The sequence below is a fragment of the Dysgonomonas sp. GY75 genome (assembly GCF_015234155.1).
GTDB classification, from domain to species: Bacteria; Bacteroidota; Bacteroidia; order Bacteroidales; family Dysgonomonadaceae; genus Dysgonomonas; species Dysgonomonas gadei.
In genome coordinates this window covers 1-57,671 of the sequence record NZ_JADCLQ010000051.1, presented here as the reverse complement: position 1 = coordinate 57,671, position 57,671 = coordinate 1, and the positions used below count along the sequence as shown (strand labels likewise).

Annotated in this window: 37 protein-coding genes; 17 read left to right on the top strand and 20 right to left on the bottom strand. The window is 40.4% G+C overall.

Features of this window, described 5'->3' with window-relative positions; genetic code table 11:
* The first annotated feature begins 65 nt into the window (after positions 1 to 65).
* Complete coding sequence (gene trxA, locus IR083_RS19285; RefSeq protein WP_006798266.1) at positions 66 to 383, top strand: thioredoxin; 318 nt, start codon at positions 66 to 68, stop codon at positions 381 to 383.
* A 138-nt stretch (positions 384 to 521) separates the two neighbouring features.
* Positions 522 to 719: a hypothetical protein gene (locus IR083_RS19280; RefSeq protein ID WP_194225524.1), complete on the top strand. Its 198-nt coding sequence runs from the start codon at positions 522 to 524 to the stop codon at positions 717 to 719.
* 11 nt (positions 720 to 730) lie between these two features.
* Here IR083_RS19280 and IR083_RS19275 read toward each other — a convergent pair whose 3' ends face one another.
* The 3 genes from IR083_RS19275 to IR083_RS19265 are packed head-to-tail and all read right to left on the bottom strand — an operon-like array spanning position 731 to position 3,927.
* Positions 731 to 1,384 (bottom strand): nitroreductase family protein, encoded by a 654-nt coding sequence (locus IR083_RS19275; protein ID WP_194225523.1) that lies wholly within the window; start codon positions 1,382 to 1,384, stop codon positions 731 to 733.
* Complete coding sequence (tilS, locus tag IR083_RS19270) at positions 1,381 to 2,697, bottom strand: tRNA lysidine(34) synthetase TilS (protein WP_199343258.1); 1,317 nt, start codon at positions 2,695 to 2,697, stop codon at positions 1,381 to 1,383. The genes IR083_RS19275 and tilS overlap by 4 nt, the downstream gene beginning before the upstream one ends.
* Positions 2,698 to 2,700: 3 nt before the next feature.
* Entirely contained in the window at positions 2,701 to 3,927 is a 1,227-nt protein-coding gene (locus tag IR083_RS19265; protein ID WP_194225522.1) for an HD domain-containing protein, read from the bottom strand.
* 1,100 nt (positions 3,928 to 5,027) lie between these two features.
* Here IR083_RS19265 and IR083_RS19260 point away from each other — a divergent pair.
* Positions 5,028 to 5,852, top strand: coding sequence for a TerC family protein (locus IR083_RS19260; RefSeq protein ID WP_194225521.1), 825 nt, complete (start codon positions 5,028 to 5,030; stop codon positions 5,850 to 5,852).
* 125 nt (positions 5,853 to 5,977) lie between these two features.
* On the top strand, positions 5,978 to 6,733 hold the full coding sequence (locus IR083_RS19255; protein WP_194225520.1) for a hypothetical protein: 756 nt from the start codon (positions 5,978 to 5,980) through the stop codon (positions 6,731 to 6,733).
* Between the two features lie 64 nt (positions 6,734 to 6,797).
* Here IR083_RS19255 and IR083_RS19250 read toward each other — a convergent pair whose 3' ends face one another.
* From IR083_RS19250 to carA, 3 genes are all read right to left on the bottom strand, one after another.
* Positions 6,798 to 8,240, bottom strand: a complete 1,443-nt coding sequence (locus IR083_RS19250; protein ID WP_194225519.1) for an alpha-amylase — start codon at positions 8,238 to 8,240, stop codon at positions 6,798 to 6,800.
* Positions 8,241 to 8,534: 294 nt separating this feature from the next.
* A complete protein-coding gene (carB, locus tag IR083_RS19245; RefSeq protein ID WP_194225518.1) occupies positions 8,535 to 11,753 on the bottom strand; it encodes a carbamoyl-phosphate synthase (glutamine-hydrolyzing) large subunit in 3,219 nt (1,072 codons plus the stop codon).
* 97 nt (positions 11,754 to 11,850) lie between these two features.
* Positions 11,851 to 12,921 (bottom strand): glutamine-hydrolyzing carbamoyl-phosphate synthase small subunit, encoded by a 1,071-nt coding sequence (gene carA, locus IR083_RS19240; protein WP_006798257.1) that lies wholly within the window; start codon positions 12,919 to 12,921, stop codon positions 11,851 to 11,853.
* Positions 12,922 to 13,441: 520 nt separating this feature from the next.
* Here carA and IR083_RS19235 point away from each other — a divergent pair.
* Positions 13,442 to 14,584: an adenylyltransferase/cytidyltransferase family protein gene (locus IR083_RS19235; protein WP_194225517.1), complete on the top strand. Its 1,143-nt coding sequence runs from the start codon at positions 13,442 to 13,444 to the stop codon at positions 14,582 to 14,584.
* A 272-nt stretch (positions 14,585 to 14,856) separates the two neighbouring features.
* On the opposite strand, the gene IR083_RS19230 is transcribed toward IR083_RS19235, so the two are convergent.
* Positions 14,857 to 18,909 carry a hybrid sensor histidine kinase/response regulator transcription factor gene (locus IR083_RS19230; protein WP_194225516.1) on the bottom strand — a complete coding sequence of 1,351 codons (4,053 nt, stop codon included), beginning with the start codon at positions 18,907 to 18,909 and terminating at the stop codon, positions 14,857 to 14,859.
* Positions 18,910 to 19,186: 277 nt separating this feature from the next.
* Between IR083_RS19230 and IR083_RS19225 the strand changes: the two genes are divergently transcribed.
* From IR083_RS19225 to IR083_RS19190, 8 genes are all read left to right on the top strand, one after another.
* Positions 19,187 to 22,306: a SusC/RagA family TonB-linked outer membrane protein gene (locus IR083_RS19225; RefSeq protein WP_194225515.1), complete on the top strand. Its 3,120-nt coding sequence runs from the start codon at positions 19,187 to 19,189 to the stop codon at positions 22,304 to 22,306.
* 103 nt (positions 22,307 to 22,409) lie between these two features.
* Positions 22,410 to 24,155 (top strand): RagB/SusD family nutrient uptake outer membrane protein, encoded by a 1,746-nt coding sequence (locus tag IR083_RS19220; protein ID WP_194225514.1) that lies wholly within the window; start codon positions 22,410 to 22,412, stop codon positions 24,153 to 24,155.
* 149 nt (positions 24,156 to 24,304) lie between these two features.
* The gene (locus IR083_RS19215) at positions 24,305 to 27,013 is read left to right on the top strand and encodes a glycoside hydrolase family 2 protein (protein WP_194225513.1); all 2,709 of its coding nucleotides are present in this window, start codon (positions 24,305 to 24,307) and stop codon (positions 27,011 to 27,013) included.
* A 923-nt stretch (positions 27,014 to 27,936) separates the two neighbouring features.
* Positions 27,937 to 29,316 carry an FAD-dependent oxidoreductase gene (locus IR083_RS19210; RefSeq protein ID WP_006798251.1) on the top strand — a complete coding sequence of 460 codons (1,380 nt, stop codon included), beginning with the start codon at positions 27,937 to 27,939 and terminating at the stop codon, positions 29,314 to 29,316.
* A 70-nt stretch (positions 29,317 to 29,386) separates the two neighbouring features.
* Positions 29,387 to 30,490, top strand: a complete 1,104-nt coding sequence (locus IR083_RS19205; RefSeq protein WP_194225512.1) for a glycoside hydrolase family 105 protein — start codon at positions 29,387 to 29,389, stop codon at positions 30,488 to 30,490.
* Between the two features lie 352 nt (positions 30,491 to 30,842).
* Positions 30,843 to 31,934: a Gfo/Idh/MocA family protein gene (locus IR083_RS19200; protein ID WP_044215369.1), complete on the top strand. Its 1,092-nt coding sequence runs from the start codon at positions 30,843 to 30,845 to the stop codon at positions 31,932 to 31,934.
* 344 nt (positions 31,935 to 32,278) lie between these two features.
* Positions 32,279 to 33,418, top strand: a complete 1,140-nt coding sequence (locus IR083_RS19195; RefSeq protein WP_006798248.1) for an AAA family ATPase — start codon at positions 32,279 to 32,281, stop codon at positions 33,416 to 33,418.
* Positions 33,418 to 34,131 (top strand): DUF4276 family protein, encoded by a 714-nt coding sequence (locus IR083_RS19190; protein WP_194225511.1) that lies wholly within the window; start codon positions 33,418 to 33,420, stop codon positions 34,129 to 34,131. Before IR083_RS19195 ends, IR083_RS19190 begins: the two co-directional genes overlap by 1 nt.
* A gap of 5 nt (positions 34,132 to 34,136) precedes the next feature.
* Here the strand turns inward: IR083_RS19190 and IR083_RS19185 are convergent, their stop codons facing one another.
* The 8 genes from IR083_RS19185 to IR083_RS19150 all read right to left on the bottom strand — a co-directional run bounded on the left by IR083_RS19185 (position 34,137) and on the right by IR083_RS19150 (position 49,559).
* Complete coding sequence (locus IR083_RS19185; protein WP_194225510.1) at positions 34,137 to 36,524, bottom strand: ABC transporter permease; 2,388 nt, start codon at positions 36,522 to 36,524, stop codon at positions 34,137 to 34,139.
* Between the two features lie 142 nt (positions 36,525 to 36,666).
* Positions 36,667 to 39,024 (bottom strand): ABC transporter permease, encoded by a 2,358-nt coding sequence (locus IR083_RS19180; RefSeq protein WP_194225509.1) that lies wholly within the window; start codon positions 39,022 to 39,024, stop codon positions 36,667 to 36,669.
* Between the two features lie 45 nt (positions 39,025 to 39,069).
* Positions 39,070 to 39,750: an ABC transporter ATP-binding protein gene (locus IR083_RS19175; RefSeq protein WP_006798243.1), complete on the bottom strand. Its 681-nt coding sequence runs from the start codon at positions 39,748 to 39,750 to the stop codon at positions 39,070 to 39,072.
* A 61-nt stretch (positions 39,751 to 39,811) separates the two neighbouring features.
* Positions 39,812 to 42,160 (bottom strand): ABC transporter permease, encoded by a 2,349-nt coding sequence (locus IR083_RS19170; protein WP_194225508.1) that lies wholly within the window; start codon positions 42,158 to 42,160, stop codon positions 39,812 to 39,814.
* A gap of 11 nt (positions 42,161 to 42,171) precedes the next feature.
* On the bottom strand, positions 42,172 to 44,565 hold the full coding sequence (locus IR083_RS19165) for an ABC transporter permease (RefSeq protein ID WP_194225507.1): 2,394 nt from the start codon (positions 44,563 to 44,565) through the stop codon (positions 42,172 to 42,174).
* 4 nt (positions 44,566 to 44,569) lie between these two features.
* Complete coding sequence (locus tag IR083_RS19160) at positions 44,570 to 46,897, bottom strand: ABC transporter permease (protein WP_194225506.1); 2,328 nt, start codon at positions 46,895 to 46,897, stop codon at positions 44,570 to 44,572.
* 7 nt (positions 46,898 to 46,904) lie between these two features.
* On the bottom strand, positions 46,905 to 48,155 hold the full coding sequence (locus IR083_RS19155; RefSeq protein ID WP_006798239.1) for an efflux RND transporter periplasmic adaptor subunit: 1,251 nt from the start codon (positions 48,153 to 48,155) through the stop codon (positions 46,905 to 46,907).
* A gap of 78 nt (positions 48,156 to 48,233) precedes the next feature.
* Positions 48,234 to 49,559 (bottom strand): TolC family protein, encoded by a 1,326-nt coding sequence (locus IR083_RS19150; RefSeq protein ID WP_194225505.1) that lies wholly within the window; start codon positions 49,557 to 49,559, stop codon positions 48,234 to 48,236.
* 263 nt (positions 49,560 to 49,822) lie between these two features.
* On the opposite strand from IR083_RS19150, the gene IR083_RS19145 reads away from it, so the two are divergent.
* Together IR083_RS19145 and IR083_RS19140 are read left to right on the top strand one after the other, a co-directional pair.
* A complete protein-coding gene (locus tag IR083_RS19145; RefSeq protein WP_194225504.1) occupies positions 49,823 to 50,854 on the top strand; it encodes a rhodanese-related sulfurtransferase in 1,032 nt (343 codons plus the stop codon).
* A gap of 7 nt (positions 50,855 to 50,861) precedes the next feature.
* A complete protein-coding gene (locus IR083_RS19140; protein ID WP_194225503.1) occupies positions 50,862 to 51,383 on the top strand; it encodes an NUDIX hydrolase in 522 nt (173 codons plus the stop codon).
* On the opposite strand, the gene IR083_RS19135 is transcribed toward IR083_RS19140, so the two are convergent.
* From IR083_RS19135 to IR083_RS19115, 5 genes are all read right to left on the bottom strand, one after another.
* Positions 51,367 to 52,005: an HAD family hydrolase gene (locus IR083_RS19135; protein ID WP_006798235.1), complete on the bottom strand. Its 639-nt coding sequence runs from the start codon at positions 52,003 to 52,005 to the stop codon at positions 51,367 to 51,369. The genes IR083_RS19140 and IR083_RS19135 overlap by 17 nt on opposite strands.
* 143 nt (positions 52,006 to 52,148) lie before the next feature.
* Positions 52,149 to 52,913, bottom strand: coding sequence for a porin family protein (locus tag IR083_RS19130; RefSeq protein ID WP_006798234.1), 765 nt, complete (start codon positions 52,911 to 52,913; stop codon positions 52,149 to 52,151).
* 11 nt (positions 52,914 to 52,924) lie between these two features.
* On the bottom strand, positions 52,925 to 54,049 hold the full coding sequence (locus IR083_RS19125; RefSeq protein ID WP_006798233.1) for a PCMD domain-containing protein: 1,125 nt from the start codon (positions 54,047 to 54,049) through the stop codon (positions 52,925 to 52,927).
* Between the two features lie 168 nt (positions 54,050 to 54,217).
* Positions 54,218 to 54,655 (bottom strand): hypothetical protein, encoded by a 438-nt coding sequence (locus IR083_RS19120; protein WP_194225502.1) that lies wholly within the window; start codon positions 54,653 to 54,655, stop codon positions 54,218 to 54,220.
* Positions 54,656 to 54,933: 278 nt separating this feature from the next.
* Entirely contained in the window at positions 54,934 to 55,281 is a 348-nt protein-coding gene (locus tag IR083_RS19115; RefSeq protein ID WP_006798231.1) for a DUF3836 domain-containing protein, read from the bottom strand.
* 367 nt (positions 55,282 to 55,648) lie between these two features.
* On the opposite strand from IR083_RS19115, the gene IR083_RS19110 reads away from it, so the two are divergent.
* Positions 55,649 to 57,295: a diphosphate--fructose-6-phosphate 1-phosphotransferase gene (locus IR083_RS19110; protein WP_006798230.1), complete on the top strand. Its 1,647-nt coding sequence runs from the start codon at positions 55,649 to 55,651 to the stop codon at positions 57,293 to 57,295.
* A gap of 176 nt (positions 57,296 to 57,471) precedes the next feature.
* On the top strand, positions 57,472 to 57,671 hold a 200-nt coding region (locus IR083_RS24925), incomplete at its 3' end, for a DUF4372 domain-containing protein (RefSeq protein WP_317174770.1).

Genomic DNA, 57,671 nt, shown 5'->3' with positions numbered 1-57,671 from the left:
CTTTGCAAAACAAATAAAATAAATAGATATTATAAATATTATAAATAATTAGATAGATTAAAACTATGGCTTTAGAAATTACAGACGCAGGGTTTGAAGATGTATTGAAATCAGACAAACCTCTAGTGATAGATTTTTGGGCGGAGTGGTGTGGCCCTTGCCGCATGGTCGGTCCTATTGTGGAAGAATTGGCTGCAGAATATGCCGATAAAGTAACTATTGGTAAAGTAGATGTGGATAACAATGACGACATTACGTCTAAGTATGGTATCCGCAACATTCCTACAATCCTGTTCATCAAAAACGGTGAAGTAGTGGACAAACAAGTAGGTGCAGCTCAGAAAGCCGTATTGGTAGAGAAAATAGAGAATATGCTGAAATAAAGTTTCCCAATATTGATAAAAAGGCCTGTCAGATAGACAGGCTTTTTTGTTGAATATCACTCCATAGGATTAATCCATGTTGAACTAATCGTTTCACCTTCTGTTATAATATAATGAATGGTTTAAAGTAGTTCAGGGATGGAAGCATATATGATCCTTTTGTATATTAGTATAGCTATGTTTGTGGCCAGCATTGTGCTGTGGTATATTTCGGGCAGATATATAAAAGAACATAAACCAGGCTTATCCCGACGGATGGTTTATATAGGCGGATTTATGTTCTCTTTTTCTATTTTAGGAGCTTTGATAGCCTTGATAATCTGGTCGTCTAAATAGCCTCATTTTGATTATCTTATATACTGCACCTTACTCTCATCTCTAGGCTTGGCATCCGGCGATTCATTCTTATAGCCAACGGCAATGCCAAAAACAACTTCATGTGTATCAGGCATATTTATCTCTTTCAGAAAATCTTTCGAATCGGGGTCGTTTAAAATACCGGCCATATTTCCGATAGTACATGTCCCGATATTCATAGATTCGGCACTGAGGAGAATATTCTGTGCCAATAGTCCACAATCGACCGCGCTATAAGGATTACTCTTATCTTTGCCTACAATGATGAGGGTAGGCGCTCCATGAAACACGCTGAATCCCGGCTCTTGCGCGCGGGCTGCACTTCCTTGCAGGCTTTTTCCTTTGGCCTTTTCTACAAAGCTATTGTTGATTCGGCTCAATAAATCGGCGCTTTGTATAACTCTTATTTCCCACGATTGTTTGTTCAGTGCACTCGGTGCATTTATGGCGCATTTCACTATTGTATCCAGTTGCTCAGGTGTTATCTGCTCCGGTTTGTATGAACGGATGCTTCTACGGCTCATAATGGCTTCTACTACAGCATTTTTTTGTTCCATATCGCTCGTTTTTTCTTTTGTTGAATTGTTGCAGGAGAATAGCATCAGGGACGCTATTGCTGCGATAAACATTTTCTTCATATTCATTTACTATATGTTATTTTTACTATTTCTGTTGTCTTATCAGTTATTCTAAACCGCTCATCAGCGCGGTGCCCTACTATCCATACTATATCATCACCTGAACAAAGCAGCCATGTGGCTTCCTTGTCGAACAGGCTGAACTTATTGTCGGAAAAGTAATCGCTTACTTTCTTCTTCCCCTTCATACCGAAAGGCATAAACCAATCGCCCTGCTTCCACTTACGGAGGGTCAACGGATAAGTTAACTTATTAGCGTCGATGTATATTATATCGGGATTCTTTTCTATTGAAAAATCCCCGTTTACCGGAACACGCTCTATTTTCAGATGTATAGGGCGTGATAAACTATTCTCATCTTCATGGATATTATACCGTTCTATTTTGAGGTTGTCCTTTTTCTTTAATATGAGATATCCTCTATCTTTCAGTAATTCATGCGTTTCCGAATAGAATATTTTACCCGACTGGCTTATCACGGATTCGAATATCCGCCGTACCGTAGCTGAATTGAACCCATACGGAGAAAGAAGCTCGAAAAGGATAGCTTCCGGCTCCAGATATTGAACCAGCATGGATATATTTATCTTATTATCTGCGAATATATTAGCTTTCACCTGAGCCATATACATATAGTATATGTTAGCCACCTGCGTCAGATGTTCGGCTGTCTTGTTTATCGACTCTTTTGCCGAAGGATTTATTGCTTCCAGCATAGGGATTACATTCAACCTTATCTTGTTCCGGGCATACATATCTTCATTGTTGGTGCTATCATCTACGAACGACATTCGTCTAACTTTCAGATATTCTATTATTTCGTCGCGACTCACACATAATAATGGACGGATAACATATCCGTTCACAGGGGCAATACCGGTAAGTCCGCGAATACCTGTTCCCCTGACAAGATTGAGCAGAATGGTCTCTACAGAATCATCGCGATGGTGTGCTACAGCTATTTTGTCGGCCATATGAATGACTCTGAGTTGTTCAAACCAGTTGTAACGCAGTTCACGGGCAGCCATTTCTATCGACACGGAATTTATGGCGGCATAAGCTTCCGTATCGAAGTCGATACGCTCGTATTTCAGATTATACTTTTTACACAGTTCTTCTACAAAGAATGCGTCCCTGTTAGATTCCTCGCCTCGTAAGTGAAAATTACAATGAGCTACGACACATTCGAGGCCGAAGCTATGCAGGATATCGAGTAAAGCAACGGAATCTGCTCCTCCGCTGACGCCTACGATAATTTTCTCTCCTCCGGCAAGTAATCCGTTGGCAACGATATACTGTTCTACTCTTGAAATATCCATAATTTAAATTTTCAGGTACGAAAAGTAATATTTCTGCACTTTTTTAGACAGCAGTTGTATATTCAGCATGTCCGATGCTTCGGATATATCCCTGATAGTGCCGTCATTGTAGAGGATATCTATACTATCGTCAGCTTCATTATACATATTTGTATAAATAACGTCGGACGAATAGAAGAAAGACGCTTCATATTCATTCACTCCGAGCTGCTCGGTATAAACCGCGATATGTTTCTGTATCTGATACTCTGACAGCGGTTCGTTGGTAATTTCTATCTTAAACAGGTTCCTGTTTATCAGAGCTGCGCTAAGCGTGGACAATACTTTGTCTTCGTTCTCTGCCCATACCTTCAATGCGCACCAGATGTCGTTATCGTCCAGACCTGCAAAACGTTTCAACACTTCTTCACGCTTTTTTTCAAAGAATATTTTGTTTACATCATTTTCTAAGAAATACAGGAATGCCGGAGAGGCAAACAGCTTTATCCCCTTATCGCTCAGTTCCTTTGCACGTGTCAGTGTTTTAATCAGCATTTTCTCGGCTGCAACGGCCGTTTTATGAAGATATACCTGCCAGTACATCAGCCGGCGCGACATCAGGAAGTTTTCTATCGAGTAAATACCCTTAGCTTCGACTACAAGGCGGTCATTGCGAAGATCGAGCATCTTGATAATGCGGGCCGATCCTATATTTCCTTCGGTTACACCCGTAAAGAAACTGTCGCGGCGCAGGTAATCGAGACGGTCTACATCCAGTTGCCCGCTCACCAGTTGATGCAGGAATTTCTTCGGATATTCGTTCTTAAATATTGAAATACAAATATCAAGTTCGCCGTTCAGTTCTTCGTTCAGGTTTTCCATCAGCGCAAGGGAAAATTCCTCGTGATGGATACCGTTTGTCAGCGTATATTCCAGTACATGTGAAAAAGGTCCGTGTCCTACATCGTGCAACAGTATGCAGGCTAATGCTCCATTTGCTTCTTCAGCAGTTATTTCATGACCTTTTATTCTCAGGTTGTTTATGGCCTCGTCCATCAGGTACATAGCGCCGATGGAATGGTGTAAACGGGTGTGTTGCGCTCCCGGATACACAAATGAGGCCAACCCCAGTTGCTTGATACGATTGAGCCGCTGCAAAAAAGGGTGTTGTATAAGTCTGTAAAGAAAATTATTCGGGATAGTAATAAAACCGAATACGGGATCATTGATTATTTTCTTCTTATTACTCATCAGTAACAGTGTATTTTAATATTTTAGAGTTCAAAGATACAGAGAATTTAATTAATCGAGGTTTAACAGCAAGTTTCTCTGGGGTAAACACACGAAAATTGGTAACGTTTCAGTTAACTGTATTTTCTCGCAGAGACGCTGAGAGGGAAAGCCTGACTCATAATCTATCGATATATTTACATTTATTAACTATGTCTAGTTAAAACCTGACACTTCTGACAGTTTTTTCATCGTTTTCCTCTTGCCATTTTTGCATCCCTTAACTATACATAGTTAAAAGGTAACAAAGGTAACACATATTTCAGCTTTTAGCTGATAGCTATTAGCCGTTAGCTTTGGCTATCGCTATCGCATAAGTGACTTTACGGTAAGCAGTCATCAGTAAACCAACTTGTAACTGCCCGCAGGGCGAAGTAACTTGTAACTGTTAAAAGGTAACAAAGATTACAGTTTTTGAGGTTTTTGTAGGGGCGGAATATTTTCCGCCCGAAATAAAAAAGATCCGCGGGCGGAAAATTTTCCGCCCCTACAGTTTTCCCAAAAAGTAACAAATGTAACACTTTTTATACCTATTACTTTTACCCTCTCTGTGGCCTGCCCTTTGGGGAGAAACAACGTTCGACGGAACGAAGTGTAGTCAATGGAGGGGCCGATCAACACGTCAAAGAACCATAAGCTAACAGCTCACTACATAGATAAACTTTTTCAAAAAGATTAAATTTAGGATTTGTCCTAAATTTTTTCTAGGTAGAAGCCAGAGGATATCTTTTCGGTCATGGACAAGGTTTGTCCGGATGAGGTATAATAAGTGGTAATATTTTATATTATTTTTTATTGTGTAGATGCAATTACAAAAGAATATAAAAAAATAGAGATATTAAGTAAATAGTTTTTGTGAACTACCGAAAATGTTATCTTTGTAATGAAGATCGAGGACAATTAGATGCGAACAATTATGAAGAAACTACTACTCAGGGTTCAACGAATGCTGGGTCTTAAGAAAACAGATAGAGATACTGTTATAAAGGAATATTTAGAAAAAAAGAGATAATTTCCAAAAGCGTCAAATTCTTTATTAAATTTGTCGCAAAAATATTTTTATGGAAATTTTTGAAACTTTTCTTTTGCCAAGTGCGTGGATAGCTTTGCTCACGTTGGCTTTTCTTGAAATAGTATTAGGTATAGACAATATTGTGTTTTTGTCTATCATATCGTCTAAATTACCACAAAAGGAGCAGCCCAAAGCCCGTACCATAGGCTTATTGTTGGCCATGCTATTTCGTATCCTTTTATTATTTTGTATATCCTGGCTGATGAAGCTTACCAAGCCGATATTCTCATTCGACACGGCATGGTTCGACGGCTCTATTTCGGGGCAGAGCATTATAATCGGAGTAGGAGGGCTCTTTCTACTATATAAAAGTGTAACTGAAATTCATCACAAACTGGAAGGGGAGAGCGGTGCTGCTCATGGGAAGTCAAAATCCGGTTTCATCGGTGTTATTGTACAGATCGTAGCTCTTGATATTGTCTTTTCGTTTGATAGTGTCCTCACTGCGGTTGGATTGGTCAGTTTCAGCGAATTCGGATATGTCGGGGCCATGACTATCATGGTTACCGCGGTTGTTGCGGCTGTTATGATTATGTTACTGTTTTCCGGTCCGGTAAGTAAATTTGTAAACGAACATCCGACAATTCAGATGCTTGGACTTTCATTCCTGATACTTATAGGTGTAATGTTGTTGGTAGAATCGGCACATTTGTCTCAGATTTCAATATTTGGTACAACAGTTGGGGAAATACCGAAAGGCTACATATACTTTGCCATCGCTTTCTCTTTACTTGTCGAATTCCTGAATATGAAGTTAAGGAAGAAGTCGACTCCTGTAAAACTCAAAGATTCGGAACTGATAAAAGAAGAATAGTCTTTAAGCTATAGATTGTTATCATCATTTGCCAATCAGTTTATATACTAACAGACCAATTTACAATAAAAGAACGCCCGGTTCGTTAAATAGGTAATCATTAAAAAAGACCAGACACTTATTCTATGAAGAGATTTATACTTACATCCCTTATCGGCATATTATCAGCCGGATTTACGTTATATGCTCAATCGAAGCAGCTTATCCAAATCAATTCGGTGAAAACGAAAGAGATAGTCGATCTCAAGTATAATAACAAAAAACAACTTACCTATTTTGTAGAAAAGGGTGTTGTTACCTTTCGTGAATTTACGTTCAAATATGATAAAATTACGAACTTGCTCTCAGAGTGTATAATGAATCAGGACAGAGGGGAATTGATTACCAATTCCAGATATACTTACAATGATGGTTATATTACTGAAGAGGTGGCAAGTTCCGGAAAACAGGTAAAGGAGAAAAAAGTAACAGACCACCTGCAAATTCATATAGATCATAAAGGACGGCTTACCAAAACCGTATTTGAAGATGGTAAACCGTGGGAAGAATTTGTATATGACGAAAATAATAATCTGGTTACATACACACAACATGGAGCAACCAACGAAGGAAGTAAGATCACTATCTTTAAATTCAACAATGACAAATCTGCTTTTCTCAATATAGAGAGTATTCCAGCGTGGTTCTGGGCATGGCATGTAAATAGTATGAGATGGTGCGGAGACTTTATCGGTAAAAATAATCCGAGCGGGTTTACGACCGAAGACCCAAGGTATGGTACAGATACTATTGAAGTTACATATGAATACGATACGGATGGGTATCCCGTAAAGCAGTTCTATAACGGAGAATTAGTCCGGGAGATGATATATAAGAATTAAAAAAAAGAATGTAAAAAAGGCGGTTAAATCAGTTCTAATCGCCTTTTTTATATTCCTTATATCATTAAGATTTTACCCAAACAGATAAAGCCCCTCCTTCGACAAGGAAATTGCCGTTACCTTCATCGTCTATTGTTATTTTCTGCTGTACGTTTCCGGTAAGGTCGTACCAAACTTCACCTTTGCGGTTTATGCCCACATTCATTATCTTATCTCCGTCAATACCGTTCGACATCAGAAATACAAGTCCCGATCCGCTGTGATCTTTATCTCCCATGCGCACAAAGCCTACCGTAGAGGGATGGTTGAAATAATCTTTTTGTTCGCCATAAGCATATTTCCTCCGGGCATCCAGTAATAGATCAATGATAGGTTGATGACGCGATTTTTCGCCGTTAGTACCATAATAATCACCATAAAAAATGCAGGGATATCCTTTCTCCATTAGTAGGATGAGGGCGTAAGCCGAAGGTTTGAACCAGTCTTCTATTTCCGATTCCAGAGAGCTACCCAGTTGCGAGTCGTGGTTATCCACAAAAGTGACTGCATAGTCCGGATGATGCAAAACGAGAGTATTGTCCAGTATCCCTTGCAAATCATAATCTTTGCCGAATATCGAAGCCTTATACATATTATAATGCAGAGGTACATCGAACAAATCGGTCGTTTTATTTACAGCGGAAAGATATTTTTCTAACGTCTCCAGATCCCCGTTCCAGTATTCAGCGACCGAATAGAAGTCGTCGCCCCTCTCTGCTCTTACTGTTTCCAGAAATTGTTTAACAAACTTATCTTCCATGTGTTTCACTGCATCGAGACGCATACCATCCAGATTCAATTCGTTGGAAACCCATAGTCCCCAGCGGTTCAGCTCTTTTATCACTTCCGGATGGTCGAGATCCAAATCGTTGCAAAGTAAAAAATCATAATTTCCGTTTTCGTCATCTACCCCTTCACTCCAATATTTGTTTTCTCCGAGTATACGAAAGATTCCGCTTTTTTTCTGAGCATCGTCAAATCCGACACCGGAAAAGTGATACCAGTGCCATTTAAAGTCGGAATATTTATTCCCCCGTCCTTTGAATAAGTAACCTGTCCATGCCTGAATCTCTATTTCGTCGCTTATATCCTTGTTTCTCGCTTTAGGATCTACCTCTTTTACTTTAAATTTCTCGGTATAGTCACCTTCGGCTTTATGATTCATCACAGTATCGAGATATACTGATATTTTATTTTTATGCAACTCACCGATCATTTCTATTAATTCATCTTTTGTACCATATTTCGTTCTTACGGTACTATTCTGGTCAAATTCTCCGAGGTCGAAAAGATCGTATGTTGCATACCCTTCATCCTGCTGTTCGTCTGCCTTATATGCCGGAGGAATCCATACTGCCGTTATACCTGTTTCATGCAGATGTCTTGCATCTTGTTTTAGTTGTTTCCATAAATTTCCGTCATTTGGGAGATTCCACTCAAAGTATTGCATCATTACACCATTTTTCATAACCGGCAATGTTTATTTTTTTGTTTGTGATTTTATGTTTGATTCCCATTTAGGGAATGTCTAACGAAAATTTAAATCCAGCTTTTGGTTTTTCCTAGACTAAAAGTACAAAGAAAACGCTTTTACATTCCTTTTTGTTTAACAAATTACGCATTACCGTGCATACACATGATATGTAATCGATATATGGCAATGTGAGCCAACTGTTGACGTAAAATCTGTACATACAGGACTTCGTTAACGAAAAAAAATAGCCTCAGTTTTTCTGAGGCTATTCATTATAATAAAAGCAGATTATTCATACTCGTTCCATGACTTGATCTCTATCTCATCGACATTCATTTTGCAGAATGCCTGGATGAAAGCAGATGCGAGGCGGGAGTTTGTAAGCAGAGGCACATTGTAGTCGATAGATGCCCTGCGGATTTTATATCCGTTGTCCAACTCATTTGTGGTAAAGTTTTTAGGGATATTCACCACAAGATCTATCTTTTTGTTCTGGATCATTTCCAGTGCACTTGGTTTCTGGTCTTCATTCGGCCAGAATACCTGAGTAGCAGGAACTCCGTTGTCTACAAGGAACTTTTGAGAACCGCCGGTTGCATACAGTTCGTATCCTTTCTGATGTAGCAGGCGTGCGGCTTGCAACAGTTCCACTTTCGATTTGGCTGGTCCGGTAGAGAACAGTACCGTTTTCTTCGGTACACGGTAACCGACCGACAGCATCGACTTGAGCATAGCATCGTAGAAATTGTCTCCGATGCATCCCACCTCTCCGGTAGAAGCCATATCCACACCCAGTACAGGGTCAGCTTTCTGCAAGCGTGAGAATGAGAACTGCGACGCTTTGATGCCTACATAGTCGAGGTCGAAGTCGTTCTTGTTCGGCTTTTCTACATTTTTGCCCAGCATCACCTGAGTAGCAAGATCGATAAAGTTTATCTTCAGTACTTTAGATACAAACGGGAAAGAGCGGGATGCCCGCAGATTGCATTCGATTACTTTTATGTCGTTATCTTTTGCAAGGAACTGCATATTGAAAGGTCCCGAAATCTGTAACTCTTCGGCCACTTTCCGTGCTACTTTCTTTATCCGTCTTACAGTCTCGATATATAAGCGTTGAGCAGGGAACTGTATGGTCGCATCCCCCGAGTGTACTCCGGCAAATTCGACATGTTCCGAGATGGCATACATCACTATCTCGCCTTTGTTGGCCACAGCATCTATCTCTATTTCTTTTGCATTCTCGATAAACTCGCTGACTACCACAGGGTGTTTTTTTGAGACTTCAGCAGCCAGTCCGAGAAAGTTTTCAAGCTCCTGATCATTAGAGCAGACATTCATCGCAGCACCCGAGAGTACATAAGACGGCCGGATGAGTACCGGGTAGCCTACCTCGGCTACAAAGCCTTTGATATCATCGAGCGAACTCAATTCTTTCCATCGTGGCTGATCTACTCCGATGCGGTCGAGCATGCTGGAGAACTTGTGGCGGTCTTCGGCATTGTCGATGCTTTTGGCAGTTGTGCCGAGTATGTTTACTTTTGCCGCATCTAGTCGCATAGCCAGATTGTTTGGTATTTGTCCGCCTACCGAAAGGATTACCCCGTGCGGGTTTTCCAGTTCTATAATATCCATCACGCGCTCGTAAGTCAACTCGTCAAAGTAGAGGCGGTCGCACATGTCGTAGTCGGTAGATACTGTTTCGGGATTGTAGTTTATCATTACAGAGCGATACCCCTCCTTACGGATGGTTTGCAGGGCATTAACCGAACACCAGTCGAACTCTACGGACGATCCGATGCGATATGCTCCCGATCCGAGAACGATCACCGATCGGTGGTCGCCCAGATACTTCACATCGTTGGCCTTACCGTTGTATGTGATGTAGAGATAGTTGGTCTGAGCCGGATATTCGGCGGCAAGCGTATCTATCTGTTTCACACATGGTACGATTCCGTTTTCCTTGCGGATGCGGCGTACTTCGTATGATATATTTTCTACAAGGCTTGGTTCTTTGCATACGATCTTCGCTATCTGGAAGTCGGAGAATCCCATTTGTTTGGCAGAGCGAAGCAGGTCGAGTGGGAGAGACTGTATATCGTCGAATTTTTCCAGTTCCTTAGAGCATTTGAAGATATATTGCAGTTTCTGTAAGAACCAAAGGTCTATTTTGGTGAGGTCGTGTATCTGCTCTATGGTGTATCCTCTTTTCAGGGCTTCTTCTATGCAGAAGATTCTTTTGTCTGTAGGATTTTTCAGGGCATCATCCAGATTGTCGATTTCCAGAGGTTTGTTGGCCGCGAATCCGTGCATGCCGATGTTAATCATACGAAGTCCTTTTTGTATGGCTTCTTCGAATGTACGGCCGATAGCCATAATTTCACCGACAGATTTCATACTTGAGCCTATCTCTTTCGATACGCCGTGAAATTTACCCAAGTCCCAGCGAGGGATTTTTACCACCACATAGTCTAGCGCAGGTTCGAAGAAAGCGCAGGTAGATTTGGTTACTGAGTTTTTCAGTTCGAACAGTCCGTAACCTAGTCCCAGCTTGGCAGCTACAAAAGCCAGCGGGTAACCTGTTGCCTTGGATGCCAGTGCCGATGAACGGCTCAGACGAGCGTTAACCTCGATCACACGGTAGTCTTCCGATTCGGGATCGAAGGCATATTGTACGTTACATTCGCCCACGATACCTATATGTTTCACAATGCGGATTGAAAGTTCACGCAGTTTATGATATTCGGAATTAGTCAGCGTTTGCGATGGAGCTACTACGATACTTTCACCGGTATGGATGCCGAGCGGGTCGAAGTTTTCCATGTTACACACTGTCATGCAATTGTCATACTTGTCGCGGACAACTTCGTATTCGACTTCTTTCCAGCCTTTCAGTGATTTTTCTACCAGAAGTTGTGATGAATAAGCCAGCGCTTTTTCGGCCAGCACCCGCAGTTCCTGCTCATTATCGCAGAATCCCGAGCCCAGTCCGCCAAGCGCGTATGCGGCGCGTACGATGATAGGGTAACCTAATTCCGCCGCTGCTGTCACTGCGTCTTCTATTGAGCCTACAGCATGGCTTTTGATAGTCTTTACATCTATCTGGTCTAGTTTCTTGACGAAGAGGTCTCGGTCTTCGGTATCCATAATGGCTTGTACGGGTGTTCCCAGTACACGGACATTATATTTTTCCAGAATACCGCTTTCGTAGAGTTGTACACCGCAGTTGAGTGCGGTTTGTCCACCGAAAGCAAGAAGTATACCTTCCGGCTTTTCTTTTTGGATAACCTTTTCTACGAAGTATGGGGTGATAGGTAAGAAGTATATCTTATCGGCACTGCCTTCCGAGGTTTGTACCGTTGCAATATTGGGGTTGATAAGTACAGTTTCTATGCCTTCTTCTTTCAGGGCTTTCAGGGCTTGCGAACCTGAGTAGTCAAACTCTCCCGCTTCACCGATTTTGAGTGCTCCCGAACCAAGGACTAATACTTTTTTTACGTCTATATCCATTTTGTTTTAGTTACGAGTTACAAGTAATTTAGTGTAAAAGAATTCTAGTTTACTAGTATTTTCATTGCTAACTGTTAACTGATGACTGTTAACTGATTTATAATTTTTCTACAAACATATCGAACAAGAATGACGTATCTGTCGGACCACTGGCAGCCTCAGGGTGAAACTGGGCGGAAAAGAACGGTTTAGTCTTGTGTTTGATACCTTCGTTTGTTCCGTCATTCAGATTGATGAACAATGGTTCCCAATCCGATCCCAGAGAGGCATTTGCTACTGCAAAACCGTGATTTTGCGATGTAATGAAGCATTTGGTAGAGTCTACCATTTTCACAGGTTGGTTGTGGCTGCGATGTCCGTATTTCAGTTTGTAGATGGTTGCGCCTCCGGCTTTTGATAGTAGCTGGTTGCCCATACATATACCGCAAATAGGTTTGTTACCTTCCATCGCTTTTCGGATATTCTTAACAGTCTCTTCACAGAAATCGGGGTTTCCCGGTCCATTGGAGATGAAGAGGCCATCCCATTCCAGCTGGTTGAAGTCGTAGTCCCACGGCACGCGTATAAGTGTTACATCGCGTTTCACAAGGCAGCGGATTATATTGTGTTTTACTCCGCAATCTACCAGTACTACTTTCTTCTTGCCGTTGCCGTATGTAATCACTTCTTTACAACTGGCTATGGCTACCTGATTTTCGATGTTCGGATCGTAGAAGTCTATTTCGTCAACTCCGCTGAATACGATTTTACCTTTCATCGATCCTTTTTCGCGTAATATCTTCGTCAGTTCGCGTGTGTCTATACCGTAAATTCCCGGTACATCATTTTCTTTGAGCCATTCACCAAGGCTTTTTTTAGCATTCCAGTGAGAGTATTCGTGTGAATAATCTGAAATGATGAGTCCGTTCACTTGTATTTTTTCCGATTCGTAGAAGTCGGAAATACCATTTGTGAAAGTGTTGTCAGGAACCCCGTAGTTTCCTACAAGCGGGAAGGTGACAACAAGTATCTGTCCCAGATAAGAAGGGTCGGTAAGGCTTTCCGGATAACCTACCATAGCTGTATTGAATACAACTTCTCCGGCACTGGCTTTTTCCGAGCCGAAAGACCGTCCTTCGAAAACTGTTCCGTCGTCAAGAATTAGTTGAACTGGTTTGTCTGAATACATCTTTTTGTTTAGAATATAATTGTGACTAATAACTGATTTATAAGATAAAAAAAAAGGAACGTGATATTTGGTATATCTGTTCCTTTAGCTTGTATAATAATGTTGTATCTTTTTCTTTTTCATTTTTTCAAATATCCGATAAAACTCATGTGAATATCTGAAGCACAAAGATAGCAATAAATTATAATATCCTTCCGATTGATTGATATTATTTTGATTATATATACATTTTTTTCAAAAATGTTTTTTAATGAACTCGTCTAGACTTTTTCTTTTCATATCTTTTTGTCATGCTGACGATAGGAAGCATCTCATTTCTCAAGAGATTTTTCACTCTGTTCAAAATGACAAAGAGGGTATTTGTTTCATAATGTTACCAGATTCAAAAAGTCTAGACGACCTCAATAACATATTTAAACGTTCAATTTGCAACACAAGCAATTCTGAAAATTACACAGAATAGAAAAAAAGATTTATATTTACATAATAAAAAAACACACTTTACTATCGGATTGACTTTATGAAGAAAGTTTTTGTCAGCGGGTGTTATGATATGCTTCACAGTGGGCATGTCGCGTTTTTCGAAGAGGCTGCCACATATGGAGATCTATATGTAGGTATAGGTTCGGATCAGACTGTGAATGAGCTTAAAGCTCGAAAAACCGTCAATAATGAACAGGAACGTCTGTATATGGTGAGTTCCCTCAAATCAGTAAAAGAGGCATGGATAAATCGTGGTTCAGGACTTATTGATTTTTTGGAAGAGATCAAACAACTAAAACCGGATATATTTTTTGTCAATAGTGACGGACATAGTTCCCTGAAGGAGCAGTTGTGTAAAGAATTGGGTATAGAATATGTTGTAAGTAAACGTGTTCCTCATGAAAATTTACCGGTTCGTTCTACCACGGCTCTACGCGAAGAGTGCCGTATTCCGTACCGTATCGATCTGGCAGGCGGCTGGCTGGATCAACCAAATGTAAGCAGCCTTTATCCGGGGCCTGTGCTGACTATATCCATAGAGCCTGATTACGAATTCAATGATCGCAGTGGTATGTCTACCAGTTCGCGGAATAAAGCCATCGAACTTTGGCAAGTGGACATCCCGCCGGGTAACAGGGAAAAATTAGCATTAACTCTTTTCTGCTTTGAGAATCCTCCCGGTACAAAGTATGTAAGCGGATCGCAGGATTCGTTGGGGATTGTTATGCCGGGGCTCAATAAATTATACTATACGGGAGATTTCTGGCCGTCGGAAATAGAAAGTGTATTGGATAACGAAATTCTTAGCTGGCTCGAAAAACATTTGTGGCTGGTGCCATTATATCCTCGTCATGACAATTATGATGTGTTGTCTGAGACTAATATAACAATTGAAAATGCAAAGAAACTAAGTGCTGCAGCTCTCTCGGCATGGGATGCAATAAGAGGAAAGGATATTCAGAAATTAGGAAAGGCTGTAAAAGACAGCTTCGATGCCCAGATACTTATGTATCCGCATATGGTAAACAGTGATATATTCAAGGTATTGGATAAGTATAAAGATAAGGCGTTAGGCTGGAAACTTAGTGGTGCAGGAGGTGGAGGTTATCTAACATTCGTTAGCGAAATGCCGATAGAGAATGCGATTCAGATACGTATACGCCGTGGGGATAATTTTTAACAGGATATAATTTGGGAAAATAAGGCAAGATAATATCAAACTTTATATAAGGCTTATATATTTTGTTCTCTGTAAAAACTAATGTGTGAGAAAAAAAGGTATAAAAGCAATAAAAAAAGGGAGTGTCCGGCTCCCTTTCGCATTATCATATGTTTGTCTTCTTTTTGATCCTTTCCGTTTTCCTTGATCTGCAAATAAAACAATGGAATTTGTTTTTTGTTTTTAGAGTTGGTTAGAAGTTTGCAATAATTAAGTATATTTATAAGACAGTCTCAGGAATCATTATTTTCTATATTATGCTTTTCTCTATATGCCCTTGGGGGCATGCCGTAACGTTGAGAGAATAGTTTATAAAAACTTCCTCTGTTATTGAATCCCGACTGATAAATGACTTCATCGACAGAAATATTTGTCTTGATCAGTAAGCCTTCTGCTATCTTCAATTTATAATCCCTTATCAGACTTCCCGGGCCATTCTTATATACGACGTCTATTTTTCTGTATAGTTGGCGTACACTTACATTGAGCAGAGATGCCAGTTCCTCGGTTGAAAATGCAGGATTTTTGATGTTCTCATCTATGACTTGCAGCGTCCGTTCATAGAACTCTTTATCTTCGCGGTGTAGAATTTGCCCTTCTTCGATTTCGAAAGCACTTAATGCTGAATTATAATATTCTTTTGTTTCTTCTTCCCTTTTTAACAGGCGGCTGACAGCTTTCTTCAGGTATTGGACATCGAACGGCTTTGAGATATACATATCTACCCCTGCATCAAGCCCTTCAAGCTGGTCTTCTGTATAATTTTTGCCCGATAAAATAATAACCGGAATATGGGAAGTCACCCGGGATTCTTTTAGCATGCGTACAAGGTCGAAACCACTCCGTCTGGGCATCATTACATCAGATATAAGAAGATTTATCTTTGTTTTGGATAATATTTCCTCTATTGTATCCGGATCGTTTACCGGGATCACATTATACTGGTCTTTCAGTATTTCGCATACAAACCATAGTATCTCGATTTCATCGTCCACAACAAGAATTGTCGGACGTGATTTTACAATATTGAATTCTGGTAGTATAATTTGTTTTTTCTCCGGTATTTGCATCGGAATACCGGATGCAATTCTGGAAGATTCAAGAGCTTTGTTGGTAAGTTCATGCATAGGGAGTTCGACCGTAAAACATGTGATCTGTCCGGGGGTACTTTTTACCTGCATATCTCCACCAAGTAGTTTTACTGTACTGTGGCAGATAGAAAGTCCTAATCCGTTGCGAGAAAACAGGCGGCTGTTATGCCTGCTTTCAAGGTTATCCAACACCCGGTAACGGTCGAAAACAAAGGGCAAGTCTTCCGGGCTGAAACCTTTTCCCGTATTGGATACGGAAGTGACAAGCTTTTGATCTTTGACGAAAATATCGACATTGATATTACCACTATCCGGAGTATACTTGAAAGCATTTGAAACCAGGTTTGTCAATATTTTTGAATAGCATCCCGGATCGGTTTGCCATATGAGCTTCTTTTCTATATTCACACTGTAATCTGTTTGCTTACTATCAGATAGTAGCCTGAACGAAGATAATATATTTCCCGCAAACTCTTCTATTTCAACTTTCTCTATAACCACCTGAGTGTGACCGGTATCTATCCTGCGGAATTCAATAAGCTCCTGTATCAGGCCGTTCAACCTTTCCGCATTGCGGTGTATTAAGGTTGCATAATCGTATACAGGAGATGACTTGTCAACAGAAGAAAGTATGTGGTCGCAAGGGCCGTAAATAAGAGTCAGAGGGGTACTGAATTCGTGGGTTATATTGGTAAAGAAGCGTAATTTCGATTCATAGATTTCTTCCGTTTTCTTTTGTTCCATTTTTTCGAACACCCGGTGTTCTTTGCGTTTTACTTTGCGCCTGTATGATAATATGAAGAATAAGGCTACGGAACCTGTTATTATCGCATAGATAATGTAGGCCACAGTAGTCATATACCATGGCGGAAGAATCCGTATATATTGTGTGTAGACAGGTTGATTCTCAAAAATATTGTTGGCTGAGAAGCGTACTTTCAACAGGTATTCTCCGGGAGCCATATTCGTAAACGTAACACTGTTCGAAGTCCCGTTATCAATCCATTTGCCACTATGTCCACTCAGCAAATACTGGTAAGTATACTTGTGTCCGTTGACATAATCCGGTGCAACAAATGACACGGTAAAGAAATTCTGATTGTGTGGCAGTTCCAGTATATCTTTTTGATCTCTTGTTTTAATATAGTCTGCTATCTCTACCTCTTTTCCGTATATACTGAGGCTGTTAAAGTAGAAGTTAGGTGTGAAAACAGGTGTTTGTGTCTGGTTGCTGCGGATGGAAACAAATCCGTCGATACCCCCAAAAAACATTATCTGTTTGCGAGGGCATATATAATAGGCATTATCACTGAACTCCTGCACAGACAGATTATTGGGGTTGCTATAATTCGTGAATACTTTTGTCCGGGGATCGAATCTAGCGAGTCCCTTATTCGTACTCAGCCAGAGATAACCCTGCGGATCTTCCACGATTCCATGTATGGTGTTATTCGGAAGCCCCCATTCAGTATTATAATTAATGTATTCCAGTTTGTCCTTTCCCACTTTTGTTATCCGGCAAAGACCAAAACTAGTGCCCAGCCACAATGTTTTATGGCTATCGCGGTATATTACAAGTATATCATTAACCAACTGATTTTCACCATTGGTTAGTTTATAGAACGTTTTTTCTTCCGTTTTTAGGTTAAATCTGACCAGGCCTTCGCCTCTGCTCCCGATCCATAAAATAGAATCATTTTCTATCTCGGTATCATAAATTACATTTTCTGTTTGGAAAAATCTGAAATGATCCATTTTCTCTATCCGGGGAACACCGTTTGTAAATGCCAGTTTTATGCGGTGTAGTCCGTCTCCGGAAGTCGTTACCCACAGGGTATTTGCGTTTTGCTCGGTTGCCGAACAGAGAAAATATAATGGTTTGCTTCCGGGGGGCTGTGATAGGGTGTGTATTCGTTTGTCGGAATAAGAATAATAATTGATACCCGGCCCGCCGCTTATGATCCATAGTAAGTTATGCCTGCTTTCGACAAGGTTGAAAATGGAATTATTGGCAAGAGCAGAGTTCTGTATGTGAAAATGATTCACTTTTTTATCGGGAAGTGGTTCATCCGGATTATAATCGGGAAAACAAAAAAGTCCGTCACCTTTTGTCCCTATCCATAAATTATTATCAGCATCCAGTGTTACAGACCGTACCGGAACTTTTGCCTGAGGATAGAACTCGTATAACATCGAAGAGCGTATCGTGTAATCTTCTTCCGAATATATATATACTCCGTAACCATCGGTACCTATCAGGACAATTTGCTGTACCGGATCATAGGCCATATTAAAAATACCATAGTTGAGTGTAGTACGTTCTATATATGGTTTGTTTCCGGAATGAGGATCGCGCCTTATTACTTTAAGCCCATCATTAATGAAAGCAATAAAGATGTCATCACCTGCTATCAGGGCATCTCTCATGCTCTCTTTGGGTGGGATTTCCGCACCAATATTCATTACAAATTCTTTGATACCTGTGTTGATGTCAAGGGTATATAGATCGAACCGGGCATCTACAAAAACGACGCTCGTACCTTTTTCGAAAGCCCATCTGACAGCGGCATCATGTTCGTAATCCATCAAACGGTAGGTTCCGGTTATGATCCCGTTTTCCTTTATTATTTTATAGCGCATTATCTGTCCCATAGAACCAAATACCCAGATGATATTATCCTTACAGATAGAAAAGCATTGTGTCCTGTAGGGTATTACTCCCGGGGTATGTATCTTGTGAAACCGGCCATCGGATTTGTTATATACAGCAATCGAATCATTTTCGGAAAGGACAAAAAAAGTCCCGTCCGGGCTTTTTGCCTGCCAATATATAGTTCTCATATCGGGATGATTCTCGAATGTGCCTGATTTGGAATTGAACAGGCATAATCCCTGATTTGTCTTTAGCCAAAGCATGCCGGGATCGGTTTCTGTGATGTGCCTTATTACATTTCCCGGTAAGGAATTGTTGTGGCTTGTTGGCAGGTAATTTTTAACCGAAGAGCCGTCGTAACGATTGAGCCCGTCATAAGTAGCAAACCACATAAATCCGTAACTATCCATTGTTACAAATCTCACAGCACTCGATGAAAGTCCATAGCGGGAAGATATATGCTGAATGTTATATGCATATACGTTAATATTCGTACAAATGGCAAGTATTGCGATTATTATCAGGGCCGAAATTTTTTTCATATCAAGTAATAGATATACTAAATAAGGTTTTTACAAATATAGCTTATTAAGACAAGCTTTACCTAATTCTTCCCTCAGTATTATGTCAAGGCATATGCGTATATCTGCCATTTTAGTCCGTTTTTCTGCCATGCATCTTTGCTGACAATTATTACAGAAATGCGGACAAAGGGATACCATAGCTTCCTTAATTTTGTTCAAATTAACGTTTAATCTAATTCGCACTCAAAAACCATTGAAAAGAAGAATTTATTATTATGAAAAACCATTATTATTTATGAAAAAGAACAAACTAAGAAACAAACTTAGACAGTTTATGTCATTAAGTATGGCTATCGCTTTATTTCTGACAGTAAATGTGGTGACTGCACAAAACGGTCAGCAGGCAAAAGTGACTATTTCCGGTACTGTTACTGCTAGTGGTGAACCTGTAATAGGCGCTGTAGTGGCGGTAAAAGGAACAACTACGGGAACAATAACCAGTGACAAGGGAGAATATACGATCAATGCGACTGGCAATGATATACTGGTATTCTCATCTATCGGCTATATTTCGCAGGAAATCCCCGTAGGACGGCAAACGAGAATCGATGTTGTTCTCGAAGACAATGTTATCAATCTGGAAAGCGTAGTAGTTGTAGGCTATGGTACACGTAAGCGCTCCGATCTCACAGGAGCGGTTAATGTTATGGGTGAGCAAACTATCCGGGCTACTCCTGCCGCAAATATCGCGATGGCTCTGCAAGGGGCGGGGGCCGGTGTGAACATACAGCGTAGCGGCGGTTCCACACATCCGGGACATACTCCCGAAATCCGTATCCGGGGAACCCGGTCGATAGCAGCCGGTAACGACCCTCTTTTGGTTGTGGATGGTATTCCTTACGAACTAAGTATGATGAACAATATCGCGCCCGAGGATATTACCTCGGTTACAGTGCTTAAGGACGCATCATCGACAGCGATTTATGGCTCGCGTGGAGCCAATGGGGTTATACTCATCTCTACTAAGCGTGGTGCTGAGGGTACCAAGGCCGTTGTGAACTATAATGGATATATCGGTTTCAGTAAACCGTTGGGTTTCTATGATGTTATGAAATCTGAAGACTATATGAAGTTGCGCAAATGGTCTATGTATAACCGTTATAAAAATGCGGAGAATTATACGGGTATTGACGATCCCAAAGTACTGCAAAAAGTATTTGAAGGAGGCCTCGATGGAGAAATAGAAGGTTATGAGAGGGGAGTAGATACCGACTGGCAAAGGGAACTGTATGACCAGAACCCTTTGATGACCAATCATCAGATCAGCTTATCGGGCGGAACAAAGAATACACAGTATGCCGCATCGCTGGGATACTATAAATCGACGGGTGTATATGACCTGCAATCAATGGAGCGCACAACCCTCAAATTGTCTATAGATCATACAATAAACAAATACCTGAAATTTGGACTGAATACATTGAATACCTATTATATCAGCAGGGGGGAAAGCCTGAATCCGATGGGTGACGCCCTTAGTCTCAGTCCGTTGTTGTCGCCATACATGGATGATGGTACAATCAGGGAAAAAGTGCATCCGAACGACCTTATGAGCAATCCTTTAATGGACCTTCGCAAAGATGCGATTCAGGATGATCGCAAAAGGCTGTCAACATTTACAACAGGTTATCTGGAGGTGGATTTCACACATGGATTCAAATACAGGCTCAATGCCGGAGTACAACTTTCTTCTACCACGCTGCAACGTTACTATCAGAAAGGGACAAGCAAGCGCCGCCAGTCATCTAACTACGGGTATAACGAATCCAATTCTCTGACCGATTATACTATTGAGAACCTGTTAACTTATGACAGGAAGTTCGATAAGCACAATCTCAATCTTACGGCCATGTTTAGTGCCGAAGAAAGAGAAGCTCAGGAATTCGATCTGGACTACGAAAACGTACCGACCAATCAGGTGGGATACTACAATCCGGGTACGGCTGAGAATCATAAGGGAAACGGAGATTATAATAAATGGAGTATGCTCTCTTATATGGGGCGTATCAATTACGACTACGACTCCCGTTATTACCTTACGGCAACGCTTCGTACCGATGGTTCATCACGTTTGGCTAAAGGGAATAAATGGCATTATTTTCCGTCTGCCGCTTTGGCATGGAATATTGGCAATGAAAAGTTTATGAGCGGGACTTCTCACATATTGTCACAGCTGAAACTGAGGCTAAGTTATGGAGAAGTAGGTAACACCAATGTGAGTCCTTACGATACTATGGGTGACATGACCAGCAACAAGTATATCTTCGGGTCACAGGGTGTACTTGGATACTATCCCACTGCTGCCTCGAACAGCGAACTGAAGTGGGAGCGTACCGCCAGTTACAATGCTGGTATAGATTTAGGCTTTCTTAATAACCGATTTTCGGGATCAATTGAGGTTTATAAACAATTCTCCAACAACCTGATGATGAAATTTACCCCTCCGGCGACAAGCGGAGTAAGCACGCAAATCCCTTACAATGTGGGTAAAACGGAAAATGTCGGGTTTGAATTCGCAGCCCGGGTACATGTTTTCGACGGTGATGGTAAAAATAAATTCCAATGGACTTCCGATTTCAACATTTATTTCAACAGAAATAAGGTTGTTCAACTTACCGAAGGTGTAGACAAGCTGATTTCAGACAACCTTTTTGTCGGTCATCCCTTAGGGTCTTTCTACGAATATGTAGGGCTCGGTATCTGGCAGGATACTCCTGAGGACAGGGCGCTTGCAGAAAGTTACGGGTTGAAGACTTCCGGCGACGACTCGGTGATAGGAACTATTAAAGTCGCGGATATCAGTGGCCCTGACGGTGTTCCGGATAATGTAATCAATGATTTTGACCGCAAAATAGTAGGTAGTCATCAGGCAAACTTCGAAGGAGGATGGACAAATAGTCTGGCATATAAGAACTTCGATTTCACTGTGGTTATGAATTTCCGTCAGGGTGGCATGCTTAGGTCTGAACTTTATGGTGGAGGACAAAACTCTCTGATGGGAGGTTATTACAACAACCTGAATGTAGATTACTGGACTCCTGAAAATACAGGCGCCCGCTGGCCGGCTCCGAATAATAAAGTGCAGAGTATACCTTACAAAGGTACGCTTACACTGTTTGACGCCTCTTATCTCAAGATACGGACGCTTACTTTGGGATATTCCTTACCGGATAAACTTCTTAAGACAGTAGGGGTGAGCAAGGCCCGTGTTTATTCCACAGCGACAAATCCATTTACATTCTTTTCCGAATATGTAAACAAATATAAAGGGCTTGATCCGGAAACCAACCGGGTGATGGGTACTGTAATACCTCCATCATGGCAAATGTTATTCGGTATTAATATAACCTTTTAAGGTCGCAGACCTTTTTATTACATGGGTGAGTAAATAAAATAAGATTACTATAACTCAAAAATGTATTATAAAACATATTCATTTACTTAATTGTGAGACAACAATGAAAAAAATAATATATTTATTAGCCTGCCTTCCGCTATTTATTATGATGGCATGCGGCGATTTTCTGGACGAAGAAAATCACTCGAAGATGACACCTGAGTCATTCAGTACACCACAAGGTTTCGAACTTGGATTGAACGGCGTATATGGTGGAATGAGAGCCTTTTATGGACCTATCAGTGCTATTCATATGATAACTGTGCCCGGAACCGACGAATTCTATAGCCGTTCTTCGGGCGACATCTATAATTTTGGTAATTATACAACGAATTATAAGCCTAATTCCGGTTATATTTATGACTATTGGAGAAGTTCATATACCCTGATTAATACTTGTAATGGCCTTGTTCACTTCGGCGAAAGTATGACTGATATTCCTGAAGCCAAAAAGATAACCATGCTGGCTGAGGCCAGATTTTTCAGGGCATTGCTTTATTTCCGTTTGGTGCAGTTTTTCGGCGATGTGACATTGAACCGCACATACAACGACGTTGTGGTGAAAACAGCTAAGCGTGACCCGATGGCCGATGTTTACGACTTTGTTGTCGAAGACCTGCTGTATTGTACAACTCCCGGTAATCTGCCTGTCGGCCCTAAAGATACCCAGCCCGGACGTGTTACCCAGGCATTAGCCCGTCATCTTCTGGCAAAAGTATATCTTACACGTGGATGGAGTAGCGCAGCTAAAGCCACCGATTTTCAGAATGCATATGATATAGCAACAAAGCTGATAGAGGATGGAGACCGGACAGGGGTTAAACTGATGGGAAAATATGAAGATATTCATAAACCCGGAAATGAAAACAATCAGGAAATACTCTTTAATGTGCAAATGACAGACGACCCTATTTATGGTGTTCCGGAAAAGGATTCGGGTATGAATAACCTTGCTCATATTTTTGTTGCAGGCTACTTTAACTTTAATGGTAGCGGCAATATTCAGCAGATAGAGGACGGGCGTGTTTACGCGCGTTATCACGGAACCACTTGGCTATACAACACGGTTTTTGGTGATATAGACAAAGACTCACGTTATCATGGTACCTTCCAAAGCAAATGGACAGCTCCGGTTGATTTCAGTAATAAAAAGCAGGAATTCTATGTTGGTGACAACAAGTATTCTGCAATCAGAAGTGGCGCAAAAGGCGAGCTTGCAGGCTATCTCCCGGGTAAGAATATGACCAAAGAGGAGATAGAGTCGGCAAATTACTATATACTTACTCCGGAGAATTATACCGATCCTAACTTCCCTACAATGAAGAAATATTTGGACCCTAACCGGACAAGCCTTTCATTCGACTCCCGTCGTACAATTATCGTGTACCGTCTGGCGGAAACGTATCTTATTGCCGCCGAAGCGGCTTTCAAACTCGGAAATAATTCGACTACCGACGGAGCAGCCTATTATATCAACGAACTTCGTAAGAGGGCTGCCTCGAAGACCGAATATGTTAATGACCTGATGATTTCCGCAGCGGATGTAACCATCGATTATATTCTGGATGAAAGAACACGTGAGCTTTGCGGCGAACAGTTGCGCTGGCTCGACCTTGTACGCACAAAGAAATTGGTAGAACGGGTGCGGAAGTATGGTTTCTTCACCACAAAATGGACAAATCATACCTTACCTAAAGATAACATACAGGATTTCCATGTATTACGTCCGATCCCTCAGAAACAGATAGAGTCTGTTATTGTAGGGGATCCTTATCCGCAACAACCTAACGGATGGGATAAAATGTAAATCCTTTCAGTAAATCATACAGGCGTATGGGTTTGGTGTACGCCTGTATCAGATTTTGAGATTCATGTAAGGGCATTCTGAAAATACAAAACTGAAAATAGAGGCAATATTAATGCCCTAAGAATTGACATCAATAAATAAAAAAGATAATGAGAGTTTGTTATAAGCATTTAATTTTTACGTTTTTAATTCTGATATTTTGTGAATCGGCGTTTTCTCAGGGACGCGGGTATCTCCTTTCTTTAAAATCTGGTATGGGACATGGAGGAACAGCCCAATGGCTCATGAAAAAGGCAGGAGATGTCGGCGATAGGGCAGAAGATGTTTCCAGCGTCGGATATGGTACAAAGGGATGGGCAGAAGCGATTGTTCCCGGTACAGTACTCAATTCGCTGGTGGCCCAGGGACTCTATCCAGAACCCTATTTTGGCCTGAATAACAAAATAACAAGTGGATTAATCCCCGATTTGAGTACCGCAGGGCGTGATTTTTACACCTATTGGTTTCGTACCGAGTTTGACGGGCTTGAATGCGTGAAGGGCGAACGTATGTGGATGCAGGTGGATGGAATAAACTACCGGGCCGAACTTTGGCTCAATGGTAAAATGGCCGGCAATATAGCCGGAATGTTCCGTCAGGAATTCATCGATATAACAGACTATATCAATTCGGGTAACAAGAATGTGCTTGCAGTAAAAGTATATCCTGTAGATGAACCGGGCGGCCCGCGTGAAGGCGTTTCCAAATCGTGGGGGGCAATAGGCGAATTCCGCAATGGGGGTAATGGGGAAATTGGCAAGAATGTAACAATGCTCATGACGGTAGGTTGGGATTTTACCTACCTCGATGGTATTCGCGACCGTAATACGGGGATATGGAAAGATATCAGTTTCTTTAAAACAGGGGAAGTTACGCTTAACCATCCCTTCGTGAAGAGCGATTTGCGAAAACCCGGTTATGACCATTCCCGCCAGACCGTAAGTATAGAATTGCACAACCCGGGATTCAGAACGCAAAAGGTGAAGATAAAAGGTGAAATACTGGGTGAAGGCATTACTTTCGAAAAGGAGGTTGAAATTTTACGTGGACTGACCAAAACAATAGAATTCAACGCTACCGATTTTCCTCAGTTAGCTATAGACAAACCCCGTCTCTGGTGGCCAGTTAATAAAGGCCCGCAGGAACTTTACACCCTTTCTGTAAAAGCGGAAGTAGGGGGCGAACTTTCTGATTCGATAACGACCCGTTTCGGTATCAGGGAAATTACATCGCACACAGATACTCCCGATAAGTCGCGCACATTCAGGGTGAACGGAAAAGATATCTTTATCAAAGGGACTAACTGGTTGCCGGAAAACATGCTGCGTATGTCTGACGAGCGAACTTATGCGGAGCTACGCTATACAGCACAATCGGGCGTAAACCTGATTCGCTTCTGGGGTGGCGGTATCACAGAATCTGACTACTTTTTCGATCTGTGCGATGAGCTGGGAATAATGGTATGGAAGGAATTCTGGATGACAGGTGATACGAAGCACCCTATCGACAGGGCCCTACATTTGCAGAATGCGGAATCGACCGTTAAACGTGTACGGAATCATCCGTCACTGGCTTATTATGTATGTTCGAATGAATCAACCGAAATGTCCGGTCTCGAAGAATTACTTCAGCGGATAGACGGCACACGCGGTTACCAGATGGAATCGGAATGTTGCGGGATACACGATGGCAGTCCATATAAAACGGTCAATCCGATGAGGCATTATGAAAACACGGCATCCGAACGTGGCAGCCGGGTAGACGGGTTCAATCCCGAATATGGCGCGCCGTGTCTCCCTACTGTTGAATGCCTGCGTGAAATGATGCCGGAAAAAGACCTCTGGCCAATCAATACGGAGGTATGGGATTATAGTGATGGAAATGGATTTCACCAGATGTCGTCACTCTATGTAGACTTGGTGGATGAGTACGGAAAGTCGGAAAGCATAGACGAATTCGCGATGAAAGGGCAATTTGTAGGAGCAATGAGTTACAAAAGTATCTGGGAGGTCTGGAACTATAATAAACTGAATTATGGAGACCGTTACACTTCCGGTGTCCTTTTCTGGTATCACAATTCTCCTGTCCGTCAGGTTTGCGGGCGTATGTGGGACTGGTCGCTCGAACCTACGGCAGCGCTCTATGCGGCGGCAAATGCATGCGAACCGTTACACCCTCAGTTCGACTATCTGAAAAATACCGTATCGGTGATAAACGACTATTATAAAGCCTTTTCCGGTTATAAGGTTACAGCTGAAGTTTTCGATATCAACTCAAAACAAGTATGGAAAAATCAGGCTTCGATAGATCTTCCCGAAGATGGGGCTGTAAATGACGTATTTAAGATTGATTTTCCTGAGAATATTTCACCCGTCCATTTTATCAAACTACGCCTTTTCGATAACACGGGAAAGGAAGTGGGCAGTAACTTCTACTGGCGTTCCACGAGCGTATATGAAGGGATGAAGTCTATGACAGGACCTACGACTGCAGGTTTCCAAAGCATAAAAGACCTTGCTCCAGCTAAAGTGTCGATGAAATACAAAACCCGTGTAAGCGAAGGAAAGCATTATATAGACATCGAGCTGAAAAACACGAACCGTTCAATTGCGTTCTTCACACAATTGCAATGGCTCGACCGGGCAGGCAAGCCTGTACGTCCTTCGTATTATACCGATAACTTCTTTAGTATGATGCCGGGAGAAAGCCGCAGCATAACAATAGAGACAGATAAAAAGAATCTTCCGGCAGATAATTATTCATTGATTCTGAAGGGTTTTAATGTTTCTCCGGTGAAAAATACTATTTTAGTAAAATGAAGAATATAATCTGATTTTAGAAAAACACTTTATCTATATAGTATTAACTTATAGTTCTTTGAAATAAATTTTAATATACTGGTTAACTCGGATAGGGCAAACGCATCAAAATTCATAAAGCTGTTTTCAACCTCCTATAGGGGCGTATTGCATACGCCCAGTTGTGATATTTTGTTATGCGGGCGTATGCAATACGCCCCTACAGGCCTTCGATAGAAGTTGAATAATTTGATGCGTTTGCCCTGTAACTCGGAAGTGACAAGTAGAAAACGGGAACGAAGATGTTACCTTTGTTACCTTTTTAGAAATTTTTGCAGGGGCTATATCTTGTATTTACCTCCTTCTCGAGTGAGAGGTAGGTACAAGAGTGCCCCCCCTGCAAGAATGGAAAAAGTAACTAAGTTGCGTCAAGGCTATAATGAGGGTTTGATGACTTGCTGTAGGGGCGTAATATTTTACGCCCGAATATGGGAATGATGCTATTAAAGCGGGCGGATGATAATTCACCCCTACAACAAGCCACTAATTATAAAACGTTATTTTTTGTTGACATGATACTAGAATAATAATGAAAAAGGTGTTACATGTGTTACTTTTTAACAAGTAATGAGTTTTAAGTAATAAGTTGGAAGTTATATGAGATACGAGTAGACAAGACACGGGATACAAGTTGTTAATCGTTAACTGACGAGATACTTCGCTCCACTCAGTATAACAATCAAATTATTAATTGTTCATTCTTAATTATTAATTGATTTTTCTGTTACTTCTGTTACCTTTTAACTATATATTGTAAATGAAGTTTAATTTAATAAGAGTTTGACTCGAAAAATTGTTAAATGTTGGTAGATTCGAAAATGTGAATATGTTACTTTCTGCGGTGTGATTAAATATGAAAAACAGAATTTAAATAATAAATATATATGGAACGAAGAAAATTTTTACGTAATGCGGGCATGCTGGGACTGGCTTCAATTGCAAGCAGCAGTATATCGGCAGGGGAAACAATATCCTCACAGACTATATCCCGGAAAGAGGGTATAAAAGTAGACGATCAGTGGGATGTTATTGTTGTCGGAGGTGGCCCTTCGGGATGTGCTGCAGCCACCGCTGCCGCACGCGAAGGAGCGAAAACTTTACTGATAGAAGGTACCGGAGCTCTTGGAGGAATGGGGACTTCCGGCCTGTTGAATGCATGGTGTCCTTTTACGGATAAGGAAAAGATTATTTATAAAGGGATAGCGGAAAAGGTATTCTTGGAAGCTAAAAAAGGAGTTCCTCACGTAAAAGGAGATGACTGGGTTCCGATCAACTCTGAATATCTGAAAGTGGTGTATGACGATCTGGTAACTTCGGAAGGGGTATCCGTTCTGTTCTTTACTACTATGGCTGCTGTGGAAATGAAGCAGGACGGAGTGGTTGACGCTATCATTGTGGGAAATAAGGCCGGTCTTACCGCATACAAAGCCAAACTGTTTATAGACTGTACGGGCGATGGCGATCTAGCGGCATGGGCCGGAGCTAAATTTGATACGGGCGACGGTAAGGGTGCTGTTCAGGAGGGTACGCTGTGCTTCGCACTGGCGAATATTGATCCGTATCAATTTTCGCTGATCGGTAGTGTGCATACCAGCAGGAAGGATGGCCCTATACATGAAATGCTAAAGTCGGGAAAATACGATCTGATAAAGGATAGTCACATCAATGACAAATATGCAGGGCCCGGATATCTGGCTTTTAATGCGGGTCATGTAACGGTGGATAGTACTAATCCGGTCTCACTCTCATCGGCAATGATGGTTGGCCGTAAAATAGCCCGGCAGTTTCAGGAAGGACTCGCCGAGTATGAACCGAAAGTATTCGCGGCTTCCTATCTCGCTACCACAGGCTCTTTGATGGGTATTCGCGAAAGCCGCCGCATTAAATGCGATTATACTTTTACAGTCGAAGACTGGCAGGCACGCAGAGAGTTTGAGGATGGTATCGGGCGTAACTCTTATTATATAGATATACATAAAAGCGATGCAAAAGAATATAAACGCTATGGAAAAGGAGAATCGCACGGTATACCTTTCAGAAGCCTTCTTCCGATAGGACTTAAAAATGTATTTGTGGCGGGGCGTTGTATCTCTACCGACCATTATGCACATGGCAGTCTGCGGGTAATGCCCCCATGTCTGGTTACGGGAGAAGCTGCAGGTGTAGCTGCCGGACAGATTTTTAAATCAACGACCCCCGATGTTCATAATGTTGATATTACTAAACTCAGGAGCCGCCTGAAAGAGGTCGGGCAATTATTATAATTGTTAGAGACTGTTTAAGTTTTATTTACACCATTTTTTTGTAGCTATTTTATAACTAAAAATCAATATCATGTTTCGAAAATTATTTACGTTATTACTTCTTTTACCATTCCAGTTTTTGTTTTCCCAGCAAAACCAGTTGACTAACTTTCCCAAAGGATTCACTCCCGAAGAAGTAGGGAAGCGTCTGGCGTATCATATTGTAGACGACAGGCATGACCTTTATGCGGGGAGGTATATTCATTATGCCGAAGTATGCACCTGGACCGGGGCTCTCGATTATGCCCTTCAAACAAAAGATCAGAAACTTATTAAACTTCTGCAGGAGAGATTCGAACCTTTCTTCACAAGGGAGAAAGTCCTGTTGCCTCCTATGAATCATGTCGATTACAATATGTTTGGCGGATTAGCCCTTAAACTTTATCAGATTACAAAAGACAAACGCTATCTGGATATGGGTATGGCCTATGCCGATACCCAATGGGAAGTTCCGGCCAATGCAAAACCGGAGGAAAAGGCCTGGGCGGAGAAAGGCTATTCATGGCAGACACGCTTGTGGATCGACGATATGTATATGATAACTTCTGTACAGGCCGAGGCGTATAAAGTGACCGGAGATTCCAGGTATATTGACCGCGCAGCAAAGGAAATGGTGCTCTATCTGGAAGAAATACAGCGACCTAACGGACTTTTCTATCATGCACCGGATGTTCCTTACTACTGGGGGCGGGGAGATGGCTGGATGGCTGTAGGTATGGCCGATCTGCTTGGTTATCTTCCTGCGGATCATAAAGACCGTCCACGTATAATGAAAGGCTATCTTACAATGATGGAGAGTTTGAAAAAATATCAGGCTCCTAGCGGCATGTGGAACCAATTGATTGACGAGCCTGACTGCTGGGTTGAGACCTCAGGATCTGCCATGTTTACCTATGCCTTTATAGTAGGAGTTAAACAAGGCTGGCTGGATGCTAAAGAATATGCTCCTGCCGCCCGGAAAGCATGGCTGGCAATGATTCCGTATATCGACGAGCGTAATAATGTAACTGAAGTATGTGTCGGTACAGGTAAGAAGAATGATAAGCAGTACTATTACGATCGTCCGCGCCTGGCGGGAGATTTTCACGGTCAGGCTCCTTATCTGTGGTGTACGGTTGCTCTTATGAAGAAATGAGTAGTGGAAATTGTAATATCTTGAATTTAGAAGCTGTTTGAGTTATATTACCTGCCTGTTTTGAGCTGATTTAAGATAGATTTTTAGCGTTTTTATCGCAGGTTTAGCGGGCTAAACCAAGAGAAAAAGGTTAAAAAGATGCTTAAAGCAGCCAAACAGAGGCTGGTAAAGGTCGTTAAAAATTTGTTTTTATTTATTCCGGTATAATTCAAACAGCTTCTTATATTTACAATATTGCGGATGGAAAATATTGATGCATTTTCTTCAGAATAAAAGCCATAAAAAGAAGGATTGGGAATTATTATTTTTTTTAACTTTGGTCAATTGATTTATTTAACAAAATAAGTATTCCATGAAACAATTTAAAATCCTTCTGATAATGGCTTTATCAGCTATATCCGCAATTGCATCGGCACAAAATGATAAACCGCTCCGCCTTGCTGTGGCAGGTCTTTCGCACGGACACTTATGGGAAGTCCTTTCCCGCCTCGACAGGGGTGATTTCGAAGTGGTAGGTATTGCAGAAAAAGATACTTCACTTTGGAACAATAAGACCTTACGGGCAAAAGTAGATAAGAGTAAATTCTTTGAGAATCTGGATGAAATGCTGGATAAAACCAAGCCCGAAGCTGTTATTGTTTATGAAAGCATATATGACCATCTGCGTGTAATCGAAGCCTGCGCACCGCGTGGTATACACGTAATGGTAGAGAAACCGCTCGCTACCACAACAGAGCAGGCAAAACGCATAGCAGAACTGGCTCGCAAGCATAATATAATGGTGCTTACCAACTATGAAACAACATGGTATGCCGCCAATCATAAAGCTTACGATCTGATTAAGAATGAAAATGCGATTGGCCGGATATCGCGTATAAATGTGTATGACGGACATCAGGGACCTGTAGAAATAGGTTGCGGCCCGGAGTTTCTCCGATGGCTTACCGATCCCGTGCTTAATGGAGGCGGTGCTGTTGTAGACTTCGGTTGTTATGGAGCAAATCTGAGTACATGGTTGATGGGAGGCAGGAAGCCTGTCAGCGTATCCGCCACATTACAGCATCTGAAACCGCAGGTTTATCCCAAGGTGGACGATGATGCGACTATAATGCTTGAGTATCCCGATGCCACAGTTGTTATCATGGCTTCGTGGAACTGGCCGATGAGTCGCAAGGATATGCATATCTACGGTGATAAAGGCTATATATATCAGGATAATGCAAATGATATGCGTGTATATTCGGATAAGAAAGAAAATAAGATGGTAGCCGAAAAGTTGACCGCACCGTACAACGATTCTTTCTATTACCTCAAAGCCGCTGTACGTGGCGAAATAGAGGTGAAGCCTACCGATCTGTCCTCTTTGGAAAATAACCTTATAGTTGTAGAGATACTCAATGCGGCCATAGAAAGCAGCAAGACGGGTAGGAGAGTGAAATTGTAGATCATCCAACCAAAATAATAAGATGGAGTTGTCTCAAAAGTCGGAGAGATAACTCCATTTATATTATTACAGTTTGTAATTTAAAATTTCCTGTATTGTTGATTATCCTGTTCGAAATTTGCGGGACTCGGTTATGACCGTGTAATAATGATAAGGTAAATGATTTTTATTCACCGATTACTGAAAAAAACGTATATTTGAGTCTGAAACAACAGATAAGGTCACAGACCTTTTTATTATTTTTTCATCTGCGAGAGGGATAGTTAGCTGTGTTTAAATAATGTTGTATTAAATACTTTGCTTTACTTATACGCTTATTCATAATATATAAATTTATTACTAGGATGATACTAAGTGCTTTAAAATATACCCGCTATGTAGGAGAACCCCGCGAATGGTGCATTGTGGGAAATGGTGGTGATTATGCTTATTTCAATAATATAAATCTATTGGTCGGAAAGAATGCTTCGGGTAAGAGCCGCACATTGAATGTTATTCGTGAAATTGCCGATTTACTATCGGGCAGAATAGATTTGAAATATGCGATCAGTCCGTCCGAATTGTTCGAACTGATATTTACCAATGGCAATAATGATAAATACAAGTATTCTTTGACCTTTAAGGACAGAATAGTAACAGATGAGGTATTGACTCTCAATAATAAAGTATTACTGAACAGGTCAAAAAAGATACTATTGAACCCTCAGGGAGAAAATATTCCGTTCGAAGTAGCCGATTTCGAAATCGCCATAGCGCAGTGCGATGCTGAAGGCAAACCCTATTTTGCGAATCTTGTATCATGGGGCGAATCATTAAAGAATTATCTGTTTGCTAATCAGTTGGAAAAGAATCGCCTGGTAAAAGATTATACCCAAATAGATGGGGACGATCATGACATAGACGACCCGGATGTACTCATATACACATTCTACAAGGGGCGGGAACTTTTTGGCGAAACATTTATATCGGAAGTTAAAGCCGGTATGCAGGAATTGGGTTATTCAATCACAAATATCGATATAAAGGAAACCCGTGGCGGCTTTGGTATCTTTATTGAAGAAGACGGGGAATATACAATCTCGCAGCGTGAGATGTCGCAGGGGATGTTCCGTGCCTTATCTTTGTTCATTATGTTAAGTTATGCCCGGCTGAGCGATATTTCCCTTTGCCTGCTTATCGACGATATGGGCGAAGGCCTCGACTTCGAAAGTTCGAAGAAGATGATGGATCTGGTTATTAAGAAAGTCAACAAATCGAATATGCAATTCTTTATGACGTCCAACGATAGGCAGGTTATGAACCAGATACCACTTCGCTACTGGTCTGTGATAGGGCGGGAGAGTAGTAAATCTATATTTTACGATTACACCAATTCGAAAGATACTTTCGACGATTTTAAATACACTGGACTGAATAACTTTGATTTTCTTGCCACGGACTTTTTCAAGAAAGGCTTTGGTGTTATAGATGAAGATAACGATTGATGAAACGGATTGCTTTTTTTGTTGAAGGACAGACCGAGCAGATTTTCGTTAATCGCTTGATAAAGGAAATTCTGGGAACTCAACAGATAAATATTATACAGAAACAGTTTCGCGGAGGAGTGAATATCCCGAAAGTAGAGATTGTGCGGAACTCTTCATTTTCGCGTAACCCGAAATACGAAGTGCTCATTTTTGACTGTGGTTCGGACAACCGTGTGAAATCTGAGATACTGGACAATATGGAGACTTTACGAAAAAACGGTTATGAAATGATTATTGGCTTACGCGACCTGTATCCGTTGCCGATAGACGATTTGGAAAAGCTGGAAAAAGGGTTGCGCTTTCTTCCAAACAAGCTGAAGAACGATGCTCATTATTTCGATGTCATTATAGCTGTACACGAAATAGAGGCCTGGTTTCTGGCAGAAACCAATCACCTCAGGAAAATCGACAAACGGCTTACAGGACGCTTCATAAAAGATAAGCTGGGATTCGATCCCTATGCTTCCGATCCGCAAGCAAGGGAGCATCCGGCCAAAGACCTCGATAATATTTATCGTCTTGTAGGTAAGTCGTATACTAAGAAATACAATGCAACTGCCCGTGTGGTCAATAAGCTGGACTTTAATTATATACGTTTTGACCTTCGTTATGATATCCGTCCACTGGACCGTCTGCTGAAAGCCATCGAGAATTTTAAAGGGAAGAAGTGATAATCTTAATCCCCCTTTAATGATTTGGCCGGATTGATACGGGCTGCCCTAAGGCTTTGCCAGCTGATAGCAAGGAAAGAAACCAGAAAAACTGATACTCCCGCAAGGACAAATATCCACCAGTATATGGTCGTCTTATATGCAAAGTTCTCGAGCCACTTGTCCATAACATACCATGCCGCAGGCATTGCTATGACAAAGGATAGGAATATCCATCGCAACAATCCGAAATTGAGCATAAACACGATCTCGCTATTGGTTGCGCCATTTACTTTGCGGATGCTGATTTCCTTCATACGGTTCTTTATCATAAAGGCCATGAATATAATCAGTCCGAGGATAGTGATAATGAAAGACAGTATGGAGAAGAATATAACGACCTTCTCAGCATTCAGCTCGTTCATATATAGGGATTTGTAAGAGTCTGACAGGAATTTGTAGTTGATCGGATAATCAGGATTTAGTGTAGCCCATACAGAGTTCAGAGTGACTAAAGCCTGTTCGTTCCTACCGGGGGCAATGCGGATAATGAAGCAATTCATAAACATATTCCGTTGGAGTATAACCATAGGGATGGCGTCTTCATAAACATTGGTGTATGTGAAATCTTCGACTACTCCGCAGATTATTCCTGTAGGAAAATAGTCGAGAGAGTTGTGGACTATGCCGACCTCTTTTCCGATAGCTTCTTCAGGCGAGGAGAAGCCTAATTGACCGAGTGCTTTTCTGTTGACTATGATATTGTCTGTGTGGAATGGTTTAAAGCCTTCTTCATACATCTTCCTTTGCTGAAGATTTTCTTCTTCCGCATATGATAGCCGGAGAGGTGGAAACAGTGTTCCCGCTACAGGTTTTATATTGAAAGTCTGCATAAAGTCTTCACCGACCACCAGTACGGGTATATATACCGGTTCTTTCCCTTGTGCGGTTATAGCAATCATATCGCGGACAGCGATTCCCGGTAGTTGCATAGCGGCTGTAACGGATTCTATTTCGCTATGTTTGAGGAGCTCGTCCCGAAAGGCTGTATAGTTTTTTATGACCTCGTGCGGTTGTTCTTCAAATACAAGTATCCTGTCATTGTTGCCTGCAACCTGAGTGTTGCGGATAAGGGCCATCTGACTATTGATGCCGATACCTACTATGATAATGAACAGGACGATACTGTACTGTACTATGAGCATGTATTTTACATTGGATATAGAAAAGCGGGATTGCCGCAAGTCTGCCTGCTCATTCAGAAAGATGGTTGCCGACATATTGATAAGTATAGGCAATAGAGATACAAAGATGGTGAAAAGGATAAAAAGAAGGGCGAGAATGATTGTTTCGCCTAAGGATAATGTCGAGAATGGGATGGAGAAATAGTTACCGATGAATGCCGATAGTAATTTCCCGGCTAATATGGAGATAACAGCTAAGAGTAGCGAAACCCATATCTCGTCTTTTATTACTACCGAAGAGGAAGCTCCGTTCATTCTCAGCAACTGGTAATACCGCTTATTGTAAGAGAATATTACACTGGAATTGAGCCACAGGTTGAACAGGACGATTATAAGAAGAAGGAGATTGATGCCAGCTATCAGGTAGATGTAATATATATTACCGTTGGTTTCCATTTCGCGTAGTAAATGGCTATGCAAATGGATGTCGGTCATCGGCATCAGACTGATTACGGCATTCCCGTTATCCGGGTTTTGTGATTTGAAATTGGTGGTCAGCCTGCTTTGAATGTCGGCAAGATTGTAACCGTCTTTCAACAACAGGTATGTATAGTAAAATGAATTGTCTAAATCGTCTTTATGGATAATGACATCGCTATGGAAGTGGGTATTTTCGGGCATGTTCTTAAATACTCCACTTATAAAGCGGACAGTAGATTCGATTCGTCTGCTGCTCAATTCTATTTTTTCGCCGATTATATCTGTCCTGCCAAAGAGTTGGAGTGCGAGGCGTTCGCTGATAATGACACTTTCGGGAGACCTGAATGCTTCTTTGCTATTGCCCTCTATTAACGGGATGTCGAGGATGTTCAATAAGTTCTCACCGGCAAAGAATAGATTGCTTAATACTTGTTTGTTGCCATTGTGGTTTAGTATTGCTGTATTTACCAGTTCCAACTTCAGTACGTCTTCTATTTCGGGTATGTCTTGCCATATTTGTTTTGCAGAAATACCATAAATACGTCCGTCAGCTGTATTGTTTTCATATGAAAGAGTCATGCGGGCTATCCGGTGAGCATTGCTGTAAAACTTATCGTAGCTAAGTTCGCGCTTGATGTATGTATAGGAAACCAATATACAAGCAAATATGAGGGTTAATCCCAGCAGATTTATAATACGGAGACTTTTACTTTTCAGCAAGCGGCGGAGTATAAACGGTATATGGTACATAAAGAGTTCTTTGATTTATTGATTTAATATGAATTGTAGAAGGAGCGAAAGGCTAAAAAACATGGAAAGAAAGAGAAAGAGTGTGTCTGCTTCTAAACCTTTTCTACTCCTTTACAATTACAATTATCTATGGAAACTAATACTATTCATTTTGTATTGCATTTACAGGATTCATATTTGCCGCCTTCCATGTCTGATAGCAGACCGTAAGCATTGCGATGATGAAAGATAATGCCCCGGCTCCCAGGAATATCCATATGCTCAGTGATGTTTTTACTACAAAACCATCCAGCCAACGTGAGACAAAGTAATAGGACACCGGGCAGGCTATGAGAAATGAAATAACTATCCATATTATAGTGTCTTTATTTAATAATGCGATAAGGTCGAGAATCGTTGCCCCGTTTATTTTGCGGATACCTATTTCTTTTATCCTTCGCTGGGTAGAATAAAATACCATCGCATATAAGCCCATGACGGTAATAATCAAAGTGATAATCAATGCATAACTTAATACATTACGAGCATTCATTTCGGACGAGTATTGAGCCTCATATGTTGTATCCAGGTAATGATATTCGAAAGGTACATTAGGCAATATTTGCTTCCATTTCTTTTCTATGGTCTTTATTGCCTTTTGAGGGTTTCCGGCGATTTTGAAGAATATCGGATTATGATCATCCCTTGATAGGTTGAGATACATTTGAGCATCAGGTTCCTGATATAACGATTTTACATAAGAATCGCGTATCACACCTTTCACGATATACTCTTTCCCATCGTTTTCACTGAGCTTTCCTCCTACGGATATTATATGAAAAGCTTTGCCTACAGGATCTTCCAGCCCCAGTAACCGGGCTGCCCGTTCATTTATAACACAAAAGCGTGAACTAGCAGCACTTTCTTCATACAAAGGATTTTCACCGGCAATGAATACCATACCGAAGAAGTCGAAATAGTTGGGTGATACTTCCGATAAGTCAAGTAATATCTCCTCTCCGGTTTCTACGTTTTTTCCTCCTATTCCATTCCCTCCTCTAAGAGGCAGATCGTATTGTTTCATTGCTACATCTGTAATAGAGGGTTCTTGTATCATTTCTTCGCGCAGAGCTTTATAATCGCGACCAAAGTCTCTCCAGCCATTTATGTAAACTATATTTTTGTTGTCAAAGCCCAAATTCTGATTAAGTATCTGATCTATTTGTTTAGCAAAGAAAAGTACTATAATGAGAAGGCTGATAGACGTGGAGAATTGGACAATTATAAGTACCTTCTGAAATATAGACATCTTTTTTCCACGAAATTTTCCTTTAAGGGTTTCTATAACTCCGATTTTAGTCATTTGAAAAGCAGGGAACGAGCCGGCTATAAAGATTGTCACTACTGCCAAAGTGAAAATAAAGATGTATAATTCAGGAGAAAGATAATCTATAGTCACATTAGACTGTGTGTAACTATTGAACACGGGAAGAGCCAGCATTGTAAGTAATATACCTAAAAATATAGCAATCAGAACGTATAAAGCAGTTTCTTTATAGAAGTCCAATATAAGCAGTTTTTTACAGGCACCGAGCGATTTTTTGATTCCGATAGTTTTTGCCCTGATGAAAGAAGTAGAAATGAAAAGATTTGTAAAATTGATGCAAGCGATGATAAGAATGGCTATGGCTATACTAATAAACGTTTTTAAAAGGTTTTCATTCCCTTTTATTGCACTATCGAAACCCGCACTTGTTTTGCTGAAATGAATATTTTTCAGGTGCTCCAGTTCAACAGGAATATCGCCAATAAAAGCTGATACACCTCTCTTATTTATCAGACTGACCTTCTTTTCTATAGAATGAATGTCTGCATTTGGAGAAAGGATAAAATAGGTATCATACTTAAAACTGCTGTCCCATCCCCAGTCTTTGAAAAAAGAAAACAGAGGGAAAACAATATCAGCTTGTATATGAGAGTTTCGAGGCATATCGTACATAATAGCGGATACGGTAAATTTCCATCCGTGAAAGATAACAGTCTTACCTATGGGGTTTTCATTTGGAAAGTATCTTTTTGCAGACGATTCTGTTAGAATAACGTTATCAGGGGCCGAGAAAGCCGTTTTAATATCTCCTTCTTTCAGGGGAAAAGAGAAGAATGAAAAGAAATTAGGGTCGGTAATAATATTCCTTACATTAAAATATGTGATCCGGTCAATCTCAATACCATTGTTTTCTATAACTACCCTGCACATCTGTTCTATTTCGGGAATCTCCGCAGCAGCCAGTTCACCCAAAGGTTTAAAAGCGGTAGCTGCTTTGATAGGAATACTACCATACTCGAAACTCTGCACTACCCGATACATCCTCTCTCCGTTTTTATGAAAATTGTCGAAAGATAATTCATTGATAGCCCACAATCCGACTGTAATGGAAACCATGATACCGAGGCTTAATCCGCAAATATTAAGTATACCCACGGTTTTCTGTTTCCTGAAATTCCTGAAAAATTGTTTCATTGTTATATTGCTGATTGATTGTAAGGGTATGAATGAAAAAAACTATTACATCATGCTTTCTACCTCGGTAACGATCTGTCCGTCGAACAGATTCACTATACGGTGAGCAAATGAGGCATCGTGCTGGGAGTGAGTTACCATGACAATGGTAGCACCTTCCCTGTTGAGTTCGGTGAGCAGGTCCATCACATCCTTTCCGTTTTTAGAATCCAGATTACCAGTCGGTTCATCGGCCAGTATCAGTTTGGGATTGGCTATTACAGCACGTGCTATGGCAACACGTTGTTGCTGACCTCCTGATAGTTGATTGGGGAAATGGCTTGCTCTGTGGCTGATGCTCATTCTGCGGAGAGTGTCTTCTACACGTTTTTTGCGTTCCGATGCTTTTACTTTCAGATAGGTGAGGGGGAGTTCCACGTTTTCGAAGACAGTCATTTCTTCAATCAAATTGAAGCTTTGGAATACAAATCCGATATTTCCTTTACGGGTTTGTGTGCGTTCTTTCTCCTTTAAGTTGCCTACTTCATTTTGGTCTAATAGATAATGCCCGGATGTAGGGTTGTCCAACAATCCCAGAATATTTAGCAGGGTGGATTTACCACAACCTGAAGGTCCCATAATAGCGATAAATTCGCCTTTATTTACATGCATAGATATACCGTTCAATGCGATTGTCTCTACTTCTTCTGTACGGAATACTTTCTTTAAATCATTAATCTGTATCATAACTTTTAAATTTAAATTGTTTTTTAAGGTCGCAGACCTATTAAATATTTTTTTATTTATATCATTCGTTTTTTAATGAATCTACTGGATTCATATTTGCCGTTTTCCAACTTTGCCAGCTGACGGTAGCAATTACGATCAGGGATATTATGGCTCCGCTTGTCAAGAATACCCACCAATGTATCGGGGTCCGGTAAGCAAAGTTTTCGAGCCAGCGATTGATTATATAATATGATAAAGGGGTAGCTAGTATAAAACAAACAACCAATATCTTTATATATGTCTTATTAAACAGCAAGAGTATTTCATTTATAGATGATCCCATCACTTTACGGATACTAATTTCCTTACGGCGATATTCACTCTCGAAGATAACCAGCCCGAATACACCGACAATGGAAATAAGAATGGCTATCAGGCTGAATGTTGTAATCAACAAAGAAAGTTTCTTCTCTTTCTGATACGTGTTATTCAATACATCATCGAAAAAACGGATGTTATACGGATAATCAGGATTGATAGTACTCAAGGTCTTTTTTACTGTCTCGATGGCCTGATACGGATTGGCTTCTTTGGTTGTCTTCACATATATATGATTGAACCGGCTCGTCCAATCGTTGCCATTTTCCATTATCAGATAGAATGCCATCGGAGCCACTTCTGTACGGAATGTAGCAAATTTCAGATCAGGTACAAAGCCGATGATTTCCATGCTGTCTATCATCGAATTTAATTCTAAGTCGTACTCCGTTTTGGCTTTTTCGTTGAATATGTAGCAGGGTAGCCTTTTGCTTGCATCTTCTTCGGTGAAGTTACGTCCTTCCGATATTTTTATTCCCATTGCATCGAGGAATGAGTAGCCGACAGGGATGCATTGAAATTGTATGTTTTTTTCTTTATATATCCGTCCCCAACCCATATACTGTTCGCTACTCGACAATACTATTTGGCTCTTGGAAATATTCTTGATTTGTGGGTCTGTTTCTAATTGCGACTTAACCAATGACCACTTATCCCGTAGCGACTTATCAGCACCTACTATTATCAAGGCTTCTTTATCGTATCCCAGAGAAGAGTTTTGCATAAAATGGTTTTGCATATACATCAATCCGGCACTCATTATTAATGCCAGAGAGGCAATAAATTGGAATCCGATAAGTATGTTTCTCATTTTCTGCCCTTTACCTGATAGTCCGAAGTTACCTTTCAGTACTAATGCCGGAGGGAAAGATGTCATATAAAAGGCCGGATAGATACCCGATACGATACCTATAATTAAAGCTAGTAATGCCGATAATATGATTAGAGGTAAATTAGTCATTATTGCTATATCAGCATTTATTAATTCCTGTATGGGTGAGTATTGTACCAGCTTTAGCCACAAAACTGAAAGGATAAAGGCAACTATTGCAGTACAAACCGCTTCGATAAGTAATATGATGCGTAACTCTGTTTCTGTTGCACCCAGTACTTTTTGCGTATTGATACTTCTGATACGGGCAGGAGTCAAAGCCATACTGAAATTAGTGAAGTTTACGCCGGCAATGATAACGATGACGAACGCAATGGCAAATAATATTGCTATTGTCTGACGGCTCGATTTCGGATGTCTGTCATAAAGAACATCTGTGGTATAATGGAGCTCGGGCAATTGGGTAAACTGAAAGACTACATCTTTCCAATCGTTATTCAAATCATTTGCAGCATACTTCCTGAATGTATCAGACAAACCGTTCACAGCCTCCGGGGAATCCACCTGTATGAATAGGTTATAGTTACTGTTTCCCCAACTTTTGATATTTTCATCATCGGGCATTTTATAATAAATGACATTCAGGAGAGACGTATTTTTAGGAAAATCTTTATATACTCCGCCTATAGTATATATTGTGTTATCTTCCAGTTTTAGCTGTTTATTTAATGCATGTTCGTCTCTCCATATTTTGTGGGCAATACTTGCGGGAATTAATATTTTACCGGGTTCTGATAAAGCTTTATCCGAGCCTTCAATCATATCGAAATGAAATACATCTGTGTAAGTCGAGGTGACTCTGAGCATTTCTTCCTGAAATCCTGAATTCGAGTTGTTGCCAGATACCGGTTTAAGGAAAAATCGTTCTGAACCGAAGTTAGTTATCGTTCCGGCTAAAATATGAGGTGATGACTGAAACAGAATATCAGATATCGGACGGCATATGATACCCTGTTTACTCCCATCCTTATGTACCACTTCTACACGATATATACAGTCTGCATTAACTATATCTTTATCGAAGTTGGAGTCGAAATTGACCTGCATCATTATAATCATAAATGATGTGAAAGCGACAGATAAACCTAAAATATTCAAGAATGTTGCTGTCTTGAACCGCCGTAGGACATAGATGAAATTTCTTATTACTGATTTCATAGTCAAAAAGATTATTCGTTTTTTAATGAGTCAACTGGATTAACCGTTGCGGCTCGCCAACTTTGCCAGCTGACTGTCAGTATAATGATAAGTAATACCGGAATACCGGCTAAGATAAATCCCCACCAGTCCAGTGGAGTTTTATATGTAAAATTCTCCAGCCAGCGATTTAGTATATAATAACTGACAGGAACAGATATGATGAAGCATATAATGAAAATCAATAGGTAGTTCTTATTCAAAAGAGTAAGTATTTCGATTTCATCAGACCCCAATATCTTCCGTACACCTATTTCTTTACGCTTGTATTCACACTCGAACATGGCTATACCGAATACGCCGACAATGGATATGATAATAGCTAGTATGCTGAACATGCTTATTGTAGCTTCTGTACTTATTTCCTGTTTGTATAAGCTGTCGAACACCTGATCGTAAAACTCTATTTTAATAGGATATGCAGGATCGAAGTCTGAAATGGTTTTCTCAATATATGATACAGCCTGCCTTATATCCGCACCCGCTTTTATGCGTATATAGGAATAAGACTGTAGGTTACCATCATTGAAAACAAAGGCCATATCTTCCGATTGGTTGCGCAATGACCTGAACTTTACGTCGTCTGTTATACCCAGCACTCGTCCTTCATTGTTTTTTTCATGAGTTCTGATCCATTCCACATCGATAATTTCACCCGGCTTTATATCATATTTTTTTTGCAGGTTACTGTTTATGATATATGATACAACAGAATCATTCTTTACCGATTCATCAGGCATTCTGCCTTCCCTGACCTTTATGTCCATAACGTCGAGAAAATTCCATGATACGGACAATGAATAAAAACCGATACTTTCATCTTTATATTTCGCACCCCATGTACGGTAATTATCGGAAGCTCCGAACTTCTGATGGGAGAAAGCGACGTCTACTATGGCGGGATTGTCTTTCAACGCGGCAGTAAAAGAATTTTTCTCTTTCCAGGCAATACTCTGAGGCAGTTCTACGATGGCTATGTTATCAGTATTATATCCCAGTGTATATTTTTGCATAAACAGATTTTGTTTATAGACAAAAAATGAAGTTATAATGAGTATAATAGACATCAGAAATTGAAACCCGATCAATATAGTCCGTAGCTTCTTGCCCGAAGGTGAGAGTCCGAAATTTCCTTTCAAAGCCAAAGCCGGAGAATAAGATGTCATATAAAATGCAGGGCGTATGCTTGCAATTGTTCCTGCTATAATGGCAATCAGTCCTGTAATCAGAGCCGGGAAGATATTATTCGCCGGATTTATATCGGCACGTATAAAAGGCAAGGCATTGCTCCCGTCCAGAATAAAAGTAACAAGGATGGCCAGTATAAAAGATATCAGGCTCATGATGATACCTTCCGTAATAATACCCAACCGGAGGGATGTATTGGTACTTCCCAATATTTTCCTCGTGTTTATACTACGCATACGCATCGGGGACAACGCCATATTAAAGTTCGTATAATTAATAATGGCTATAACTATAATGATGATGCCGATAGTAATTAGCAACAGGGGTGTAGTTTCACTCCCGCTTTTTACTAACTTGCCCGAAGGATCACTATTTTGAAAATAAATAGCCGGGAGTGGAGTCAGCTTTATACCTATTTCATTGTGCTCATTAAACGTTTTGGTGAAATCGAAGTTCTTATTAAAATTATCAGCTATTTCCTGCGGGGATACATTGTTATCGAGCAGGATATAACAGAAATAATTGGAACTGCCCCAGTCGCTTATCGCATAATTTTCTGCTATCGCTGTGTGAATGCAATTTTTCAGTTGCGTATTATCCGGGAAATCTTCGAATACACCGCCGATAATCAGGAATCCTTTGTCCTGTTTTGACCACAAACTTCCGGTCAGGTTGAGTTGCTTACCTACCGCTTGTTTGTCACCAAACATTTTACGGGCAATACTTTTCGGAATCATTACATTTTCAGGGTTATTCAGGCAATCAGCCTGACCTTCGAGCATCTTGAAGTCGAACATCTTTACTATACCTGTATTGCAGGTAGTAAAAGCTTCTTTAAATCCTCTTTGTATATTCCCTTCATCGACAGTGACGTAGAATTCGTCTATATAAGGATTGATAAGTGTACCGGCGATAATATGCGGCGAAGACGCTATTACGGCAGCCGTAAATGGGCGTGAATGAATAGTCCAGTCTTCGCCGGTTTTGAAGTTGGTACCTTCCACCCTGTATATCCTGCCTGCATTGGAATGGCACTTTTCGAAACTATACTCAAAGTTTACCTGAATGGCAATGATAAGGAATGCAGCAAAGGCGGCGGTCAGTCCGAGTATATTAAGGATACCCGATACCCTGTATTTTTTGAATGTGTAAATAAAATTACTGAATATGGCTTTCATCTTTTCATTCTGTTTTTAATGCTTCTATAGGATTCCGTGACAATACCCTAAGGCTAACCAACGAGGTCACTGAAATAGCTATAACACATTGGATCAGTACAGGAAATACAAATATACTCCAGCCGAGAGATGTGTGGTTTGTATAATTATTGAGCCAGTCGATTGCGTAATAATAAACTACAGGCACGGCAATAACTCCCGCTACACAAATCCAGATAACGATATCGCGGCTGAGCAATGTGAAAATGCTTGCTTTATCGGCTCCGTTTACCCTTCGTATCCCGATTTCTTTTATCCGCCGCATGGTCGTGTACAGGTGCATAGCTATCAATCCTAATGTAGCAATGAGAATAGAAAGGAATGAACTTATAGCTATCACTTTCGTCTGTGTCTTGATGGTATTGAATTTCTGGTCATAAATATCTTTACTCCACTTTGGATTAAGATAGAAGTTGGGATCGAATTTCCGCAGGGTGTTCTGGGTTATCTCTTCCGCTTTGTTTCTGCTTACATTTTCATCGAATTTTATATAAATCTGGCCTCCCCATCTGATACGGCTGAGCACTATCGGCTGCACCGTACTGGCCGGGTTGTCGTAATAGAAATCCTTTACAACTCCTACGATTTCCGCTATTCCTTTATAGTCGACCTGTTTGCCTGTAACCGGATAATCGAGTCCCAGCATTTTTATTGCGGCTTCATTGACTATTATCTGGCGGATGCTATCGGGTGTCTCTTCTCTGTAGAACTCTCCTTCAAGTAGCTGAAATCCCATTAGTTCGCACAATCCGGCTCTTATTCTGTATTCGTTTATCGAAAAACTTTTCTCTTTATTGTCCAACAGTGCAATACCCTGTCCACTGCCTCCAACACCGACTGTGTGATGGGCACCACTTACCATTTTTACTTCAGGCAGAGTGAGTAGTTCTTGTTTTACGGCTTCATAGCTTTCTGTTATAGCTCTTGTTGTAGGGAAACTTACTACTTTGTCGGGATTATATCCCAACGGAATATTTTGCAGGTAATTACTTTGTTTATCGATAACTAATATAAAGGAAATAAGTATGATAGTAATAATAGACTGTATGACTACGACAATCGTATTTAGCCTGCGTTTCGATAATTTGATCCGCTTACCCAGGATGTCCAGCGGACTAAAACGGCTAAGATAAAATGCCGGGTAAAATGCCGACAGTATAACCGTAATAATGAAAAGCGCTATAATACACAGAATAAATAAAGGGTTTACCAATTGTATAAGGTCTATATCCTTTCTTATCAGATCGGCGAAGTATGGTGTACATATCACAGCCAGAATAAACCCGATAACGAACGCACCAAATACAATGACAGAAACTTCCCTGAAAAATAGTCTGATAATATCTTCTATACGGGCTCCGTTCGTTTTGCGTATCCCTATTTCATTCAAGCGTGTTTCGCCCTGTGCCATAAAGAGGTTGATAAAGTTCGTAATGGCTAGAATGAGGATAAACAGAGCCAGCCCCGACAATAGCCAGATAAAAGTCATGCTGCCTTGTTTCCAGAACCGGTCTGCAGATAACGAATGCATGTATATATCGGTTACATTCTGTATAGTACCGTGAGCTTTGCCATTGAAGTAAGACGCCCAAGGTTCCAGTTCCGAACTATATTCTTTTTCAATGGCTGCTGAAACATCTGTTGTCGAGACATCCGGTTTTATCAGATAATACACGACAAATTCCAGACCACCAAACTCTTCCATATATTGAGGTATCCTCCCTAATACATCGAAGGTAAAATGTGTATTCTTAGGCAATTCTTCAACTACGGCTGATACAATAACTTCGTCTTCTCCGATTTTAAGCGTTTTTCCAAAGGCTGCACTTGTACTGCCGAACATGGCTTCTGCTTTTGACCGGGTGAGAACCAGCGATTTCATATTTTCTAATGCAGCCTGAGGAGTTCCTTCTATGAATTTCATCGGGAAAACAGTGAAAAATTCAGGGTCAGCATATACTTGTCTCAGGTTCTGGAAATGTTCGTCTTTGTTGATAACCTCTACATTGCCGGCATCATATATTTGTGTAGCTGCTTCAATTCCCGGTACTTTTGATGGCAATTCCCGGTACGCTTTGCGAAGGGTTATACCGTATGTGTGGGTATTGCCATTCTCTTCCAGCATAGTTACCATATTGAGAATACGCTCTTTATTTGCCAGATGTTTATCATAGCTCAGTTCATTTATGATGAACAAGAGTAGCATGATAGATGCTGCCAGACCAATGGCCAGCCCTGTTATATTCACCCATAAAAAATAGCGGGTACGTTTGTAAGACCTTAATATATTCATAGTGCTTTTACTTTAGTATCAGTTCCTGTATATCACCGTAGCTGTCATAAGCAGATGTAATCACTTTTTCGCCGGATTCCAGACCGCTTGTTACCTCATAATAATTCGGGTTTTGACGGCCTATTGTTATTTTACGTCTTACAGCCTTGCTGCCATCCGGTACAACAACGAATATCCATTGTCCTCCGGTCGTCTGATAGAATGGGCCACGTGGTATCAATATAGCTTCGGCTGGTTGCCCTAACTGGAGATTTATATAATATGTTTGTCCTGCACGGATATTGTCGGGACGTTCTCCTTCGAATACAAAATCGGTTTTGAACTGTTTATCCCGTACTTCCGGATATACTTTCCTTACACGCAGGGCAAAATCTTTGTTCTGACGTTCAAATGTAGCGTCCAATCCCGGTTTTACCCTATCTATATAATGTTCGTCAATCATGGCTTCTACCTTATAATCGGATAAGACGCTGATCTGGCCTATACGCTCACCGGAAGCGACGGTTTGTCCTATTTCTACGTCCAGCACTCCTAATTGTCCATCCACAGGGGCTTTAACATTCAGATTATCCACGCGTTGACGTACCAGCACGAGGTTCTTACGGATATTGTGCAAACTTTCTTCCATTTGGTCTACCTGAATACCGCGATATAAAGAATCCTGCTTCTGACGTTCTACAATCAATACCCGCCCGTCCACAGCAAAGTCGTAATCTTCTTTAGCCTGAAGATATTCTTCTTTTGATGTCAGTTTTTCGGAATATAGTTGCTTGTACTGTTCATACTTTCTCTTTTTGCGCTCTACATCCATATCGAGTTGTAGTTTTTCTTTTTTCAGACTGAGTCTTTCCTGTTCCATCGATACCTGTGTATTACGAAGAAAATTTTGCTTTTCGGCCAGTTGTGCCTCACTATCGAGTATGTAAAGGCTCAGCATGGGGTTTGTCAGACGGATTATAACGTCTCCCTGATGTACATCCGATCCTTCTTCTATCAGCTTCTCTGCCACCATACCTCCTTCTATGGCGCTCAGAAAAATTGTATTGATAGGTTGTACCTGTCCGGGAATGCGGACATAATCGTTAAACATACCTTTAGTAGATTCCTGTATAGTAACCTTGTCTTTTTCTATATTCAGTTTTGATGCATGATTACCAAATATGAACCAACCGATAACAGCAAGTAAAAAGATACCTCCGGCAATGAAAGGTATATGCTTTTTCTGTATTCCTTTTTTCTTTTCTATTTTAATATCCATATGATTTATTATTTCAAAATTTCAAAATTTGGCTTCGCTTATAATTTAATTCAAAATACACATATTCCTTCATTTGCATTATTCAGTGATGAATGGAGTGCCTTTGTAATAATCTACCAGACGATGCTTCAACTCATATTTCAGGCGAGCATTCAACTCATCTACTTTTGCCTGTAACAGGCGGTTAGAGCTGGTATACAATTCTATCGCACTAATGAGTCCTTCTGTAAATTTGCGTTGATTTACATTATGGGCGACGGTCATGGCATCAGTTTGTTTTTTTGCCTGGTAAAACTCGTCGGCCAGCCCGTTCATATCGGCAATGGCCTGTTCTACCTCACTATATAGTGTGCGCAGGGTTTCGTCGCGTTCATTACGCGCTATGACTGTTTGAGCCTTACTTCTTTTTACCTGAGCAGAACGTGAGAAGCCTGAGAATATAGGAATAGAAAGAGAGAATCCGATATAATGCCCGCGTTTGTCCCTCATTTGGTCTTTGAATGAAGAATATTCACTGCCGTCCATATAACGGGAAAAATTCGTAGAAATACCGGCTTCCATAGACAGAGTGGGCGAGAAGCTTCCTTTTGCCGCCTTATAAGCTAATTGTTGGGCTTGAAATGCAGATTCGGCTGCTATCGCTTTCGGATTGACAGACTTTGCATTTTCAAAAATGGAGAGCGCAGTTTCTTCAGTCTTTGTTATTAGTTCATCTGAAACAGTATTGCTTATTTCTATATCGTCTTCGATAGGAAAATTCATTTTTTCTTTTAATACAATAATGCCTATTACCAAAAGATTCTTCTGGCGTGTCAGGTTATAATTATCGGTAGCCTCTTTGGCAACAAGTTCGGCTACATCTGCCGCGCCTTTCATCCCGAGTTCTTCCATCCGTTTGACTTGCTTTACGTTAGCTGTGCTTTCTTCAAGTTGTTGTTCAGCCAGTTTTACCATATCCATAGAATATGCGACATTGATAAATGCCTCCATGGTTTCGTAAGCTATTGCATCTTTAGTCTGCTGCAATTGCTGTTTACCCATCAGTTTGTTCACCTTTTGCATTTTCATTTTATTAATATTCGAAAAGCCATCGAATAATACAAGTGACGAGTAAAGGCTGTAATTGTTACTGAAGGAATTGATATCGGTGTATGTATTCGTTTCAGAATCCAGTCCGCGTCCAAAATTGAACGATGCATTGGTATTTGCACTCAAAGATGGTATAAGTTTCCCCACAGCTTCCAGAAAATTTTGGTGGTAGATGCTGTTTTGAGCATCTTGTTTGTTCTTTTTGGGGCTGTTTTCTATTGCATACCGCATACACTCGTCCAGTGTCCATTTCTTTTCCTGGGCATTAGTTATAAGACCTATAAAGAGGGCAATAGTGAAGATTATATATTTCATAATTTTATTGCATTTTTAATATTTAAGAACGAAAGTCGTGCCAAAGTGGATAATTGTCTGATGTGTAATTGTTTCTGTATTTTTGGATATTTAAAAAGTGTAAAATAATTTTACAGTGTTTGTCAAATTTTATTACAATAGACTAAGGTTTCTTCATCTATGTCGTATAAATACTATTGATATGGAAAATTGGTACTATTAGTTGTATCCTGTATATCTTTGCCTTTTTATTTGTAATTATTCTAAATTAATATTTATATAAAATGCAATTATATAATACATTAAGCGCAGAAGAAAGAGCTAAACTCATTGATGATGCAGGGCTTCAACGATTGACTTTGTCTTTCTATACATATGCACACATACAGAATCCGCAGCAGTTCAGAGACGAATTGTATATCCGTTGGGATGAATTGGATGTCCTTGGGCGCATCTATGTGGCAAAGGAAGGCATCAATGCCCAGTTATCATTACCGGCTGCTAATATGGAAGCTTTTAAGGATTTCCTGGATACATATCCGTTTATGAAAGGAATACGGCTGAATGTAGCTGTAGAGCATGATAACAAATCTTTTCTGAAACTCAAGATAAAAGTAAGGGATAAGATTGTGGCCGACGGGCTGAATGATAATTCTTTCGATCCCACTGATATAGGCATACACCTGAAGGCAAAAGAATTTAACAGCATGATGGATGATCCGGATGCTATTGTAATAGATATGCGGAACCATTATGAAAGCGAAATAGGGCATTTTGCAGGAGCTATGACTCCTGATGTGGATACATTTCGTGACTCACTGCCTATCATACACGAGCAACTGAAAGACTATAAAGACAATAAAAAGCTGTTAATGTATTGTACAGGCGGTATTCGTTGCGAGAAAGCCAGTGCGTACTTCAAACATCAGGGATTCAAGAATGTTTATCAGCTCGAAGGCGGTATTATCGAATATACCCGTCAGGTAAAAGCGGAAGGGCTGGAATCGAAGTTTACAGGTAAGAATTTTGTGTTCGATAACCGTCTGGGGGAACGTATCACAGAAGACATAATCGCTCATTGCCATCAGTGTGGAAAACCCTGCGATACACATACCAACTGTGAGAATGACGGATGCCACCTGCTGTTCATCCAATGTGATGAATGTGCGGAAAAAATGAAAGGCTGCTGCTGTGATGCTTGTAAGGATATTGTATCTTTGCCAGATGAACAGCAAAAGGTGATACGAAAGGGCATCAGAAATGGTACTATGATCTTTAAGAAAGGACGCTCGAAAAGCCTTTTGTTCAAAGACTAATATAATTATGCCGGAAGAAATTTTTCCGCTTGTTGACGAAACAGGCAATATAATCGGACAGGCACCGCGCAGTGTCTGCCACGATGGTTCGAAGCTTTTACACCCTGTTATTCACTTGCATATATTCAATTCGGAAGGGGATTTGTATCTGCAAAAGCGTTCCCCGACAAAAGATGTACAGCCCAACAAATGGGATTCGTCGGTTGCCGGACATATAGATTTGGATGAAATGCCGTATATGGCAGCTTGGCGCGAAGCCCGGGAAGAATTAGGCCTTTCGGATATAGAGCCGATATTTATCACAAAATATATTATAGAAACGGAGAGGGAACGGGAACTGAGTTATTGTTTCTATACGATATATAATGGTGATTTTATTTTAAACAGGGAAGAACTGTCGGACGGGCGCTTCTGGAAGATAGAAGAAATCCAGTCCAATTTGGGTAAAGATATTTTTACGACAAACTTTGAACTGGATTTTATTAAGTTTCTGAACAAAGGACTGAGCGGAATCAGTTCAGATATTTGATAATCTGCTGCATATCAGAAAAATTTGGAACAACATTCTCTGTCCTTTCTATCAATACTTCGTGCGGTATAGTAGTCGACAGTCCGATTACTTTCATTCCCGCATCCTGACCAGCCCGTATGCCATGCAGTGAGTCTTCGAATACGATACATTCTGCCGGGGAAGAATTCAGGTCTTGAGCTGCCAGTTTGTAGCACATCGGGTTAGGTTTTCCTTCGGTGATACGCGCGGCAGTGACTACTACATCGAACGTATCGGATAATTGAAGAATATCGAGTGCCCTTTTCATTTTGAAGTCCTGGGAGCTGGTGACTATACCTGTTTTGTAGTTGTTATCTTTCAGGTATTTGATAAAGTCCATCACGCCGTCAACCAACGGGAAATCCATGTTGAGTTCAAAATCTTCCAGTTCTTGAGCTATCTTGTCTTGTTCTTCCTGAGATAAGTGGCTGAAATACTTTTTCAGTATATCGGGTGAAGTCGTACCTTTCACCTGTAAAGCAAAGTTTTCTATACCCAGATTGTACCTTTCACCCAAATCTTCGATATGGATATCATATTGAGGTTCGGTGTCAGCAATAACTCCGTCGAAATCGAAAAGAACCGTTGAAATTTTAGTCATGTCTATATCGTTGTTTTTTTACGATGCAAAGGTAAGACTTTATATTTTGATAAGCAACCTGAGGATGAATAAGCGGTATGAACCACAAAAAAGGAGATGAATTCAATTTGAATTCATCTCCCGGTAATTAGTATTGTATATTTTTATTTCAATCTGTAAGTGATGCCTATTGTACCATAGATATTGTGCATCTTGAATTCGATCGGGTTTGTTCCCGAATAAAAATAAGGAACCAGCCCCCAAGTAACGCTTCCGTAAAATCCGATACGATTAGTAAGCCGGAATTCGCCTCCGCCCAATAATCCGAAATCGTAGTCACGGGTATCATCGCTAAAGTCGAATGTGGCTCCCTCCCCATCTATTTCCTGCCTTTGGCCTACAGGGGTATCTATACGCATATAGCCATCATAAACTTTTCCGTTAAACTTGGACGACAGTGTTCTTGCTGCATATATACCCAGACGTACCTGCCATCTGTTATTAAAATTGTATGTTCCATAGATAGGTATGGTGAGGTAAGTCATGTCCACATTGGTCATATTCTTTCCTACAAAATAACCGCTGAGACGGCTACCATCTTCGGTGAGGACAACACTGGTCTTCATATATTTCACTTCGTCCCTTACTCTCATACCTTTCCAGTCGAGGGTGGCGCCAGCACCGATGCCCCATTTGTCATCGAGGCTGTATACCACATTGAATCCCAATTGCGGGTTAAATTTGGGATTGTAACTTTCGATTTTTCTCACTTCCGCAGGCAGAGGCAGCGGAGCTGTACCTCCAATATTAAATCCCAGGAGGAATGACAAATCGAGCGGTTTCTTATCCTGTATCTGGGCGGATATACTTGCCGAAAATGCTGATATAAGAAGTAAAGCAAATAGTATATTGTAAGATCTCAATTTCATATTTTTCCTTTTTAAAAACTTTCGGTTAATATTTCCAGTTCATCAACAATCAATGTACTGCCTATTGCTCCCTCATAGAGGTTACCGTCTTGACTGGAAGATAAAACGATTGTCAGTTTATAGTTGTTGTTTTCGAAATCGAAATCGATTTTTTCCCCTTTTTCATTTTCTTTGTATATAAATGGAATAGTGAATTTGTAGAATCCTTTATCCACTTCTTCATCGGTAATATGACTTGTTTCTCTACTCCAATCAGCTCTGGCTATAATTTTGTCAGAGGTCGACACCGTTCTGCCATCCAGATATTCATTCTGTCCGGACGCATTTTTACTTACTTTAAATATTACGGCATATATGCTGCATTCATCTACTTTTCCGGCAACAGGATAGCCGTCTTTATCCGTGAATTCAGGTCCCGGAGTATATTTGTAATACCCTGTGAAAGTTACAGGTTTACCATTTGCCTGTGAATACATCCGCCCCAGTTTCAGGGAGAGTAGGGGGTCTTCTAATTTTGGGCTAAATTCGCCTAAGAACAATGAACCGGCAAATATAGGAATATTCATATTTGTTATAGATACATACAGTCCTTTAATGGTTTGTAATTTAGCTCCATATGTTCCGGAATAAGAGTCTGTCGTCTTTTCAGTCGGATATGGATTTGCATTCAGAACAATAGCAACACCGGAGTTACCTGTGCTCCATGCATTATGATTGGATAATAATATGGGATATTTACGGCTGCTTACACCAGCTTCACCCCAGTCTTCAAAATCGTATTTCAAATCTATATTGGAGCTGACATTGATAGTATATCGTTTCGAATAATTTCCATCTTCGGAAGTAACTGTATATTCTTTACCTTCACTAAAGTCCATTGCCACTCCCGATGCCGGAGAAATGGTCGCTCCCGGAGAAACTTCGATTACAGGAGCCAGATTTGTTAGATCAGCATCACTGGTTACAAATATTTGGACTTGATCGTTTGCGTCGGATATAATACTCGAAATAAAAGTATTTCCTTCTACTTTTACATCTGTGATGTCAGCTTCTCTGTTTAAAGGTTCATCCTGAATACATGAGTTCAATGTCAGGGCAATGATGATATTCAGGGTTAAAAATGATTTAGATCTCATACATTTCGATTAAAAAATAGTATGCAAAGGTAAATATTTCTGTTAACATTTTGCCCAAAATCTGAATATTAAGCTACTATTACCTTTCTTTTATGCAAATAACAAGAGCTTTTCTCATAAATGGAGAGAAAAGCTCTTATTTGTTTATGGGAATATCCTGTGTAAATATTATTCTTTCATAGTCAGCAACTTATCATTGTTTGTGTCTATGGTTATTTGCCTTATCACAGTCCCTTTATTGCCATACGAATGTGCTATACATTGCGACTTTCGAGCCCACATCTTCTGTTCTTGGTTCCATTTTGTCTGGATTATATTGGCTATTTTTCCATCACTGGTATATTCATATCTGTACTTTTGGGCGGGAATCCACTTTGTACCATATTCTGAGAGATAAGTTGTCCTTTCTACCAGTTTCTCGCTAGGGTCGTATAGGTAAATAACTTTTGATACAGCCTTTGTCCGTTGATACTGAGTTGACTCTTTAGTTGTATATCCACTCTCATCTTTACTTATCTTTACATCACTATCTCTCTTATTTTGAGAAAAAACACCTACTGATAGAAATAAGAATATTATTATTGATGTTAAAACTTTTGCTTTCATAATCGTACTTTTTGTTAAACTGGTTTTACACTGATTGAATATTTTTATAAGCGCTTTCTATGTATATGACGAGATTGATAGAAAAAGGTTACAGAAATTCTATTATAAAATATAAAAGAGAGTAAAATGAAAATGTTGTACATAAAAAAGCCGCCCTTCTTATTTAAGAAGGGCGGCGTCATATAATCCACTTTAGCTATTCGGGAATAATTTTAAACTTAAATTATTAAAAGAATCTTTGTCTTAGGGCTTTTATATATGTAGTGAGTGAAGTTTTTTTATTTCTTGGCCCAATCGTTAGACTTCTTGTCCCACTTGATCATAGTTGGAGTCTGAGGTTGATTTTCGGCATTGTAAGTATATTTATACTTCTGAACACCTGTCCATCCTTTTTCGCCCATCCATTCATAAGTGGCTTTTTCCATCATACGATTAGTTGCATCATAGACATAAGTAGTTTTTGTCAATGGAGCGTTTGTGTTTTTGTCACAAAATATAAATTCTTTCACACACCCGTCTTCAGTCTGTTCCACATTAGTAAATGTGATGGTTTCAGGAGTGCCTGCAAAAATGTTTGCAGAAAAGAAAAGAATAGCTAATAACGAAAATAAAGTTTTTGTTTTCATGATTCAAAATTAATTTAGTACTGCAAAGATATATTGTTTTCTTATATAGAAGAAAGAAAAATTATCAAATAGTCATTATTATGTAGTTAAATATAGTTAATTTGATATATTTTGCGTCTATAATTTGGGTTCTTTGGTTATGTTTACTGTCAAAAAGATATATTTTGATGATCGGATATAACTAAAAATAATAAAAGGATAAGCAAATCCATCAAAAGAGAAGATTATATCAAAAAAACAATGCTTATTGTATAAAAATGGGGCAGATATGGGTTGAAAAGTCTTTCATATTTGAAAAAAAATGACGAAATTTGCGAGCCTTAAAAAGAGCTGAATAAATTTAACTATATAAACCAATAAAAAAACGATGGTAAAAAGTGCTTTACAAGTAGCCAGGGCTGCTTATAAACCAAAAATGCCAAAAGCATTGTATGGTTCTGTGAAAATTGAAGAAGGTGCAGCAACACAATCGGTAGCTGACCAGGAAGAGGTGAAGAAGTTATTTCCTAATACATATGGAATGCCTACTCTTAAGTTTGTAGAAGCTTCAGAGAAAGCAAACTATCCGGCTATCAATGTAGGGGTTATCCTCTCTGGAGGACAGGCTCCCGGCGGACATAATGTAATTGCAGGTCTGTTCGACGGAATCAAAAACTTAAATTCAGGCAGTCGCCTTTATGGTTTCCTTATGGGACCCGGCGGATTGGTAGACCACGATTATAAAGAACTTACAGGTGAAATTATTGATGAATACCGCAATACAGGTGGTTTTGATATCATAGGTTCGGGACGTACCAAACTGGAATCGAAAGAACAGTTTGATAAAGGTCTTGAAATTCTTAAAAAGTTGGATATCAAAGCGCTGGTTATTATTGGTGGTGATGATTCAAATACAAATGCATGTGTATTGGCTGAATATTACAAAGCTATCAATGCAGGGGTACAGGTGATCGGCTGTCCTAAGACAATCGATGGCGACCTTAAAAACGAAATGATAGAAACATCGTTCGGTTTCGATACAGCATGTAAAGTATATGCCGAAGTTATCGGTAATATTCAGCGCGACTGTAACTCTGCCCGTAAATACTGGCACTTCATTAAGTTGATGGGTCGTTCGGCTTCTCACATTGCACTTGAATGTGCATTGCAGGTACAGCCTAATATCTGTATCATTTCGGAAGAAGTGGAAGCTAAAAAACTATCCCTTGACGATATTGTGACAGATATAGCTAAAGCTGTGGCACGCCGTGCTGCCGATGGTAATAACTTTGGTACTGTGCTTATCCCGGAAGGGCTTATCGAGTTCATTCCGGCGATGAAAGTGCTTATTTCAGAATTGAATGATTTCCTTGCGCATCATCAGGACGAATTCAATGCAGTGCCTAAAGATGAACAACTGGCTTATATCAGAAAGAACTTATCCGCCGATAATGCGAAAGTATTTGCAAGCCTTCCCGATGGCGTTGCCCGTCAGTTGACACTCGACCGTGACCCTCATGGCAATGTACAGGTTTCTCTTATCGAAACCGAAAAGTTACTGGCCGAAATGGTAGGTAACAAACTTGCTGAAATGAAAGCTGAAGGAAAATATAGCGGTAAATTTGCATCGCAAGTGCATTTCTTCGGATATGAAGGGCGTTGTGCTGCTCCGTCAAATTATGATGCAGACTATTGTTATTCTTTGGGTTATACTGCTGCTGCCCTTATTGGTGCAGGCAAAACAGGATATATGTCATCGGTACGTAACACTACAGCTCCGGCCAGTGAATGGGTAGCGGGTGGTGTACCTGTGACAATGATGATGAACATGGAACGCCGTCATGGTGAAATGAAGCCTGTGATTCGTAAAGCTCTTGTTGAACTCGATGGTGCTCCGTTCAAATATCTGGTAGCAAATCGTGAAGCTTGGGCTGTGGGTACAGAATTTGTTTATCCGGGACCGATACAATACTTCGGACCAACTGAAGTATGCGACCAGCCTACAATCACATTAAAACTGGAACAAGGTAAATAATTTACCCCGCAATATATATAGGAAAGGCATGGAAGAAATTCCGTGCCTTTTTGTTTTATTCATGCATATTAGAACAAATGCATTAAATTATTTAATCTTTATTGAAGGCTTGTAGGGGCGTATTGCACACACTAGTGTCCACTAAAAAACATTAACAAGCGATGTAATTATTTGATATGCAATTAATAATATTCGTTTTTTTTACGTGTACATTTCAAATCTCTATTTTTGTTAGAAGTAACAAAATGATAGTAGGAATGCACAATGGACATTACGTTTTTACTCAATTATGTAGATTTCTGCCCAAGAGAGCTTTTGATTGTTTAGTCGATAAATACGAAGGCAATAAATATGTAAAATCATTTACTTGTTGGAA

Coding starts and splice junctions, on each gene's coding strand:
- IR083_RS19260 (WP_194225521.1), top strand. CDS start 5,028: ATGGAAATTTTTGAAACTTTTCTTTTGCCAAGTGCGTGGATAGCTTTG.
- IR083_RS19220 (WP_194225514.1), top strand. CDS start 22,410: ATGAAAAAAATAATATATTTATTAGCCTGCCTTCCGCTATTTATTATG.
- IR083_RS19165 (WP_194225507.1), bottom strand. CDS start 44,565: ATGAAAGCCATATTCAGTAATTTTATTTACACATTCAAAAAATACAGG.
- IR083_RS19115 (WP_006798231.1), bottom strand. CDS start 55,281: ATGAAAACAAAAACTTTATTTTCGTTATTAGCTATTCTTTTCTTTTCT.
- IR083_RS19265 (WP_194225522.1), bottom strand. CDS start 3,927: ATGAGTAATAAGAAGAAAATAATCAATGATCCCGTATTCGGTTTTATT.
- IR083_RS19160 (WP_194225506.1), bottom strand. CDS start 46,897: ATGAATATATTAAGGTCTTACAAACGTACCCGCTATTTTTTATGGGTG.
- IR083_RS19190 (WP_194225511.1), top strand. CDS start 33,418: ATGAAACGGATTGCTTTTTTTGTTGAAGGACAGACCGAGCAGATTTTC.
- IR083_RS19170 (WP_194225508.1), bottom strand. CDS start 42,160: ATGAAATCAGTAATAAGAAATTTCATCTATGTCCTACGGCGGTTCAAG.
- IR083_RS19235 (WP_194225517.1), top strand. CDS start 13,442: ATGAAGAAAGTTTTTGTCAGCGGGTGTTATGATATGCTTCACAGTGGG.
- IR083_RS19155 (WP_006798239.1), bottom strand. CDS start 48,155: ATGGATATTAAAATAGAAAAGAAAAAAGGAATACAGAAAAAGCATATA.
- IR083_RS19185 (WP_194225510.1), bottom strand. CDS start 36,524: ATGTACCATATACCGTTTATACTCCGCCGCTTGCTGAAAAGTAAAAGT.
- IR083_RS19175 (WP_006798243.1), bottom strand. CDS start 39,750: ATGATACAGATTAATGATTTAAAGAAAGTATTCCGTACAGAAGAAGTA.
- carA (WP_006798257.1), bottom strand. CDS start 12,921: ATGTATTCAGACAAACCAGTTCAACTAATTCTTGACGACGGAACAGTT.
- trxA (WP_006798266.1), top strand. CDS start 66: ATGGCTTTAGAAATTACAGACGCAGGGTTTGAAGATGTATTGAAATCA.
- IR083_RS19255 (WP_194225520.1), top strand. CDS start 5,978: ATGAAGAGATTTATACTTACATCCCTTATCGGCATATTATCAGCCGGA.
- IR083_RS19200 (WP_044215369.1), top strand. CDS start 30,843: ATGAAACAATTTAAAATCCTTCTGATAATGGCTTTATCAGCTATATCC.
- IR083_RS19215 (WP_194225513.1), top strand. CDS start 24,305: ATGAGAGTTTGTTATAAGCATTTAATTTTTACGTTTTTAATTCTGATA.
- IR083_RS19225 (WP_194225515.1), top strand. CDS start 19,187: ATGAAAAAGAACAAACTAAGAAACAAACTTAGACAGTTTATGTCATTA.
- IR083_RS19210 (WP_006798251.1), top strand. CDS start 27,937: ATGGAACGAAGAAAATTTTTACGTAATGCGGGCATGCTGGGACTGGCT.
- IR083_RS19195 (WP_006798248.1), top strand. CDS start 32,279: ATGATACTAAGTGCTTTAAAATATACCCGCTATGTAGGAGAACCCCGC.
- IR083_RS19205 (WP_194225512.1), top strand. CDS start 29,387: ATGTTTCGAAAATTATTTACGTTATTACTTCTTTTACCATTCCAGTTT.
- carB (WP_194225518.1), bottom strand. CDS start 11,753: ATGGATATAGACGTAAAAAAAGTATTAGTCCTTGGTTCGGGAGCACTC.
- IR083_RS19110 (WP_006798230.1), top strand. CDS start 55,649: ATGGTAAAAAGTGCTTTACAAGTAGCCAGGGCTGCTTATAAACCAAAA.
- IR083_RS19130 (WP_006798234.1), bottom strand. CDS start 52,913: ATGAAATTGAGATCTTACAATATACTATTTGCTTTACTTCTTATATCA.
- IR083_RS19250 (WP_194225519.1), bottom strand. CDS start 8,240: ATGAAAAATGGTGTAATGATGCAATACTTTGAGTGGAATCTCCCAAAT.
- IR083_RS19180 (WP_194225509.1), bottom strand. CDS start 39,024: ATGAAACAATTTTTCAGGAATTTCAGGAAACAGAAAACCGTGGGTATA.
- IR083_RS19135 (WP_006798235.1), bottom strand. CDS start 52,005: ATGACTAAAATTTCAACGGTTCTTTTCGATTTCGACGGAGTTATTGCT.
- IR083_RS19120 (WP_194225502.1), bottom strand. CDS start 54,655: ATGAAAGCAAAAGTTTTAACATCAATAATAATATTCTTATTTCTATCA.
- IR083_RS19150 (WP_194225505.1), bottom strand. CDS start 49,559: ATGAAATATATAATCTTCACTATTGCCCTCTTTATAGGTCTTATAACT.
- IR083_RS19140 (WP_194225503.1), top strand. CDS start 50,862: ATGCCGGAAGAAATTTTTCCGCTTGTTGACGAAACAGGCAATATAATC.
- IR083_RS19145 (WP_194225504.1), top strand. CDS start 49,823: ATGCAATTATATAATACATTAAGCGCAGAAGAAAGAGCTAAACTCATT.
- IR083_RS19230 (WP_194225516.1), bottom strand. CDS start 18,909: ATGAAAAAAATTTCGGCCCTGATAATAATCGCAATACTTGCCATTTGT.
- IR083_RS19280 (WP_194225524.1), top strand. CDS start 522: ATGGAAGCATATATGATCCTTTTGTATATTAGTATAGCTATGTTTGTG.
- IR083_RS19275 (WP_194225523.1), bottom strand. CDS start 1,384: ATGAATATGAAGAAAATGTTTATCGCAGCAATAGCGTCCCTGATGCTA.
- tilS (WP_199343258.1), bottom strand. CDS start 2,697: ATGGATATTTCAAGAGTAGAACAGTATATCGTTGCCAACGGATTACTT.
- IR083_RS19125 (WP_006798233.1), bottom strand. CDS start 54,049: ATGAGATCTAAATCATTTTTAACCCTGAATATCATCATTGCCCTGACA.